The organism is Faecalibacterium sp. BCRC 81149 (genome assembly GCF_022750605.1).
GTDB lineage: Bacteria > Bacillota > Clostridia > Oscillospirales > Ruminococcaceae > Faecalibacterium > Faecalibacterium duncaniae.
In genome coordinates this window covers 1-48,925 of sequence record NZ_QXJA01000017.1, presented here as the reverse complement: position 1 = coordinate 48,925, position 48,925 = coordinate 1, and the positions used below count along the sequence as shown (strand labels likewise).

Sequence of the window (48,925 nt, the reverse complement as noted above, 5' to 3'; positions counted from 1 at the left end):
CGAGGTTGATAGGCACGATGTGTAAGTGGAGTGATCCATTCAGCAAGTGTGTACTAATAGATCGAGGGCTTGACCACAATTCGCTTGAATTCTCAAGTCAATGACAAAATGTGAGCAGTAATTATTCAGTTTTGAAGGCACGTCCTTCTAAAAACACTGGACAAAGTAGAACAGAAATGTTATACTGAACCAGTCATATTGGTCGGTGACGATGACGGTGAGGTTCCACCTGTTCCCATTCCGAACACAGAAGTTAAGCTCACTCGTGCCCAAGATAGTTCGCTGGAAACGGCGCGTGAAAATAGGTAGTCGCTGACTTAAGTGAAAGCTCTGAGATGAAAATCTCAGGGCTTTTTTGTTGTGTATTACCGAAATGCGAAGATATAGTTTGTTCAAACCGCGCATAGCGTACTGCTTGACAAACTGACTACTATGTAATACAATATAGATAAGCTACAACGCATTGCATAGTAGATAGAAAGGAGGAAGCGGATTGGAAAATAATGCACAGCTGCTAAAGGGTGTATTGGAATATTGCGTGTTGCGGCTGATTGAAAAAGAACCAACCTATGGCTATGAAATAGTGATGCAGTTAAAACAGGTCGGTTTTGCAGAGATCAGCGAAAGCACGCTGTATCCGCTGCTTTTACGCCTGGAGCAGCAGGAGAAGGTGACAGTGGAGCGGCGACCTTCTCCCAAGGGCCCAAGCCGAAAGTACTATGTGATCACCGAAAAGGGGACGGATTCTCTTTTGGATTTTCAACAGGAATGGAACCGACTGTGCGGTTTGGTAGAAAAGATTTTTCGGGAGGATAGAAGATGAATAACTATTTCACCTTGCGAAGAGCGAACCGTCTGCGCGTAAAACTGCTCAACAGCAAAAGCCAGGAGCAAATCAGAGAGGTTATTCGATATCTGCGGCGTACCAGTTGGGATGAGTGCGGCGTAGAGCTGATATACAGTGACCTGATCGATATGGCGGTGCAGGCCAATGAGAATGGACAGGAACTATTCAACGTGATTGAGGATGCAAAAACCTTTGCTGAGGAGGTTAAGCCAAGCCTTAAAACTTTGAGGACTGGAGATTATTTCTGGTTTGTGGCACCACTGTATTTCTTCTTTGGCTGGGGGATAGAGAGTCTGCTGCTGTATCCGGTGGTTTCGGACTGGGTGTTTGAACTCTCACTTGGGTATTTGATGCAGCTTGTGGTCTGCATAACTGCTTTTTGCTGGCTGTTCCGGAAGATGATGGAGCAGGCGGGGTTTCCGCCAAGCAAGCATCGTCTGAAATACTGCGGCTGGCTGGTGCTTTATATTGCAGTGCTGTATGCAACAGGTGCATTTTTTACACGGATCGCTGGAGCTTTTGTTTTGCTGCGCCTGCCGATTTTGCCCTATGCCCTTTTCAGTCTCCTGCTGGGTGCGGGGTTGTATGGCATAAAATTTTGGAGGTATGGCAAAGATGAACGCTTGAGAGAACGTATCTGAATCCTCTTTATGATGTACGTCTGCCGGGCCGTGGAAAACGAGCTCATCCCTGACCTGAACAAAGAAAAGAAGCGCTTCATCCTTTCCCGGATGAGGCGCTTCTTTTCTCATAAATAATGGGTGCTTACTGCCCTCCGTGGCGGCGGGCTTCGGCGGTGAGCTCCTGCTGAAGCGCGGCCTTGCGATGGTCGAGCAGCAGGTCTTTGTTGTACCGGAAATAGCGGTCGCAGCCATTTTCGGTGATGAAAGCATGGGAAGCAGGGTTCAAGGTCAGCTCCGTGACGAACACCACCATCTCCTGGCTTTCGGCAAAGGCATTCTCCATGAAGTCGAATGCTGCTTCCAGCGCGGCGCTGGCGGCTTCCTGTGCCTGATCCCGGGCCTCGGCAAGGGACTGGAACTGTGTGCGCAGGAGGTCAAAGGCGGGCTGTGTGCTCACCGCATTGGCGCGGCGCAGCTCCGCATCCCAGCTGCGGAGGGCGGCATACACCTGCAGGCGGGTATTCAGCGCGTCATGGCTCAGCAGACCGGCGGCACGCTGGCGCTGGGTCTCGGCATCATAGTCCGTGACCATCTGAGCGAACAGGGTAAGCTCCCCATCCGGGATGTCTGCAGGCAGGGTGGAAAAGCCCTGTTTGGCCTCTCGCAGGAAGGCGTAGCAGGCATCGGCGACGGCATCGGCCTGCCGGGAAGCAGTGAACCGGGTGTTCAGACCGGACAGGATCAGACTGACCAGCGAGAGCCGTTCATCAAACGGTGCATTGAGCAGGCGGGCATAAACGGCAGGCTTGACCTGACCGGCCAGGATCTCCTCTACGCCGTAGTCATCACGGTACTTATAATAGAGATCAAGATAGGCAGAGAAGTCCTCTGCGATCTTCTGGTGCTGGAGATACTGCCGGATGAGTGCTTCATCTGCCTGCAGGCCCAGGGATTCATAGGTGTCCAGCAGGTTGGAAAGATCCTCCCAGCCGCGGGCAGTGACGAACTGTGTGCCGTCCACGTCGGCGTTGATCTGGTAGAAGTTCTGGGGATGCAGATCGAGGTAGCTCAGGATGGCACTGTGGATGTGGGCTGTGCGGGCGTAATCCTTCCATACCTGCAGGTCGGGCTCAATGTCCATCCGACGGACACGGTCCAACGTGACGATATCGAAATCGCGGACGGATTTGTTATACTCCGGTGGGTTGCCTGCCGCTACGATGACCCAGCCGGCAGGCACGGCCTGGTTGCCGAAGGTCTTGCACTGCAGGAATTGCAGCATGGTGGGGGCCAGCGTCTCAGAAACGCAGTTGATCTCGTCGATGAAGAGGATGCCCTCTTTCAGGCCGGTGGCTTCCATCTTGGCGTAGACGCTGGAAATGATCTCGCTCATAGTGTATTCGGTCACAGAGACATCCTTGTCGCCATAATGGCGCTGCCGGATGAAGGGCAGGCCCACGGCGCTCTGGCGGGTGTGGTGGGTGATGGTGTAGGCCACCAGTGCCACACCGCACTCCCGGGCGGCCTGCTCCATGATCTGGGTCTTGCCGATGCCCGGAGGGCCCATCAGCAGGATGGGGCGCTGCCGGATGGAGGGAATGGCATACTCGCCCAATGCGTCCTTGGCCAGGTAGGCTTTGACAGTGTGTTCAATCTCTTCTTTGGCGCGTTTGATATTCATAAGTTCACATCCTCACGAGTTGTTCAATTCACGGTAAGGGTCGTCCTCTTCGGCCAGCGCGTCGGCCAGTGCCGATGCGGCCCGGGCCGTTGGCCCTGAAAATTCATCCTCATCCAGAACCACCTTCATGGCCCAGGGGGGAACGTTGGCATCGTCGAATTTCTCGCCCAGGAACAGGAACGCGGTGTCGTAGGCTGGGCGGCGGGCCGGGTAGGTGCCCATGCCATCGGTAAAATAGAGCAGGCCCCGCAGGTTGGAGAACTTCTTCTCGGCGCAGAGCTGGTTCACATATTCAAAGGCAGGCCGGAAATCGGTGCCGCCGCCGCCCCGCAGCTCAAAGTGGTTCATGGCATGGATGAGCTCGTCTTCGTTACGGATGAGCAGATCCTGCCGGATGGCATTGTCTGCCTGAATGAGATGCAGGTTCATCCGGTGGAAGAAGTTCTCCCGCCCTTTCAGCAGGGTGTAGGTCTCGGCCAGAAAGGCCCGTACCAGCTCGCCGGAGGTGGAGTAGCTGGTGTCAATGACCAGCGCCAGCTCCTCGATCTTCTTGCTTTCCCGGGTCTCCAGTGGCTCGATCAGGGGCATGTTACCGTAGACCGACAGGCCGTAGGTGTAGAAGTTCAGGTCGAACTCATCCGGATCGAGGTGGACCTCCTCCCGGGTCACGCAGAACCGCCGCAGGAAATCCTGATAGCTCCGGCGGCTGCGGTTGGCGGCCTTGACCTGCTGCTTCAGGGCATCGGCACCGTCACCGGCTTCCTTGTCCCGCAGGTCCAGCTCGGTCTGCATCCGCTCACCGATCTTCTGCCACGTCTTCTGGGGCAGGGGCGTGGGCATCTGCTGGGGCTGCTCGGGGGCATCCTTGGGCCACAGGCGGTGGTCATCGGTGTAGAATTCCCGCTCCAGCTGGCGCAGAATGCCGGGGGTCTGGCCAGCCAGCCACCGGTAAGCCGGTGCAGCAGCCACCACCCTGCCCTCCGCAGCAATGGCGGCGTAGGCGTTCTGGCGCACCCAGGTCAGCGGGCGCTTGACACTGGAACGATTCAGGCTGTCCAGCACATTCTCCACGGCGATATCGCAGGCCAGATTCCACAGCCGGGCATCCCGCTTGCCCTTGAGCCAGAGATGGCGGAATACGCAGTGGAATACCGTGTGCAGATACAACCGATTGAGATATTTTGGGTTCTCCTGGTAGAGCCGCAGCAGGGCGCTGGGCTGATAATAGAGGTTCACGCCGTCTGTGGCCAGCACGCCGCACCGCTCGTCCGGTACCGGGGTCAGGGCACTGAGCGCCATATCCAGAAAGCGGAAGTCGAGGTACAGCCCGCTGCGCACCACAGCCAGCACCTCGCCACCCATCCGGGCCTGCCACTCCTCGTGGGTCTCAGGCCGTTTGGATGCAAAGGGCTTGCGGGGGTCGAAGAATTTCTCTTTTTCAGAAATCAAAATCATACCTCCGCTTCTTCGGGGCGGAACCCCTCTTTTTGTGCTCTGCGTCGGCCAGCAATGCCGCGGCAGCTGCGTTGTCTGCCTTGGCGGCAAGTACCGCGCCCTCAGCAAAGGCAGCAGCATCCAGCACATCCAGCGCCAGCAGATCCTTTATGCTGTCGGTATCCTGTGCCTTTAGCAGGCGCTGGAGCACAAGGCCGGTGTGAGCGGCCAGAAATTCACGGTAGGGGGCCTTTGCCTTTTCGGTCAGGTTCCATGGCCAGCGCAGGCGGTCAAAGCAGAGCATGGCCGCCACGCCCTGATCCTCGGCGGCGTGGCCGTCCGGGAAGATGGCATCATATTCTGCAGAAAGGATTTTTCCATCCAGAAAACACTGCCTGTAATGATATCCCTGCCCCGAAAAGGTGTGAAGCAGGATGTGGGCGGGGCTTTCTTCTACGTCCTCCCAGTAGGCGGGGTACCATAGCCCTGCCCGGGGACGTGCCTCACCCGGGAGCCAGAACAGTGCCCGCACGGCCTCGGTGATGTTGTTCACAAGGGCGAACAGGCCGGTCTTTTCCTCGGGAGCGGCCCGGACAAGGAGGTCTGCCAGCGCAAAGCAGTTCAGGAACACGTCGCTGCCCACAGTCAGATCTCCGGCTCCCACACTGAGCCGCCGCAGCCTGCGGCAGTTGTAAAAGGCGCAGTTGCCGATGACCTGCAGGCTGTCCGGCAGGATGATCTCCTCCACGAAATTGCCGCACACCGGGTGCAGCTCCTCCGGGGCGGCAGGCTCTTCCCCGAAGTCGAGGTCGTAGCGGCCATGCCGTCCGGTCAGGTCGCGGCCAAAGGCCTGCACAAGGGTGCAGGTACCGTCCGGGCTGACTTCATAGCGGCAGAGTGCATCGGCCCCGGGCAGGCTTCTGGGCTTCTCGGAGAAGCAGTAGTCCCCCAGCTCGGTGATGGCCAGCACCCCGCCCTCTGGGCCCGGTACGCTTGCGGGAAGGGCCGCACAGGGCGCGTCGCCGTAAACACGGGTCAGGCGGGCGGTGTTCTTCTGTAACGGGATGATATCGATAAACATAGGGTCTCCTAACAAAAAAACTGCTGCACGGGCAGAGCCGTGCAGCAGTTGGGAGGGATGCGGTTACTGTGCGGCCTGTGAAGAAGCGGTAGAGGCGGCCGCATTGTCGGCAGCTGGAACCGTGCCGGTATTGGCAATATACAGGCTGAGGAACACACCCATGATGAGGGTGGCAACAGCCATCAGGATCGCATTCCGGATCAGATGCTTTTTCATCTGTTTGTACTCCTTTGAAAGGATTTACTTTGCAGGCTTGAAGCTGTCGCGCAGGGTGACCACGCGGTTGTATACGCCGGGGTTCTTGCTGTCCGGGGTGAAGAAGCCGGTGCGGACAAACTGGAACTTCTCGCCGGGCTTGGCATCCTTCAGGCTCTCTTCCAGCTTGCAGCCCTTGCGCACCACAACGCTCTCGGGGTTCAGGTAGTCCTTGTAGTCGCTGCCCTCGGGGATGGCGTTCATGTTGGCCTCGGTAAACAGCTTGTCGTACAGGCGGACTTCAGCATCCACAGCGTGGTCAGCGCTGACCCAGTGGATGGTGCCCTTGACCTTGCGGCCATCGGCGGGGTTGCCGTTGCCGGTCTCAAGGTCGGCGGTGCAGTGGATGGCGGCGATGCTGCCGTCGGGGTTCTTCTCCACGCTCTCACACTTGACGATGTAAGCGCCCATCAGACGAACCTCGCCGCCAATGGTCAGACGCTTGAACTTCGGGGGCGGCACCTCGGCAAAGTCCTCGCTCTCGATCCACAGCTCGCGGGTAAAGGCGACCTTGCGGGTGGAGGCATCGTTGGCTTCGCGGTTGGGGTTGTTGGCCACCTCAAAGAATTCAGTCTTGTCGGCGGGGTAGTTGTCCACGACCAGCTTCACGGGGTCCAGCACGGCGATCCGGCGCTGGGCGGTCAGGTCCAGCTCACTGCGGATGCAGGCTTCCAGCTGACGCATGTCGATCAGGTTGTCGGACTTGGAGATGCCGGCCTCCCGGACAAAGGTGAAGATGGAGGTGGGGGTGTAGCCGCGGCGGCGCAGGCCGCACAGGGTCGGCATCCGGGGATCATCCCAGCCGTCCACGATGCCCATTTCCACCAGCTCGCGCAGGTAGCGCTTGCTCATCACGGTGTTGGTCATGTTCAGGCGGGCGAACTCGCGCTGCTTGGGGAACTCGGTGCCAAAGATATTCTCGATGACCCAGTTGTACAGGGGACGATGATTCTCGAACTCCAGGCTGCACATGCTGTGGGTGATACCCTCAATGGCATCCTGGATGGGATGCGCAAAGTCGTACATGGGGTAGATGCACCACTTATTGCCCTGGCGGTGGTGTTCAGCATACTTGATGCGGTAGATGGCCGGGTCACGCATGTTCATGTTGGGGCTGGCCAGGTCGATCTTGGCACGCAGGGTCTTTTCCCCCTCCTGGAACTCACCGGCACGCATCCGACGGAACAGGTCCAGATTCTCCTCCGGGGTGCGGTCACGCCACGGAGAGGGACGGCTGGGCTTGCCGGCATCGGCACCACGGTACTCGCGCATCTCGTCACGGGTCAGGTCGTCCACGTAGGCCTTGCCCTCCAAGATGAGCTTCTCGGCGTACTCGTAGCACTTGTCAAAGTAATCGCTGCCATAGAAGATGCCGCCGTTGGGGTCAGCGCCCAGCCAGTGCAGATCCTCAATGATGCTGTTGACATACTCCTCACCTTCGCGGGCGGGGTTGGTGTCATCCAGGCGCAGGTTGAACTTGCCGCCATACTGGTTTGCGATGGACCAGTTGATGTAGATGGCCTTGGCGCTGCCGATGTGCAGGTAGCCGTTGGGCTCCGGCGGGAAGCGGGTATGGATCTCGCTGATCTTGCCCTCGGCCAGGTCAGCGTCGATGATCTCCGTCAAAAAGTTTTTATCTGCCATAGTGGTTTCCCCCTTGGTTTCAGGGCATCGGAGCCCGGAATTACACTTTCTTTCAATACACTTTATAATACACCATTTTTGGCTCTGCTTCAAGGCAAAAATACAAAGTAAGGGTGGTTTTTGGTGCCCCGGGCAGATTTCCGCATTCTGCGCACTTGACGAATGCACAAAAAAAGGGTATAGTATGGTAGTATTCATTTTTACGGGGTGTTGCGCAGTTGGTAGCGCGCCTGCTTTGGGAGCAGGAGGCCGCGAGTTCGAGTCTCGCCACTCCGACCACAAGAAAAGCCACGATACAACGCTGGAAATGGCGATTGTATCGTGGCTTTATTTGTTGTATAAATGCTCTGAAAATGCTGGTTTGTGCGTTATTGGCTCAAAAAATGCTGACAGAACAGACAGAGTTGAACCATGAACTTTGTACAGCTTTACACTGTTCAACAAGAACGAAATGTGCTATATTGTTTATGGGGCAGAATAGGCATTTTATAACAGCCCCGCCGGAAAAGAGGTTGAATATGCTGTCTGACGCGAAGAAAAAGGCAAATGCCAAGTGGGACAAGGCCCATATGATGATTTTGGGCTGTAAGGTCCGTAAGGATTTTGCGGCCCAGTTCCGGGAGGCCTGTACCGCAGCGGGGACCACCCCCAACGCTGTTCTGAAACAGGCAGCGGAACAGTTTTTAAAAGAACATGCGGTATCAGAGGGGAAAACCGCCGTGGAAGAATGCGCATAATATCCATACGAAAGGACAGGTGCAACATGAGTACAAGAGAATTGGCAAGAACCCTGCTGGACGAGATGCCGGATAATGATTTGATCTATCTGGTGGCGTATATGCAGAGCTTAAAGGCTCTCAAGGGTGCAGAAATTCCCAACGCCAAGACACAAGCGGCGATTGATGAAGTGGACAGCATGATTAGAACCGGCGAGGGAGAACACTTTGAAGGCTCTACCGCTGACTTCTTCGCTCAACTGGCGGCGGAGGGCTAAACCGTGTTAAAACTGAACACTTCCACGCAGTTTAAGAAAGATTATAAAACCTGCATCAAGCGGCATTATAAAATGGATTTGCTGCAAGCAGTTGTTGATGTACTGCGAGTGCCTGACGCATTGCCACAAAAGAACCGAGACCACAGCTTAACAGGCAATTATACCGGCTGCCATGAATGCCATATACAGCCGGATTGGATTCTGATTTATCGGCAGACAGATACGGAACTGTACTTGGTTGCGACTGGTACGCACTCCGATTTGTTCGGTTTGTGAGATGGGCGATTATGATTTGCCCGCTATGCAAGGGCGAAATGAAGCCCAGCACAACAGCCCTGCTGCTCATCATCGAGCGGCAGGGCTGTTGTATTGTTTCTGTCATTTAGATGATATAATCATTCCCCGCCTGATCGGGTGCGGCGAGGTCGGCCAGAGTGATCTTGCCAAAGTAGTCGGCGATCATGTCGTTCAGGCCCTTCCACATCGTATAGGTTCGGCAGTTGGGCAGCCGTTCGCAGGCGGGAGCACCGGGCACAAGGCAGCTCACGGGGGCAAGGCTGCCCTCGGTCAGCAGCAGGATCTCTGCCACGGTGTACTGGTCGGGGGTGCGGGTCAGCCGGTAGCCGCCGCCCTTGCCGCGCAGACCTTCCAGAAAGCCGTTCTGCACCAGCACCTTCAGGATGTTTTCCAGATATTTTTCCGAGATCTCCTGCCGTTCGGCGACCTCCTTCAGCGGCACATACCGCTCCGCCTGGTGTTCGGCCAGGTCGATCATTACGCGCAGTGCGTAACGGCCCTTGGTTGAAACGATCATAGCTTTTCTCCTTATCAACCCCTCAGACGCTTTGCGCCAGCGGCCCGGTCAGGGGCGGCAATGCGCAGGAATGGATGGTGGGGTTGTCCTCTTCTCATTAACAAACCTATTATACAACAGGGTTTGTAACTTTTCAATCGCTTTTTTCGCTTTTTCCATTGACAAAGGGGGAAAAGAGGACTATAATACCATTAAACCTACAAACCATGTTGGTTTACAGGAAATATGGTTTGCGTCAGAATAACATCCCGGGCTCTGCGCCCGCAGAGGGAGGACTTTTACTATGAGCAAGATTTACACTTCCGCAGATCAGCTGATTGGCCACACTCCGCTGCTGGAGCTGACCCATATCGAGAAGGAAGCAGACTTGAAGGCCACCATTCTGGCCAAGCTGGAATACTTCAACCCCGCCGGCTCTGTCAAGGATCGCATTGCCAAGAAGATGATCGACGATGCCGAGGCCACCGGCAAACTGAAGCCCGGTTCCGTGATCATTGAGCCTACCTCCGGCAACACCGGCATTGGTCTGGCCGCTGTGGCCGCTGCCAAGGGCTACCGCATCATCATCGTGATGCCCGAGACCATGAGCGTGGAGCGCCGCCAGCTGATGAAGGCTTACGGCGCAGAGCTGGTCCTGAGCGAGGGCGCAAAGGGCATGAAGGGTGCCATTGCCAAGGCGGATGAGCTGGCAAAGGAGATCCCCAATGCTTTTATCCCCGGCCAGTTCGTGAACCCTGCCAATCCGCAGGCACACATCGAGACCACCGGCCCTGAGATCTGGGAGGACACCGATGGTCAGGTCGATCTCTTTGTGGCTGGCGTTGGCACCGGCGGCACCGTTACCGGCGTGGGCAAGTACCTCAAGAGCAAGAACCCCAATGTCAAGGTCGTGGCTGTGGAGCCTGCTTCCTCTCCTGTGCTGAGCAAGGGCGTTGCAGGTGCGCACAAGATCCAGGGCATCGGCGCGGGCTTTGTGCCGGATGTGCTGGATACCAAGGTCTACGATGAGATCATCACCGTGACCAATGAGGATGCCTTTGCAACCGGCCGCCTCATCGGCCACAAGGAAGGCGTTCTGGTGGGAATCTCTTCCGGCGCTGCTGTCTGGGCTGCGCTGGAGCTGGCAAAGCGCCCCGAGAACGCAGGCAAGAAGATCGTTGCTCTGCTGCCCGATACCGGCGACCGTTACCTGTCCACCCCGCTGTTTGCTGAATAAGCTGTAACCCCACAAGCCGCTGCGCAGAATTTTTTTGCGCGGCGGCTTTTTTTGTGCTACAATAAACCCATCAATTCCAAGGAGAACTGTTATGAACTACTACGCCGCCCCGATGGAGGGGCTGACAGACCGCATCTGGCGGCAGGCCCACCAGCGCTGGTTCGGTGCACCGGAGGCCCCGGTGCGGTACTATGCGCCGTTTCTCTCGCCGCCGGAGAACCGGGTGCTCATCAAAAAGAAGATGGCTGAGCTGGAACCGGCGGCTAACCCGGGGGTGCAGGTCATCCCGCAGCTGCTGGCAAAGGATGGTGAACTTGCGGCCTGGATGATCGGGGAACTGCGCCGGATGGGCTATACCGAGGTCAACCTGAACTTCGGGTGTCCCTCCGGCACCGTGACAGCCAAGGGCAAGGGTTCCGGAATGCTCCGGGACCCGCAGAAGCTGGATGCCTTTCTGGACGCTGTTTTTTCGCAGGCAGGCGGGCCGGTGTCGGTCAAGACCCGGTTGGGCGTGGCCCGGACGGAGGAGTTCGGGGAGATCCTGGACGTTTACAACAAATACCCCCTCTGTGAGCTGACCATCCATCCCCGGGTGATGAAACAGCTCTACCGCGGACAGGCCGACCGGGAAGCCTTTGCTGCTTACCTGCCCGCCTGCACTGCTCCGGTCTGCTACAACGGCGATGTGACTACCGTGGATGACCTGCGGGCACTGGAAGCGGCATTTCCGGGACTGTCGGGCATCATGGTGGGCAGGGGCCTCATTACAGACCCTGCCCTTCTGCGCAAGGCTGTGGGCGGCCCTGCCGCTTCCCGGGAAGAACTGCGCGGCTACCATGATGAGCTTTATCACGGCTACACCGAAGCCTTTGGGATGGCCAGCTGTGCCGTGAGCCGGATGAAGGCCCACTGGTTCTACCTCATCCACCTTTTCAAGGGGGCCGACGCACTGGAAAAGCCCCTGCGCAAGGCCCGGGAAGGCTGGGAGTATGAGACGGTGGTGAACCAGATCTTTGCCTGCTGGCCAAAATAAAAGCCCGCCGCCTCCTGCGAGGCAGCGGACTTGTGTAAGCGCGGCTCAGACGTTCAGGTAGCTGCGGAGCATGGCCTGCAGCAGATCGTCACGGTCAACTTTGCGGATGAGGGAGCGGGCTCCCTTGTATGTGGTGATATAAGTGGGATCTTCGGACAGGATATAGCCCACCAGCTGATTGACCGGATTGTAGCCCTTTTCCTTTAATGCATCGTACACCTGCTGTACGATCTCGTGAATCTCGTAGTCCTTTTTGTCGTGGATCGAAAAAATAGCAGTCGCGTCGCCCACGCAATGCACCCCCTTCGGTATCCCTCTCGCATTCCATTCCGAGAGGTCATTGGAACTTATAGCCCATTGTACACGAAATGAACGCTGACTTCAAGATTCCAAGCCGGAATTTGCACACTTTGAATAAAAAATTTTGAAAATTTGAGTAAAAAGAACGGAGCGGATTTTCCGTTCAGGAGGTTTTTCATGGTCTACGGAATCGGCTGCGATCTGTGCAGCATTGCGCGGATGGAAAAGAGCCTGCTGGGCCCCCATGGCGCGGTCTTTGCACGCCGGGTGTTCGGCCCGGCGGAGCAGGCGGCACTGGGCCTGCCTCTGGCAGAGGAAGAAGGCACGGCCCGCCGCACCGCCCATACCGTGGCCAGCGCGGCGGCGGACTTTGCGGCCAAGGAGGCTTTCCTTAAGGCGGCGGGCACCGGTCTGCGGGAGCCCTTCTCCCTCTGCGAGATCGAAGCCGTCCGCCTGCCCGGCGGGGCACCGGCCTATCGCTTTTCCGGACGGAGTGCAAAGTGGGTGGAGGCACACCGCCTGCGGGCACATCTCTCCCTGAGCCATGAAGACGGCATGGCCATGGCGTACTGCATCCTGGAAACGGAAACCTGAACTTCCCGTCTGCATACAATGGAATAAGCCCGCGCGTGCATAGCGGCCCTGCAGTCGGCTCATACTAAAGGCAGAGCGACTGAGGATGCGCAAAACGCACCACATAGCGGGCGCATCCTCCAAAATCAGGGAGGGAAGATTCCATGGAGGTACACAGAGGAGAAGTTTTTTACGCCGATCTTTCACCGGTGGTGGGCTCGGAACAGGGCGGTATCCGGCCAGTGCTCATCGTCCAGAACGAGATCGGCAACCGGCACAGCCCCACTGTGATCGCAGCGGCCATTACATCCCGGCTGGACAAAGCCCGCCTGCCCACCCATATCAACATCCGGGCGGCAGATACCGGCCTTGCCAAGGACAGTGTGGTGCTGCTGGAACAGATCCGCACGCTGGATAAGCACCGCCTGCGCGAGCGTGCCGGGCAAATCACGCCTGAGGATCAGCGCCGGGTGAATCAGGCACTGGATGTCAGCCTTGGGCTGGACAGCTACTGAAAAAAAAAATGAGACTGCCAGATCCTGGCAGTCTCATTTTTTTGATGATTCCGGTTATTTTACGCTGTCCTGCGCATCGTGGAGCAGGGCATATTCGCGGATCTTTTCCAGCGTCTGCTCACTCAGGATATGCTCTGCCTTGCAGGCATCCTCGGCGGCGACCTCCTCGTCCACGCCCAGCTGCACAAAGAAATGGGTCAGCAGGCGGTGGCGGCTGTAGATGCGCTCTGCGATCTCGCGGCCCGGTTCCAGCAGGGTCAGGTTGCCCTCACCGTCCACCGCGATATAGCCGTTCTCCCGCAGCTTCTTCATGGCAATGCTCACGCTTGCCTTGGTATAGCCCAGCTCATTGACCACGTCGATGGAACGGACACGGCCCATTCTCTGGTTGAGCATCAGGATCGTTTCAAGATAATCTTCTGCGGATTGGTGGATCTGCATGGTATCGGCCTCCTGCCTTCTTGATTCCCGGCCCGGGGCTGAAAACGCACGTCGGTTCGGTTTGTTATAGAATACCACATTCTCCCGGGGGATGCAAGCAATCCCTAAAAGTTTGTTAAAACAAACCGACTTAAACATGAAAAATTGGTGGGTTTGTGCGCAGGAACCACCGGGCAGCAGGCAGGGGGAAAGGAAAGAGGAAGGTAAAAGGAAGGTTTTTTGTGTGAAACTCACAGTCTCCAACGTGTTTTTGAACAACAGCTGTGCAAGCCGCAGAAAATGGCTCCAAGACAGAAATTAGGTGTGTCGAAATCTGTTTTTTGTGATAGAATAAGAACAGATATGCGCTTTCAGCATCTGATTTCATCGTCAAGACAACAGGAACATTGAAGGAGTTGTAAGTATGTCCAACGAGATCAATCCGATGGCATTTTTCCAGGAACCCAGCGTGGCAGACCTGCGTCTGCTGGCCTGCCCCGGTGCAGAGGAGCTGACCAAGCTGATCGACCAGCATCTGGTGGAATGGGCAAAGTCCGCAGGCGTGGAGAAGGATAGCTTTATTATCCCCTGCGAGTGCCCCCGCTTCCAGAGCGGTGACGCAAAGGGCCTGGTCAGGGAGTCTGTGCGCGGCGACGATATCTTTATCGTTATCGATCCGGGCAATTACAGCGTTACCTACAACCTGTTCGGTTACGAGAACCACCTCTCCCCGGATGACCACTTTGCCAACCTCAAGCGCCTGATCCAGGCAGTGGCCGGCAAGGCACACCGTGTGTCCGTTATCATGCCCAGCCTGTACGGCGGCCGTCAGCATCGCCGCGTGGTTCGCGAGAGCCTGGACTGCGCTGTGGCCCTGCAGGAGCTGCAGACCATGGGCGTGCGCAACATCATCACCTTTGATGCCCACGATCCCCGCGTTCAGAACGCTGTGCCGCTGCTCAGCTTCGACAATGCAATGCCCACCTATCAGGTGCTCAAGAGCCTGCTGAAGAAGAACCCCGAGATCAGCTTTGATAAGGAGAAGTTCATCGTGGTCAGCCCCGACGAGGGTGCCATGAACCGCAACATGTACTTCTCCAGCGTGCTGGGCTGCAACCTGGGCATGTTCTACAAGCGCCGCGATTACACCCGCGTGGTGAACGGCCGCAACCCCATTGTGGCACACGAGTATCTGGGCGATTCCGTTGAGGGCAAGACTGTCTTTATCGCTGATGATATCATCGCTTCCGGCGAGAGCATGCTGGAGGTTGCAGGCAACCTGAAGGAGCGCGGCGCTGCCCGCATCATTGCCAACGCGACCTTCCCGCTGTTCACCAGCGGCCTGAAGAAGTTCGATCAGGCAGTTGCCGATGGCAAGCTGGACTACGTTGTGGGCACCAACCTGACCTACCGCCAGCCCGAGCTGCTGACCCGCGACTGGTATGTTGACGTGGATGTCTCCAAGTATGCTGCCTACTTTGTGGTGGCACTGAACCACGATATGTCTGTTTCCAGCATCATCGATCCCATCAAGAAGATCGAGGCTCTGCTGGCAAAGCGCAGCTGATCAGAAAAAATGCAATGCAAAAGGAGCTGTACTCCCGCGGGGGGTACAGCTCCTTTTCGTATGTACAGCATTCGGCAGAAGCCGGGGCTGCTGTTCCTCAGCGGTTCCGGTAGGCCTCCGGGCCTTCCAGATACAGATCCCCGCCGTGGGCATCCAGGATGACAGTCAGGGGCATGTCCTGCACGGTCAGGCGGCGGACAGCCTCACAGCCGAGGTCGGGCCAGGCGATGACCTCCAGCGTCTGGACGCTTTTGGCCATCAGGGCACCGGCACCGCCCAGAGCGGCCAGATAGACCGCGCCGTTGCGGACAACGGCTTCCTTGACAGCGGCATCCCGCTTGCCCTTGCCGATCATAATTTTGTTGCCCAGGTCCAGCAGGCGGGGGCTCATGGCATCCATCCGGCCGCTGGTGGTGGGGCCGGCAGAGCCGATGACCTCACCCGGGCGCTCCGGGGTGGGGCCGACATAGTAAATGGCGCTGCCCTCAAGGTCAAAGGGGAGCGGTTCGCCCCGGTCCAGTGCTTCGATCATCCGCTTGTGGGCCTGATCCCGGGCGGTATACACCACGCCGGAGAGCAGCACGGTATCGCCCGCCCTGAGGGGGGCCAGATCCTGGGCGGTGCAGGGGGTGGTTAAGGTATATTGCATAGGTTTCTCCTTTGTACAACCTCTCAGTCGGGCTTGCGCCCGCCAGCTCCCCTGGTAGGGGAGCCTCTGGCGTATCCAGCAAGCTTTACCCGACTGCCAAGGCCTCTCCTACTAGGAGAGGTGGCAATGCGAAGCATTGACGGAGAGGTTTGACCCTTATAAAGTCGCGCTGGCGCGGCGGGTGACATGGCAGGAAACGTTCACGGCCACGGGCAGGCCCGCCACATGGGTGGGCATCTGCTCAATGGCAAGGCCCAGACAGGTGGTCTGGCCGCCAAAGCCCTGCGGGCCGATGCCCAGCGCATTGATGGCGGTCAGCAGCTCCCGCTCCAGACCGGCATAGTAGGAATCGGGGTTGGGAACATCCAGTGGGCGGAGCAGTGCCTTTTTGGCCAGATAGGCCACCTTGTCAAAGCTGCCGCCCACGCCGATGCCCAGCACGATGGGCGGGCAGGGGTTGGAACCGGCCAGCTGGACGGTCTCCAGCACGAACTTCCGGAAGCCCTCCACGCCGTCGGCGGGCTTGAGCATCTGGATGCGGCTCATGTTCTCACTGCCAAAGCCCTTGGGGGTCACGGTGATGGTGCAGCCGTCGCCGTCCACCAGGTGAACGGTGATGGCTGCGGGGGTGTTGTCGCCGGTGTTGCCCCGGCGCAGCGGGTCGGCCACGATGCTCTTGCGCAGGTAGCCGTCGGTGTAGCCGCGGCGCACGCCCTCGTGGATGGCGGCCTCAAAGCTGCCGTCGATGTGGACATCGGTGCCCAGCTCCACAAACACGCAGGCCATGCCGGTGTCCTGGCAGATGGGCAGGTCTTTTTCTCTGGCGGCGCTCAGGTTGGACCACAGCAGGTCCAGGGTATTCTTTGCCAGCGGCCAGGGCTCTTCCTGCCGGGCCTTGTCCAGCGCCGCCTGCACATCCTGCGGCAGGCGGGTGTTGGCCTCGATGCAGAGCCGGGCTACGGTATCGGTGATGGCTTGTGCGGAGATGTTCCTCATCTCGTGTTCCTCCCTTTACAGGCGGGCAACGCCGGTCTCGCGGGCAGCCTTTGCCACGGCAGCAGCCACGGCCTCGGCCACACGGGGGTCGAACGCGCCGGGGATGATGTTCTCCTCGCTGCGGTCGGCATCGGTAATCAGGTCAGCGATGGCATAGGCTGCGGCCAGCTTCATCTGGTCGTTGATATCGCGGGCGCGGACGCTCAAAGCTCCCTTGAACAGGCCGGGGAAGCAGAGCACATTGTTGACCTGGTTGGGGAAGTCGCTGCGGCCGGTGGCCATCACGCGCACGCCGCCTGCCTTGGCATCGTCCGGCATGATCTCCGGGGTGGGGTTGGCCATGGCAAAGACGATGGCGTCCTTGTTCATGGTCTTGCACAGCTCGGTGGTCAGGATGCCGGGGCGGGACACGCCGATGAATACGTCGGCTCCCTCGATGGCTTCCTTCAGGCCGCCCTTGATCTGGCGGGGGTTGGTCACCTCGCCCAGCCAGTTCTTGTGGGCCTCGGCGCTGTTGCAGCCCTTGTACAGGGTGCCGAACTGGTCCACGGCCACGATATCCTTTGCGCCAGCGGTCATGAGCATCTTGATGATGGCAGTACCGGCAGCGCCAGGGCCGTTCAGGACGATGTGCACGTCCTCCATCTTTTTGCCCACCACGCGCAGGGCATTGATGAGGGCAGCGGTCACCACGATGGCGGTGCCGTGCTGGTCATCGTGGAACACGGGGATATCCAGCTCCCGCTCCAGCGTCTCTTCGATCTCAAAGCACTCGGGGCTCTTGATATCCTCCAGATTGATGCCGCCAAAGGTGGGGGCAATGGCCTTGCAGGCCGCGATCACGCTGGCGGCATCGTGGGCATCGATGCAGATGGGGAAGGCATCCACGCCGCCGAACTCCTTGAACAGCACGGCTTTGCCCTCCATCACAGGCAGACCGGCCTCGGGGCCGATGTCACCCAGGCCCAGCACGGCGGTGCCGTTGGAGACAACGGCCACCATGTTGCCCTTGAAGGTGTACTTATAAACATCGTCGGGTTTTTCCTTGATCTTGCGGCAGGGCTCGGCAACGCCGGGGGTGTAGGCGGTAGACAGGTCATCACGGGTCCTGACCTCCACCTTGCTGGTAATGCCCACCTTGCCGTGGTGGGTCTCGTGCATTTCAAGGGCGGCTTTGTTGTAATCCATGGGGTGTTCCTCCGTTTGTATCGGGCGCTTCTCGCTGAAGAGAGCGGCCGGGGTTTCTCATATCTCTTTTATTTTAACAGAACCGGGCGGGCATTTCCACCGGAAAAGCCGCTTTTTCGGCCGGTGCCCCGCAAAAGTCGGACAAACCCGGCGCTCTATTTGTGGAATTTCTGCAAAATTCTTTTCTTTTTCACTTTTGCCCTTTATAATAAGGTCTGTACTATGAAACCCGAATCTGAACCCGGCGGGATGCCGGTGTTCCAACAGGAGGAACTTTATTTTGAAAAAGATCATCACAAAAGCGGTCTGCCTGCTCTGCGCCGGTGCGCTGGTGCTGGGCGCAGCAGGCTGCTCCAAGTCCGCTGATTCTTCTTCTGCTGCTTCCAGCACAGCCGCCGCTGTTTACGGCAGCGCGGAAGATTACGATTACGAGAACTTCTCCTACAGCAGCGGTCTGGACGAGAACGGCTACTGGGAGGGCGTGAAGGCGCTTGACTATGTCACCCTGCCCGAGAACTTTGCAAGCCTTACCTTCAAGCGTTCTGAGATCGAGCCCACCGAGGAGGAGGTCCAGAGCGAGATCGACAGCCTGCTCAGCGACCACTCCACCGAGAAGCAGGTGACGGACCGTGCCGCAGCGGACGGTGATACCGTCAACATCGACTATGCCGGTTCCGTGGATGGCGTTGCGTTCAGCGGCGGCACTTACAGCGGCTACAGCCTGACCCTGGGCAGCGGTACTTTCGTCGATAGCTTTGAGGATCAGATCGTGGGCCACACCCCCGGCGAGACCTTTGATGTCACCGTGACCTTCCCGGAGGGATACAGCGATTCTACCGATTCCGAGGGCAACACCGTTGTCCTGAGCGGCAAAAAGGCTGTGTTCTCCGTTACCCTGAACTACATCAGCGAGAAGGTCCTGCCCGAGCTGACCGACGCGTGGGTGGCCGAGAACTACGGCGAGAGCGATGATGTTCACACCGTGGAGGAGCTGAAGGCACTCTACCAGAAGATGCTTTACAACACCAACCTGCAGAACGCCATCATGGACGACCTGCTGGCAAACTCCACCTTCAAGGAGCTGCCCAAGGAGGTCACCGATTATCAGGTGAACCAGTGCCTGAACTACTACTACACCATGGCCAACTACTACGGCTACGATCTGGACAGCTTTGTACAGACCGCCGCAGGCTATGAAAACGCCGATGCCCTGCTGGAGGGGATGAGCGACAGCATCACCACCTACTCCAAGGAGGCTCTGCTCTATCAGGCAGTGGCCGAGACACTGGACATCGTGCCCACCCAGGAGCAGATCGATACCTATTCCTCCTACACTGGCACCTACGGTGAGAATTACTGCACCATGGTCGCCCTGATGGATGCCGTCACCGATGCGCTGACGGAAAGCGCAGTGGTGAGCTGAGTGTCCTGCCCCCATATCAAGAGAACTTGTGCCGCTTCGGGTCTGCCGGGGCGGCATTTTTGTCTTGTTTGCAAACAATTTGTGAATTGTTGCCGTACCATCGAAAACCCTATTGACAAAGTGGGGTGTTTGGAGTATAGTTTTAGCAGTCGAACAGATAGAGTGCTAAAAATGAAATGGCAATCAATCTGAAAGACTGCTGAAATAACACTTCCGGTACGAATGGAGGTCGATTCTATGAATACCAATCAATATACGCAGAAAACACTGGAAGCTCTGCAGGCTGCCCAGCAGCTGGCTGTGGAGTACCAGCACAACGCTTTGGAGCCGGAACATCTGCTGCACGCCCTGGCTTCGCAGGAGCAGGGCCTGATCCCGCAGCTTCTGCAGAAGCTGAATGTGGACCCGGGCAGCTTTGCCGCTGCTGTGGCCGAAAAGCTGTCGGCCCTGCCCCGGGTGTCCGGCTCCGGCCGTGACCCGGACAAGGTCTATATCTCGCAGGCAACGGATAAAGTCCTGAGTGCCGCCGCCCGGGAAGCCAAGGCCATGAAGGATGAATACGTCAGTGTTGAGCATGTGTTCCTGGGCCTGCTGGATGAGCCGACCCAGAACACCACGGAGCTGTTCCGCGCCTTCAACATCAAGAAGGATGCGTTCCTGCAGCAGCTGACTGCCGTGCGCGGCAACCAGCGCGTGACCAACGACAACCCCGAGGATACCTACAACGCCCTGCAGAAATATGGCCAGGATCTGGTCGATCTGGCCCGGAAGCAGAAGCTGGACCCCGTGATCGGCCGTGATCAGGAGATCCGCAACGTGATCCGTATCCTGTCCCGTAAGACCAAGAACAACCCCTGCCTGATCGGTGAGCCCGGCGTTGGCAAGACCGCCATCGCCGAGGGCCTGGCCCAGCGGATCGTGCGTGGCGATGTGCCCGAGAACCTGAAGGACCGCATCGTGTTCAGCCTGGACATGGGTGCGCTGGTGGCCGGTGCAAAGTACCGCGGCGAGTTTGAGGAGCGCCTGAAGAGCGTCCTGAATGAGGTCAAGAAGAGCGAGGGCAAGATCATCCTCTTCATTGATGAGCTGCACACCATCGTGGGTGCGGGCAAGACCGACGGTGCCATGGACGCGGGCAACCTGCTCAAGCCCATGCTGGCCCGGGGCGAGCTGCACTGCATCGGCGCAACCACGCTGGACGAATACCGCCAGTATATCGAAAAAGACCCCGCTCTGGAGCGCCGGTTCCAGCCGGTGCAGGTGGATGAGCCCACAGTGGAGGACACCATTTCCATCCTGCGTGGCCTGAAGGAGCGCTATGAGGTGTTCCACGGCGTGAAGATCAGCGATAATGCGCTGATCGCCGCCGCAACCCTCTCTGACCGCTATATCACCGACCGCTTCCTGCCGGATAAGGCCATCGACCTGGTGGATGAAGCCTGCGCCATGATCAAGACTGAGATGGACAGTATGCCCAGCGAGATGGATGATCTGGCCCACCGCATCACCCAGCTGCAGATCGAGCAGGTCAGCCTGAAAAAGGAGACCGATGCCCTGAGCCAGAGCCGCCTGCATGAGCTGGAAAAGGAACTGGCCGAGCTGCAGGATAAGTTCCGCAGCATGAAGGCAAAGTGGGAAAACGAGAAGAACGCCATTGGCAAGGTACAGACCCTGCGTGAGCAGATCGAGCAGACCAATGCCGCCATTGAGAAAGCCCAGCGTGAGTATGACCTGAACAAGGCCGCTGAGCTGAAATACGGCAAGCTGCCCGAGCTGCAGAAACAGCTGGAAGCAGAGGAAAAGCTGGCCAACGAGAAGAAGGAGGACAGCCTCCTGCGTGACCGTGTGACCGACGAGGAGATCGCCCGCATCGTGGCCCGCTGGACCGGCATCCCGGTGGAGAAGCTGGTGGAGGGCGAGCGCGAGAAGCTGCTGCATCTGGACGATGTGCTCCACAAGAGAGTCATCGGTCAGGACGAGGCCGTGACCAAGGTGAGCGAGGCCATCCTGCGCAGCCGCGCAGGCATCGCCAACCCCAACCGCCCCATCGGCAGCTTCCTCTTCCTCGGCCCCACCGGTGTGGGCAAGACCGAGCTGGCCAAGGCGCTGGCACAGGCTCTGTTTGACGATGAGCGCAACATGGTGCGTATCGATATGACGGAGTATATGGAGAAGTTCAGCGTCAGCCGCCTGATCGGTGCGCCTCCGGGATACGTGGGTTATGAGGAGGGCGGCCAGCTGACCGAGGCTGTCCGCCGCAAACCCTACAGCGTGGTGCTGTTCGATGAGGTGGAAAAGGCCCACCCCGATGTGTTCAACATCCTGCTGCAGGTGTTGGACGATGGCCGCATCACCGACAGCCAGGGCCGTACCGTGGACTTCAAGAACACGGTCATCATCCTGACCTCGAATCTGGGCAGCGACATCATCCTGAACGATCTGGAGCAGCGCCGGGCCAATGGCTCCAACGAGCTGAGCGACGACGCAAAGCATCAGATCGACCTGCTGCTGAGGAGCAAGTTCCGCCCCGAGTTCCTGAACCGTCTGGACGAGATCGTCTACTACAAGAGCCTGACCAAGGACGAGATGCGCAAGATCGTGGATCTGCAGCTGGCAGACCTGCGCAGCCGCATGGACGAGGGCAAGCACCTGAATCTGGACGTGACCACCGCCGCCAAGGACTACATCATCGATTCTGCCTACGACAGCGTCTATGGTGCCCGCCCCATCAAACGGTTCATCCAGAGCCGGGTGGAGACTCTGATCGCCAAGGCGATCATTCAGGGCCGCTATGCCGAGGGCAGCACCCTGACCGTGGATTACGACGGAAATGCCCTTGTGCTGAAATGATTTTCCACAGTTTTGCCAGTTTTTTACCTCTGTGCCGGCTGTAATGCTTGCATGGGGGTGCGGAATATGATATTATAACAAGTAACATTGATGTGCTTTTCATCGCGGAACAGCCACGGTGGAAAGCACATTTTTGTATCCCTAGGAAAGAACTCCTTCCGTCATCGCTGCGCGATGCCACCTCCCTCGGTGAGGGAGGCTGACCGTGCGGCAAGGCTCCCTCTTTGAGGGAGCTGGCTGCGAAGCAGACTGAGGGAGTCCGTTCTTTAATAAAAAACAGAAAGTTGAGTGTGATTTTCCTTTATTATGGACGATGGCAGTATGACGCTCTGGGTGGCGTTGGTGATCCTGGTGGGTTTCTCCGCCTTTTTCTCCGCTTCCGAGACCGCATTTTCCTCCCTGAATCAGATCCGCCTGAAAAGCCGCGCCGAGGACGGCGATTCCTCTGCCGCCCGGGTGCTGAACATGGCGGAGCAGTATGACAAGCTGCTTTCCACCATCCTGATCGGCAACAATATCGTGAACATCGCCGCCGCCTCCATTGGCACCATCCTGTTTACCCGGATGCTGGGTGCCGAGCGGGGCGCAACGGTGTCCACCATTGTGCTGACGATCATCGTGCTGATCTTTGGCGAAGTGACTCCCAAGAGCCTGGCCAAGGAAATGCCGGAAAAGGTGGCCACGGCAGTCTCGCCCTTCCTTGTGCTCCTGATGGCCCTGATGACCCCGCTGACCTGGCTGTTCACCCAGTGGAAGAAGCTGCTGGGCCGCTTTGTCCACAGCGGCGAGGCCGATACCATCACAGAGGGTGAGCTGATGACCATGGTCAGCGAAGCTGAAAACGACGGCGAACTGACCGACCGGGAAAGCGAGCTCATCCGCAGCGCCATCGAGTTCGATGACGTGGAGGTGGAAGAGATCCTGACCCCCCGTGTGGATGTGGTGGCTGTGGAGGATGATATCCCGCTGGAGGAGCTGGCCCAGACCTTTGCGGAGTCCGGTTACTCCCGTCTGCCTGTCTACCACGGCACCATTGATAACATCATTGGTGTGGTACATGAAAAGGATTTCTATATCGCCCGCCTGAAAAAGGCGACCAAGATCGATGATCTGGTGGTGCCCACCCTGTATACCACGGGCTCCACGCAGATCTCCCAGCTGCTGCGCACCCTCCGGGAGCAGCACCACCACCTGGCCGTTGTTGTGGACGAATACGGCGGCACCGAGGGTATCATCACGCTGGAGGATATCCTGGAAGAGCTGGTGGGTGAGATCTGGGATGAGCACGACGAGGTCACTGAGGACTTCCGCAAGCAGTCGGACGGCAGCTGGCTGGTGTCCGGCTCTGCCAGCGTCGATGATCTGTATGAGGAGCTGGACCTGCCGGAGGAAGAGGATATCGATTCCAATACCGTCAACGGTCTGGTGCAGGAAAAGACCTGCCATCTGCCCAAGGTAGGCGACCGCTTTACCCTGGGCGAGTACGATGGTGTTGTTACCCGCACCGCCAAGCGCCGCGTGACGGAGGTGCGCCTGACTCCCGCCGCCCCGGCTGAGGATGCCGAGAAGGACGACGAAAAGGATAAGCGCTTCTCCCGCATTGCGCAGCGCGGGGAGAGCCGCTGACAGGAAGCATAAGATAGAAACAGTGAAACGCCGCCGGGTGGAGCTTTTGGCTCTGCCCGGCGGCGTTTTCTTGATTCAAGTCCTTGCCCGCAGCCCTGCACTGTGCTAAACTGAATAAAATACAGAACGCAGGAGGACAAGGAACTTGAAACGGATGTCGAAGTTTGCGCGCCGGTGTGCGGCGCTGATGCTGGCGGTGGTGCTGCTCTGCATGGCAGTGCCTGCCGCCTTTGCAGCGGAAGGGGACACCCTGCCCGCCGGTGCCACCACCATGGGCGGTGCCAATACTACTCTGATCCCGGACGAGGAGGAAAACTGCCTGAGCTGGCTCTTCGGCTCCGGCGATACCATCACCATGCCCTACCTGAACGTCAAGGGGCAGGGCCTGCGCCGGAACGTGACCCTGGATCTTGAGGACTGTCTGGTGGGCATCACCTACACCGAGCTGGGCTCCATCGGCAGCTATGTCAGTGACGCGGCGGCACAGCAGGCGTGGAAAGCGCAGGCGGTGGCCATCCACTCCTATCTGGAATACCACAAGAAATATGGCTCTTCGGCCAACGCGCTGGTGTACACCCCCGTGGATCAGATCCCTTCCTCTGCCCGCAGCGCCATCCGCAGGGCAGTCTCTGAGGTCAAGGACGAGGTGCTGACCTGCAACGGCAGCGTCATCGATGCAGTGTGGTCGGCCAGCGCGGGGTACAACACCCAGACCGGCGTGTACGGCACCTGCTCCGGTCTGGATGCCTGGGGCACCGATGTGCCCTATCTGCAGAGCGTGGAAAGCCCCTACGAGGAGCAGTATCACAACCTGATGCGCCGGGTCATCGGCAAGGACTACCGCTACACCGAGTACAACGACAGCAGGACCGGCCAGCCCTACGAGAGCGCCGACACCACCCATAAGGATCTGGGCGGCTTTGTCCAGTACAATACCTTTGTCTCGAACGGAAAAAGCTACCGCTACATCGGCCAGTTCGTTTCCTCCCGCTACTGCTTTGATTTCAGCGCGGACGAGAACGGAACCTCCTGCATGAACTACTATGGCTTTGGCCACGGCGTGGGCATGAGTCAGTGCGGCATGGTGGGCTATGCGCAGGAGCAGGGCATGGGCTACCGGGACATCCTGCGCCACTACTATACCGGCGTGTCCTTTGGCACGGTGGGCAGCGGCAGCTCGAACGGCGGCCTGTTCGGCTGGCTGTGGAGCCTGCTGGGACTGTAATAAAATTTGCACCGGAAAGCGCAGGAAATGCGGAAAAGCGCTTCTCAAACGGGACGAAATCTGGTATACTATTATAGTTTGTAAAAATGCGTCTGGGCGGTGGAATGGCCCAGTGAAGTGGAGAAGTCGGAATGCAGTTGGAGAAAGCAAAGGAAACAAAGCAGGACATGGAGCGCTGCCGCCTGTTGGCACAGCGCATTGCGGAGGAGCTGGCCCCGGCAACAGCTGCGGTGCTGAACGCCGAGACCCCGGCACTGGAAAAGGCCCTGCACCGGGCGGGCGTGGATGCCAACCCCTTTACAGTGGCTGCCCGGCAGGCAGACTTGCTGGTGGTGGAGGACCCCGCCTGGGTGGAGATGCCCGCGCAGATGCCCGGGCAGGTGCTGCTGGTGTTTACCGGCAGCAACGTGGCTGAGGGCTGGGCCGAAGAGCTGGCCCGCCGGGGCTACTACCGGGATTTCCGCTGGCGCAGCCGGGGCCGTGCCCAGCAGTCGGCTCTGTACTGCACAGTCCAGCCTGCCACCGCCGAGATGATCGCGGGCTATGAGAAGGAGCTGGACCTCCTGCGGGACCGGATGGTGCGTGCCGAGCGCACCTGCAACGAGGAAGCCGCCCTCATTGAGCGGCTCCGCAGCGATCTTTCCCTGAGCCGCAGCCATGCCAAGAACCTGGAAAAGACCCTGAACGAGGTGACCAGCTCTACCTTCTGGAAGCTGACCTGGCCCATGCGGTATGTTGTCAGCAAGAGCCGCCAGATCTGGCACACCTTTCCGCTTTTCGTCCTGCTGGGTGAGCTGCGCCGGGACGGCATCTCGGGAGTGCGGGAGCACGCCCGCGCCAGGCGGGAGTATGCCGCCCTCTTCCCGGGGAACCTCCTGCGGGCCGACCGCTTTGCCCCGGTGGAGCTGCTGGTCAGGCAGGCGAACGATCAGCCTGCCGGTCCCAAGATCAGCATCGTGGTGCCTCTGTACAACACCCCGCTGGATTTCCTGGACGAGATGCTGGATTCCGTGGTGAACCAGACCTACAAGAACTGGGAGCTCTGCTGCGTGGATGCCGGTAAGGACGAGGCCGTAGGCCAGCATGTGCAGGCCCGTGCGAAGGCCGATGCACGCATCCGGTATCAGAAGCTGGAAAAGAATGAGCTGATCCCCGGCAACACCAACAAGGGCTTTGAGATGGCCACCGGTGAGTATATCGCCCTGCTGGACCACGATGACCTGCTGCATCCCTGCGCCCTGTGGTACGCGGCCAGGGCCATTGCCGAGCAGAAGGCCGACTTTGTCTACACCGACGAGGCGACCTTTGAGGGGAAGCCGGAGCATGTGGTGCTCTACCACTTCAAGCCCGACTTCATGCTGGACAACCTCCGCTCCAATAACTACATCTGCCACCTGACCGTGTTCAGCCGCGCCCTGATGGAACGGGCCGGCGGCGGCGAGCGGATGGAGTACAACGGCAGCCAGGATTACGAGCTGTTCCTCCGCCTGACGGAGCAGGCTGAGAAGATCGTTCACATCCCCCATGCCCTGTATTACTGGCGCTCCAGCCCCGGCAGCACGGCGGCGGATATCTCTGCCAAGACCTACTGCATCGACGCAGGCATTGCGGCCCTCAAGGCCCACTATGCCCGCTGCGGGATCGCTGTGGATGATGTCGCCCTCATCCCCGGCACTCCGGGCTATTACAAGACCGATTACACCATCCAGCACCCGGGCCGGGTGAGCATCCTCATCCCCACCTGCGACCACATCCGGGATCTGGAGCTCTGCGTGGATTCCATCTATGCCCGCACCACCTACCCGGATTTTGAACTCATCCTCATCGAGAACAACAGCAAGCAGCCCGAGACCTTCCGCGCCTACGAGCGGATGCAGAAGGAACACCCGGACAACCTCAAGGTCGTGACCTGGGAGGGCAAGGGCTTCAATTACAGCGCCCTGAACAACTTTGGCGAGCAGTATGCCACCGGCGAATACCTGCTGCTGCTCAACAACGATACCGAGGTCATCACCCCCAACTGGCTGGAGGAGATGGTCATGTACGCCCAGCAGAAGCGGGTGGGCTGTGTGGGTGCAAAGCTGCTCTACCCCGATGACACCATTCAGCACGCCGGTATCGGCTTTGGCATCGGCGGTGTGGCGGGCCACCTGCACAAGTATTTCCCGGCGGCATCCGATGGCTACATGGGGCGGCTGAACTATGTGCAGGATGTTTACGGCGATACCGCCGCCTGTCTGCTCATCCGCAGGGAGATCTATGATGAGATGAACGGCCTGGACGAGAGCTATGCCGTGGCCTTCAACGATGTGGATTTCTGTGTCCGTGTGCGGGAGGCGGGCTACACCAACGTGTTTACCCCCTTTGCCCAGCTCTACCACTACGAGAGCAAGAGCCGCGGCACCGAGGACAACCCCGAAAAGCAGAAGCGCTTCCAGGGCGAGGTGCTCCGCTTCCAGGCCCGCTGGGGAGACCTGCTGGCCGCGGGCGATCCCTGCACCAACCCCAACTTTGATATCCAGCGTGAGGACTTCACGCTGAAGATCCTGCCTTTGGAGTGAATTGATGAAACTCTCTGCTTGTATCGTTGTTTACAACGGCTATGACGAGGCGCTGAAGGCGGCGCAGACGGTGCTGCACTGCACACGCCGCTACCCGGTGACCCTTTATCTGGTGGACAATGCCAGCCCGGACGGCAGCGGCAAAAAGCTGGAGCAGGCCGTGGCGGACGGCCTGCTGGCAGCAGGTCCGGGCCAGCAGGTGGTGGTGCACTGCCGCACCGAGAACGGCGGCTTTGGCACCGGCCACAATATGATCCTGCCCGAGCTGGACAGCGATTTCCACTTTATCCTCAATCCGGATATCCAGCTGACCGCTGATACCCTGAGTGATCTGGCCGACTGGATGGCTGCCCACCCGGATGCCGTGATGGCCCGGCCTTCGCTGGTGTTCCCGGACGGCAAGCCCCAGCGGCTGCCCCTGCGCCGGTGCGCCCTGCGGCCCATGCTCTACCGCCAGCTGCCCCGGCTCAGCTTCTGGAAAGGCCAGAACGACCACTACCTGATGCTGGATGAGGACCTGACCAGGCCCATCGAGATCGAGTTCTGCACCGGCAGCTTTTCCGGTGTGCGCACCAGCACCTTCAAGGCGGTGGGCGGCTTTGACGAGAGCTACTTCATGTATGTGGAGGATGCGGACCTTACCCAGAAGATGCGCACCCGGGGCAAGGTGTATCTGGTGCCCCAGTATACCGCCATCCACGCCTGGCACCGCGCTGCCCACCGGGACCTCAAGCCCGCCCTCTGGCAGACGGGAAACCTGCTGAAGTATTTCCATAAGTGGGGCTTCAAGTGGTAAGAAACGCTCCACCATCGCGATGTGCTGCCGCCGTGGGCGGCTGAACGGTTCTGTTTGACGGCCTGTTCCGGAAAAAATTCTGGAACAGGCCGTTTTTTCTTGCTTTTTTTTCGATTTGAGAGTAGAATAAGGTGTAAAACTATCTGATGCCGCCCCGCGCGGCCAGAACTTTTACCCTGTAACTTTGTTGACAGCGGACGCAGCTCCGCTTTGAATATTACGAGGTGAGCGTTTCATCCCGTATAGCTGCACAACTTTTTCAATACAAATAAAGGAGTGCACAAATTATGAAAGGCATTATTCTGGCCGGCGGTGCCGGCACCCGGCTTTATCCGCTGACGATGGTCACCAGCAAGCAGCTGCTGCCTGTCTACGATAAGCCCATGATCTACTATCCTCTGTCCACCCTCATGCTGGCGGGCATTCAGGATATCCTGATCATCTCAACCCCCACTGATACGCCGCGCTTTGAGGCGCTGCTGGGCGATGGCAGCCAGTACGGCATCCATCTGCAATATAAGGTCCAGCCCTCTCCCGATGGTCTGGCACAGGCCTTTATTCTGGGCGAAGAGTTCATCGGCGACGACTGCTGCGCCATGATCCTGGGCGACAACATCTTCTACGGCAACGGCTTCTCCAAGATCCTCAAGACTGCCGCCGCCAATGCAGAGACCAAAGGCCGCTGCACTGTGTTCGGCTATTATGTGCAGGACCCCGAGCGTTTCGGCATCGTGGAATTTGACCAGAACGGCAAGGTGCTGAGCGTGGAAGAAAAGCCCGAGCACCCGAAGAGCAATTACGCCATCACCGGCCTGTACTTCTACAACAAGGAAGTGGTCCGGATGGCAAAGCAGGTCAAGCCTTCTGCCCGCGGTGAGCTGGAGATCACGACCCTGAACGATATGTACCTGAAGAAGGACGAGCTGGATGTCCAGCTGCTGGGCCGAGGCTTTGCATGGCTGGATACCGGCACGATGGAGAGCCTGGTGGATGCCGCCGACTTTGTCCGCATGGTCGAGAAGCGTCAGGGCATCAAGATCAGCGCCCCCGAAGAGATCGCCTTCAAGTACGGCTGGATCGACCGCGAGACCCTGCTGGAGAGCGCTTCCCGTTATGGTAAGAGCCCCTACGGCCAACACCTCAAGAACGTGGCCGATGGAAAACTGAGATATTGATGCAGGAGGGGAATCACCCATGAAAATCATCGTCACCGGCTGCAAGGGCCAGCTTGGCACCGAGATCATCAAGCAGCTGCGGGAGGGCCGCAGCGAGATCGGCCCCATTCCCGAAAAGCTGATGAATGCCACCGTGATCCCGGTGGACCTGCCGGAGCTGGACATCTCCAACTATAAGATGGTGGATGACTTTATCCGCCGCCAGCGCCCGGATGTCATCATCAACTGCGCCGCCTACACCAACGTGGACGGCTGCGAGGTGAACCACGACGCAGCCTTCAAGGCAAACGCTCTGGGCCCCCGCAATCTGGCACAGGCCGCCGAAAAGACCGGTGCCCGCCTGGTGCATGTCTCCACGGACTATGTGTTCTCCGGCCGTGAGAACGGCGGCATTGCACAGGACGAGGCCACCATTCCCGGCCCCATCAGCGCCTACGGCTCCACCAAGCTCATGGGCGAAAAGTATGTGGAGCAGTTCTGCCACCGCCACTTTATCGTCCGCACGGCATGGCTGTACAGCTACTACGGCAAGAACTTCGTCAAGACCATCGTCAACGCTGGCCGGAAATTCGGCAAGCTGGAGGTGGTCAACGACCAGTGCGGCAACCCCACCAACGCGGTTGACCTGGCCCATGAGCTGCTGCAGCTCTGCGTGACCCATGAGTACGGCCTGTATCACTGCACCGGTGAGGGCATCTGCTCCTGGTACGATTTTGCTTCCGAGATCATCCGCCTGTCTGGTGTGGATGCCTCTGTGGCCCCCTGCACCAGCGAGGAGTACAAGGCCAAGCACCCCGAAAGCGCCGACCGCCCCAAGTGGAGCGCACTGGACAACCGGATGCTCCGCTGCACCGTGGGCAACGATGTGCGGGACTGGAAAGAGGCCCTGGCCTGCTTCTTTGAGCACTGGGACGGCGAGAATGGAATGAAATAAGGGGAAAGCTTCCCCAAGAAGATAAAACCTGAAAATTGAGGTAGAATAAACCTATGAAAAAATATCTGATCACCGGCTGCGCCGGTTTTATCGGCTCCAACTTTGTCCACTATATGCTCAAGAAGTACCCCGAGATCCTGCTGGTCAACCTGGATAAGCTGACCTACGCGGGCAATCTGGAGAACCTGAAGGATGTGGAGGGCGACCCCCGCCATGTGTTCGTGCAGGGCGATATCTGCGACAAGGAGCTGGTGGAGAGCCTGTTCGCAAAGTACGATTTCGATTATGTCATCAACTTTGCCGCTGAGAGCCATGTGGACCGTTCCATCAAGAACCCCGAGATCTTTGTCCAGAGCAACGTCATGGGCACCGTGAACCTGCTGCAGCGTGCAAAGGAAGCCTGGTACGATGCCGATGCCAAGACCTGGAAGGAAGGCAAGAAGTACCTGCAGGTCTCCACCGATGAAGTCTACGGCGCTCTGGGTGCCGAGGGCTTCTTCATGGAGACCACCCCGCTGTGCCCCCACAGCCCCTACTCCTCCTCCAAGGCCAGCGCCGATATGTTTGTTATGGCATTCCACGATACCTACGGTATGCCCATCAACATTACCCGCTGCTCCAACAACTACGGTCCCTATCAGTTCCCTGAGAAGCTGATCCCCCTGATGATCAACAATGTCAAGCACCACAAGCAGCTGCCTGTCTACGGTGACGGTATGCAGATCCGTGACTGGCTGTACGTTGAGGATCACTGCAAGGCCATCGATATGGTCTGCAACGGCGGCAAGATCGGCGAGGTCTACAATGTGGGCGGCCACAACGAGCGCCCCAACATCTTCATCGTCAAGACCATCATTGAGCAACTGCACGACCGCCTGAAGGACGACGGCATCAGCGAGGATCTGATCAAGCACGTTGCTGACCGTCTGGGCCACGACCGCCGCTACGGCATCGACCCCACCAAGATCAAGAACGATCTGGGCTGGTACCCCGAGACCCCGTTCGAGAAGGGCATCGTCCTGACCATCGACTGGTATCTCGAGCACGAGGAGTGGATGGAGCACATCACCAGCGGCAACTACCAGAAATACTACGAGGAAATGTACAAGAATAAGTAAGTTCTTGTTCGGTATATTGAAAAAGAGGGAACGTCCATCCGCAGACTGTTCGTAAAACAGTATTCAACAAATGACACGGCAACTGGATGTCAGGATTGGTTACGGTTCGCTCCGCTAGGTCTAAAAAGCAAAAAGTCCCATGCCCGCACCGCCAAAGTGCTGGGCATGGGACTTTTTGCGTCTGGGAACGTTACACCTTTATCGAGGTGTAACATACTAGACTTTGTACCAAAGTCGTGTGCCAAAGGAGATTGTGCTCCCTTGGAATTTCCGTCATCATAGAGGAAAGAAACAATCTATTAACTTTCCCATGCAGCAACAATGCTTCTTTCTGGGTTTTGAGGATCAATAGTCACCTTTATAGGTGTTCCCTTGCTCACGAGAGGATTGAACCAAAACCAATGGGACTGTCCATAATAAGTGTCTTTTCCAATCTTATATTGGTACCGGATCACCCAAGGATAAATTACATCTTCATCAGCAAGGTGATAGGTACTCATGTGGAATTTTATGTGAACCCTTTTTACTGCAGTAACTTTTCCGGAAACAATCTTTCCGTTTTTCAGCAGGTCTGCTTTGCGGATGTCTGTAATCCATGCTACCCCGATAATTGCGATAGCAATAAGCCACGCAGCTATGAGTGCCCCGATTCCAACTTGCTTATAGGCGATAGAAATCAGAAAAGCAACAAAAATCCCAACAGCACCAAGAATATGGAGCAAATCTTTAGAAAAGAACTTATGGATTTTTTTCATGGAGATACACTTCCTTCCACGAGGTTTTGTTACACTTGGAATACGGATAAACCGGGAAGAAGATTGCGGTCATGCCGGAAAGATTTCTCAGCCCAAGCTGATTCCCATGCGTTTGGCAACGGTGAGGAGCTCGCAGCCCTCAGGGATATTGCGGGTCTTACCGGCGATATCCTCCAGACGGTTGGAGATGACGTGGTTGTTCACGAGAGCCACCGTAACGCCGTACTGCTCGATCTCCACCAGCTTGGCGGCGTAGCTGCCGAACTGGGTGGCCAGCACGCGGTCGTAGGCGCTGGGGCTGCCGCCGCGCTGCATGTGGCCCGGGATGCAGACCCGGGTCTCCATGCCGGTCTTTTTCTGGACGGCAGCGGCAATGCGGTTGGTGGCGGTGGTGTAACCGGCCTCGGCGCGCTTGGCGGTCCACTCCTTGCGCTTCAGCTTGGCCTCGTCCACGTTCATGGCACCCTCGGCCACGGCGATGATGGAGAAGTTGGAGCCGCGCTTTGCCCGGCGCTCCACGGCCTCGCAGACGCGGTCGATGTCGTAGGGCTGCTCGGGCAGCAGGATGATATCCGCGCCGCCTGCAATACCGGAGTAGAGGGTCAGCCAGCCGGCCTTGTTGCCCATGATCTCGATGCACATCACGCGGCTGTGGCTGCCGGCGGTGGTGTGGATGCGGTCGATGACCTCGGTGGCAATGTCCACAGCGGTGTGGAAGCCAAAAGTCACATCGGTGCCGTAGATATCATTGTCGATGGTCTTGGGCAGGCCGATGATGTTCAGGCCCTCCTGCGAGAGCAGGTTGGCGGTTTTATGGGTGCCATTGCCGCCCAGGCAGAGCAGGCAGTCCAGCTTTGCGTCCTTGTAGGTCTTTTTCATGGCCGCGACCTTATCGATCTTGTCGTCCTCGACCACGCGCATCAGTTTGAAGGGGGTGCGCTTGGTACCCAGAATGGTGCCGCCCAGTGTCAGGATGCCGCGGAAGTCGTCCTCGCACATCTCCCTGTACTCGCCATTGATCAGGCCGTGGTAGCCGTTCAGGATGCCCACGATCTCCACATTATCACCCATCCGGGCATACAGTGCCTTTGCCACGCCGCGAATGGTTGCGTTCAGGCCCGGGCAGTCGCCGCCTGAGGTCAGGATGCCAACACGTTTTTTCATCTCACAAATCCCTCGTTTCCTCTTGATCTTTCCCGCCGCAGAGCAGGGGATATCTGGTACTATAAGAGTATTCCCAAAGGGGAAATGTGTCAAGAAAAAATTTTGTAAAAAGAAAAAAGAGACACACCGAAGTATGTCTCTTTTTCGATCGGAGCAGCGGGATTTGAACCCACGGCCTCCTCGTCCCGAACGAGGCGCGCTACCAACTGCGCTATGCCCCGAAAATACCGCAGCCGGAAGGCGACTGCGGTTTTTTGGTTGGGGATGAGAGAATCGAACTCCCACAAGTAGAGTCAGAGTCTACCGCACTACCACTATGCAAATCCCCATCATTCTGTTGTCGTCAGCTTTGAACCTCGCCGCTGACAAGGGATATTATACTATACAGCCCGGGTCTTGTCAACACTTTTTTTGAGTTTTTTCGCCTGAGCAGAAAATGCCAAAAACTTTCTCTTTCCGGCAAAGTATGTTAGAATAGAGCCACTAAGATTCAGGAGGATATTTTTATGCTGAAACGTCTGCGCGCAAAGCATCCCATCGGCTTCTGCGTTTTATCCGAGGTGCTGTTTCTGGGCAGCCTGCTGCTGGCATCCTATCTCATTGTGTTTGCACTGGTGCTCTTTGGAGTGGACCTGGAACGGGTGGACTCCTACTTCCTCAGCGCCGTGCAGGAGGCGGTGGGCATGGTGGTGGCGTTGGTCATTCTGGGCCGCACCGGTAAGATGTACCTGCTCCGCCGCCGGGGCAGCGGCTTTTTCAACGGGTTGCTGGTGGGAATGTATCCGCTGGTGCTCATCGGTTACAGCCTGTATACCAAGCTGATGTTCGGGATGCCCGAGGATGGCCAGCTGCAGCCTGCGTTCAGCATCTTCAGCTTCTTTTTGAGCATGGCACTGGTGGGCGTGGCGGAGGAGTTCATCTTCCGCGGGGTCATTGCCCAGAGCCTGCTGGAGCGCTTTGGCACCGGCAGGGCGGGGGTCTGGAAAGCCTGCCTGCTGTCGGGCCTGCTGTTTGGCGCGGCCCACCTGACCAATCTGCTGTCCAGCGCTCCCTTCGGTGTGCTGATGCAGTGTGTCTTTGCGGCATCGCTGGGCACGCTGTTCGCAGCCATCTATTTCCGCACCGGCAACCTGTGGGTCACGGTGTTCCTGCACGGGGCCATGGACATTGCTTCTATGCTGGTGGGCGGTCTGTACGGCACGGAGGACGTGGCCGAGAGCATTTCGGGCTATGATGCCAGCATGATGCTCTCGATCCTGATCTATCTGATCCCGACTCTCTTCCTGCTGCGCAAAAAGAAGATCGGCGAGGTGGCGCTCTACTTTGGCCGGGACTGCGCCCCGGCAGCTGCTCCGCCCCCGGAGGAAAACGGGGAACGGCTCCGGTAAGCCCTCTTGCCTTTTGAAACAAAAAGGATTACAATCAGTCAAGGCAAACTGAGAGACAAATACTTCGATTCGGAGGAGAAGATATTATGGCATGTACAACGCTTCTGGTTGGTAAAAACGCATCCTATGACGGCTCCACCATGATCGCCCGCAACGACGATTCCGGTTCCGGCCATTTCACGGCAAAGAAATTCGTGGTGGTCCAGCCCGAGGAGCATCCGGCGGTCTACCGTTCGGTGCTGTCTCATGTGGAGATCCCGCTGCCCGGTGACCCCATGCGGATGACCGCCATGCCCAACGCCGTGGAGGGCAAGGGGATCTGGGCCGCAGCCGGTGTCAATGCCGCCAATGTCGGCATGACCGCCACCGAGACCATCACCTCCAACCCCCGCGTGCTGGGCGCTGACCCGCTGGTGGTGTACCAGCCTGCCAGGGGGGAGCAGCCCGAGGTGCCCGGCGGCATCGGCGAGGAGGACATCGTCTATCTGGTGCTGCCCTACATCCACACCGCCCGCGAGGGCGTGGAGCGGCTGGGCAAGCTGCTGGAGACCTACGGTACTTACGAGATGAACGGCATTGCATTCCAGGACGTGAACGAGATCTGGTGGCTGGAGACCATCGGCGGCCATCACTGGATGGCACGCCGCGTGCCCGATGACAGTTATGTGGTGATGCCGAACCAGCTGGGCATCGATGCCTTTGATCTGGACGATGCCTTTGGCGCGCAGGAAAACCATCTCTGCTCGGCTGACCTGAGGGAGTTCATTGCAAAGTATCACCTGGACCTGGCACAGGACGGCGTGTTCGACCCTCGTGCCGCCTTTGGCAGCCACACCGATTCCGACCACGTTTACAACACGCCCCGCGCCTGGTACATGCTGCGCACCCTGAACCCCACCACCTGGGTCTGGGATGGTCCCGATGCCGACTATACCCCGGCTTCCGACGACCTGCCCTGGTGCATGGTGCCTGAGAAGAAGATCACCCCCGAGGACGTGAAGTATGTGCTGTCCAGCCATTATCAGGGCACGCCGTACGATCCGTATGCAAGCTACGGTGCCAGAGAGAACCGGGGCGTTTACCGCTCCATCGGCATCAACCGCAACGACTTTGTGGCGCTGATTCAGCTGCGGCCTGATCTGCCCGCCGACCTGCAGGCAGTGGAATGGGTGGCCTACGCCTCCAATGCCCTGAACGCCATGGTGCCCTTCTATGCCAACGTGGAGATGACCCCGGCCTATCTGGCCGGCACCACCGGTGAGGTGTCCACCGACAGCTTTTACTGGGTCAGCCGGATGATCGCTGCGATGGCGGATGCTTCCTATGGCAAGTCGGTGTTCCATGTCGAGCGCTATGAGCTGGGGGTGCTCTCCGCCTGCCGTGCCCTGCTGAATCAGTATGACGCAAAGCAGCTGGCCGAGACCGACCCCGCCCGCCGCGCCGCCCTGCGCCAGGAGGCCAACGAGGCCCTGGCCGCTGAGGTCAAGGCCCGCGCCGCCGACACGCTGGATAAGGTGCTGTTTGAGCTGAGCAGCAATATGAAGAACGCCTATTCCCGTTCGGATATGTGATATTTGAACGATATAATCCATCTGGTAGAAATAAGAATGCCCTGTACCATGCAAAACGGTACAGGGCATTGTTGTTTTGAAAGATAATTTAAGCGGCCAGAGCGGTCTTGATGGCGTTCATCACGGCATCGCTGTTCTCACAGCACACCATGACCACTTCGCCGGTGGGGACAGTGGCCACCTTGGCGGCGGCGGCGATCTGGTACTGATCCTCGAGGTAGTGCTCCATCGTCTGCTGCTGGTTCTGGATATAGGCATCCATTGCGTCCACGACCTCCTGCGTCTTGCCCTCAGCAGGCTTGATGATGGCAACGCCGTAGCTCTGCACCATCATGGAAGAGAGGGAGGCGGCAAGATCGGTGTAGCTGCCCTCGGGCAGGTCCAACAGGGGGAGCAGCATGTTCTGAATCTCATCGTTCAGGTCATCCGCCGGATAGCTGGCGCTGTAGCCGTACTGGGCGGTGAACTTGCCGTCCTCTGCCGGGGAGAAGATCATATAATAATCATTGTCCTCGGCTTCCCGGGCATCGTGGATGATCTGGGTGTAGTCTTTGGGGGTGGTATCTTTTTTGCTGCCGCAGCCGGTGAACACCAGCAGGGCACAGCCAAGAGCCAGCAGAGCGGCGAGAATGCGTTTTTTCATGGTCGTAGTTCCTTTCGTCTGACAAAGGCAGGGTGATTGTGATCAGTCTGCCCGCCTTTGGGGGCGTTTATGCAGCCGCTGAACGGCGGCCTTGTATCAGGAATACGGCCCGGAAGGCCGGAAGATTGCACGGCAGTTGTAACAGTTCTGTGAACGGCTTACAGCTGCAGTGCCTCCAGATCACCGTGGTTGACCGGAGTAGAAAGGATGATCTGGGTGCTGGTGGTGCCCAGTTTCTGGAACTGCAGGATCAGGTGCTCCAGCTGGGGCATGCTGCCGCAGCTGACTTTGATGAGGAAGGTGTAGGCACCGGTGACATGGTAGCACTGCAGCACCTCCTTGCTGTTCTGCATCAGCTCCACCAGTTCGTCCCGGTGGCTGGGTGTGACGGACAGGCTGATGAGCGCGTCCACATAGACACGGTCTGCCGGGCGGTTCAGCACCACGGTGTAGCCGCTGATGATGCCGTCGGTCTCCAGCTTGTGGATGCGGCTGGAAACAGCCGGGCTGGTCAGTGCCACCTGCTCGGCGATCTCCTTGACGGGCATCCGGGCATTTTTTGCGAGAAGGGAGAGGATCTTGCGGTCTAAATCGTCCATGAGAAAGGTCTCCTTTTATATTTTTGTTGAATTATACAAAAATTTTTGAAAGTAAAGTTTTACTGTTGTCGCAATCGCATAAACTGCGGAAAAACTCGCTTTTGTGTTTTCTGTGTTAATTATATAAAGTTTTGATCGAAATGTAAAGTGCTAAATTAAAGCAAATGTCAAAAATTTTGTTTGACAAGAAAAGAAAAAAGCGTATAATACATATCGCGAGGCACGGTAAGCGCCAAAGACTGCGCAAAACATGTTGTTTCTCAAGTGCCTGCATTTGAATTGCGATTCCCAACTTTATATACTTTCCCACCCCTCTATACACAAAAACCCGCTGCCAGGCGGGTTTTTGTGTTTGTTGGGGATTTTTTTATTTGTTCGAGACGATAGGACGGCGGGGAGTTTCCCAAAGCAAGTGTCCGGAGGGTGGGACCCGACTGCCGTCAGGCAGTTGGGCGGGGGATGGAATGCCCCGTATCACTTGCGTGGGAAAGCTCCCCAACGGCCGATTCCCTTTATTAAACCAAGAATCCCTCAAAACAGTGCAGGTCCTCGGTTTTGACGATGCCTTCCAGATAAAGCCCGTCCTCCCGGTACTCCTCCAACTGCACGCTGCCCCGCTCCCGCATGGGGGCGGCCAGGCCCAGTTTATCATAAGGCAGCAGCACCCGGATGGTGTGCACCCGGTCACTGAGCAGCTCGTCCAGCTTTTTCAGCAGGGCATCCAGACCGTAGCCGGTCTTGGCGCTGGTCAACAGGATGTCCGGGTCAAAGTTCAGGGCATTGGGCTTGTCACATTTGTTGTAAACGGTCAGGCGGGGGATGTCGGCACAGTCCAGCCCGTCCAGGACCTCATCGGTAACGGCCAGCTGTTCTTCCCGCTGGTCGTCGCCCGCGTCCGCCACCCGCACGATGACATCAGACCATGCGGCTTCCTCCAGCGTGGATTTGAAGGCCTCCACCAGATTGTGGGGCAGGCGGGAGACAAAGCCGACCGTGTCCACCAGCAGAACGGCCATGCCGCTGGGCAGAACCAGCTTCCGGCTGGTGGGGTCCAGGGTGGCAAACAGCATGTCGGCCTCGGCCACGCTGGGGCCGCACAGGGCATTCATCAGGCTGGATTTGCCCACGTTGGTGTAACCCACAAGGCTGACCACCGGCATTCCGGTCTTGGCCCGGGCCTTGCGGCTCTCGCCCCGGCGCTTTTCCATCTCGGCCAGCTTTTCGGCCAGTGCGTCGATGCGGGCGTGGACGTGGCGGCGGTCCAGCTCCAGCTTGGTCTCACCGGCACCACGGCGGGCACCACCACCGCCGCCGCCACCGCCGCCCTGGCGGCTCAGGCTTTCGCCCATTCCCTGCAGGCGGGGCAGGCGGTAGCGCAGAAGCGCCAGCTCGGTCTGCAGCTTGCCCTCGTTGGTCACGGCGCGGCTGCGGAAGATCTCCAGAATCAGCATGGTGCGGTCAATGACCTCCATGCCGCCCAGCGCCGTGGAGATGTTGCGGATCTGGCTGCCGGTCAGCTCGCCGTCAAACACGGCACATTCGGCACCCAGCTCCGCGGCGGCAGCGGCGGCCTCCTCCAGCTTGCCGCTGCCCAGCACGATGCCGGTCTCGGGGGTCTGCCGCTTCTGGGTCACAGATGCCACAGCCTCCATGTGGTTGGCCTCGCAGAGTGCAGCCAGCTCGTTCAGGCTGCGCTCACAGTCCCAAAGCCCCTGATCCAGGGCCAGTAAGATAACCTTTGTGGGGGGCGTTTCTACTAAAATGTCATAAAGTTCGCTCAAAATAAACCTCTCAGTTCTTCGTAATGTTCTCTTGTCAATGCGTAGCACCTGCAGGCAACCGGTGTGCCGTCAAATTTGTGGTAGACAGCATCGTGGTCGTAGACAAAGCCGGCTTTCTGCTGGACCCGGCCGCTGGCAGGATTTTCAAACGCATGGCAGCAGGCCAGCCAGCTACTATCTGTATTTTTGAACCAGTATTCTACCACTGCTTTTAGCGCTTCGGTGGTAAAACCTTTGTTCCACCAGGCCTTGCCGATGCAGTAGCCCACTTCCCACACGCCGTTTGTGTGGTCGAAGCCGGGCCAGGGGTCACGCTCCGGCTCGGCGGAACTGGATGTGAACACGCCGATGGTGCCAAACAACTGTCCGGTGGCCTTTTCCACAATGCCCCACTCGTAGTAATCTCCATTGGGGTAGAGAAGCGCCCATGCGGCCAGCAGTTCCCGGGTCTCGTCCACGTTTTTATGGGGCTCCCACCGCAGCCAGCGGGTCACGTCCGGGTCGTTGGCCCAGTTGGCGTACATCATGGGGGCATCCTCCGGGGTCAGCGGGCGGAGAAGCAGCCGCTCCGTTTCAATCGTTTGTGTGCCTGCGTGGCGCATGGTACATCTCTCCTCACATGTAAAAGTTACGCATAGGATAGCACAAAACTGCCCTGCCTGCAAGCGATGCCTCAAAAAAACGCTTGACAAGAGTCGAAACTTCATTAAACTGAAGAATATAGAGCTCATTTGTGAGATGCGAGGAAGTATATATGATGAACATTCGCGAACTGTTGCAGACCCGCCCCCTGCTTTTTGATGGTGCTATGGGTACCTATTATAAGGCGGCTCCCGGGGTGGAGTGCGAGCAGGCCAACCTGACCGACCCGGCGGGGGTGCTGGCTGTCCACCGGGAGTATCTGGCGGCAGGGGCTGATGCCGTCAAGACGAATACCTTCAGCCTGCCCCGGCTGGCGGCGGCACACGCGCCCGGCTGGGAACAGCTGGCGCAGGCAGGCTGGCAGCTGGCTGTGCAGGCCGCAGAGGAGATGGGTGCCGCCGTTTTTGCAGACCTCGGCCCGGCTCCGGATACCGAGGCGGTTCCGGCGGGGCAGGTATATACGGCTGTGGCAAAGCAGTTCGCGGCGCTGGGAGCCAGGAATTTCCTATTCGAGACCCTGAGCTCCGATGCGGGCCTTCTGGATGCCGTGGGGGCCATCAAGGCGGAAGTGCCGGATGCCTTTGTGCTGGTGTCCTTTGCGGTCCTGCCCGACGGCTACACCCGGGAGGGTATGTACTGCAAAGACCTTGCCCGGCGGATGCAGGAAAGCGGCATCGTGGATGCCGTGGGCCTGAACTGCGTGTCGGCACCCGGTGCCATGCGCACACTGGCAAAGCAGCTGGGGGGCACGCTGCCCCTGTCGGTCATGCCCAACGCGGGTTATCCCGTTGTCACCCGGACGCAGGTGAAGTATCAGGGCAGGCCGGAGTACTTTGCAAGGGAGCTGGGCCGTCTGGCCGCCGAGGGCACGGTTCAGATCCTGGGCGGCTGCTGCGGCACTACCCCTGCCCACATTGCCGCCCTGCGGGCGGAGCTGGACCGCCTGCCCGTGGTGGAAAAAACGGCTCCGGCAGAAGAGTTTTCCACCGTGAAGGAACAGACGGTGGAAAATGAGGACGCTTTCCTGCGTAAGCTGAACGCAGGGGAAAAGGTCATTGCCATTGAGCTGGATTCTCCCCGCAATGCGGACCTGACCGGTTATCTGGAAGGGGCAAAAAAGCTGCAGGCGGCGGGCGCTGACCTGCTGACCATTGCCGACTGCCCCATTGCACAGGCCCGGATGGATTCCTCTCTGGTGGCCTGCCGGGTCCACCGGGAGCTGGGGCTGTGCACCCTGCCCCACATGACCTGCCGCGACCGCAACCTGAACGCCACCAAGGCCCTGCTGCTGGGCCTGTATGCCGAGGGCGTGCGGGAGGTGCTGGCCATCACCGGTGATCCCATCCCCACGGCAGAGCGGGACGAGGTGAAGAACGTTTACCAGTTCAACTCCCGCAAGCTGGCCCAGTACATCGTCTCGCTGGCAGGGGAAGGCCGGGAGATGCCCGGCCCCATGACCGTGTTCGGTGCCCTGAATCTGAATGCCCGCAACTTTGATGTGGAGCTGCGCCGGGCAAAGGAGAAGCTGGAAAACGGCATGAGCGGCTTTCTGACCCAGCCGGTGCTCTCGGCACAGGCGGTGGAAAACCTGAAAAAGTCCCGGGAGACGCTGGGGGCCGATGCAAAGATCCTGGCCGGTATCATGCCGGTGGTCAGCCAGCGCAACGCCATCTTCATGGAGAACGAGATCAACGGCATCCATGTGGAGGACTGGATCATTGAAAAGTTTGCCGGGCTCGACCGTGCCCAGGGCGAGGAGCTGGGTCTTGCCATCTCGCTGGAAATGGCAAAGGCCGCCCTGCCGTATGCGGACGGCCTCTACCTGATGACCCCCTTCAACCGGGTGGCCCTGATGGAGCGGCTGATCGGCAGATTGAAGCAGGAAGTTCTCGGAGCATATTGACAAAACGCCAAAAAAACGTTATATTCTTTGTATAAATGCAACGAGAAAGAGTGTGCGCGGCAAACCGCCTTGCAGAGAGCCGGGGTCAGGTGAGAGCCCGGCAGGTAAGCGCTGCGCACTGTCGCTTTTGAGCAGGGGCGGTGAAGCCAGTAGCCGCCCTCGGAGCTGCCCCACGTTACCGGGGCATCAAGGGGCACAGGCTGTGTTTGCAGCCGGTGCAATTTGGGTGGTACCGCGGTATGTAGTTTACAGCCGTCCCATGGAACGTTCCGTGGGGCGGCTTTTTTCGTCCCACTCATCACATTTTTGGGAGGATACAATGAAAGAACTCGCAAAACAGTACGATCCCAGCCAGGTGGAAGACCGCATCTACCAGTTCTGGCAGGACGGCGGCTACTTCCACACGGAAGCGGACCCCGACAAGAAGCCTTACACCATCGTTATGCCCCCTCCGAACGTGACCGGTCAGCTCCACATGGGCCATGCGCTGGATAACACCATGCAGGATGTGCTCATCCGCACCAAGCGGATGCAGGGCTATGCCGCCCTGTGGGTGCCCGGCACCGACCACGCATCCATCGCCACCGAGGCCAAGGTCGTGGAGGCTATGCGTGCCGAGGGCCTGACCAAGGAGATGGTGGGCCGCGACGGTTTCCTGGAGCGCGCCTGGGACTGGAAGACCAAGTACGGCAACCGCATCGTCAGCCAGCTGAAAAAGCTGGGCACCAGCTGTGACTGGCAGCGGGAGCGCTTTACCATGGACGAGGGCTGCTCGGATGCCGTCAAGGAAGTTTTCGTGCGCCTGTATGACAAGGGCCTGATCTACCGCGGCAACCGGATGGTCAACTGGTGCCCCCATTGCAACACCTCCATCTCGGATGCCGAGGTGGAGTACGAGGAAAAGGACGGCAATTTCTGGCACCTGCTCTACCCGGTCAAGGAGACCGGCGAGATGCTGGAGCTGGCAACCACCCGCCCCGAGACCATGCTGGGTGATACCGCTGTTGCCATCAACGGCGAGGACCCCCGCTATGCCCACCTCCACGGCTGCCATGTTGTCCTGCCCCTGCTGAACAAGGAGATCCCCATCGTCTGCGACGAGCACGCTGATATGACCAAGGGCACCGGTGTCGTCAAGATCACCCCCGCCCACGACCCCAACGACTTTGAAGTGGGTCTGCGCCATGATCTGCCCATCGTCCGGGTGTTTACCTACGACGGCCACATGACCGGTGCTGCCGATAAGGCCGCTGCAGATGCACTGTTTGCCGCAGGCAAGAACACCGTGAACGAGCCCGAGGTACTGGACTGCGGCAAGTATGCCGGCATGACCACCCTCGAGGCCCGCAAGGCCATTCTGGCAGACCTGAAGGAGGGCGGCTTCCTGAAGGAGATCGAGCCCCTGAAGCACGAGGTCGGCACCTGCTACCGCTGCCACTCCACCATCGAGCCCATGGTCTCCAAGCAGTGGTTCGTTAAGATGGAGCCGCTGGCAAAGCCCGCCATCGAGAGCGTGGAGAAGGGCGAGATCAAGTTCGTGCCCGAGCGCTTTACCAAGAACTACCTCAACTGGATGAAGGGCACCCGCGACTGGTGCATCAGCCGTCAGCTGTGGTGGGGCCACCAGATCCCGGCCTTCTACTGCGATGACTGCGGCGAGACCGTGGTCGCCAAAGAGATGCCCTGCACCTGCCCCAAGTGCGGCGGCAGCCACTTCACCCAGGACCCCGATACCCTGGATACCTGGTTCTCTTCCGCTCTGTGGCCCTTCAGCACTCTGGGCTGGCCCAATGAGGACAGCGCGGACCTGAAGTATTTCTACCCCACAAACACCTTGGTCACCGGCTATGATATCATCGGTTTCTGGGTCAGCCGCATGATCTTCTCCGGCCTGGCCTACACCGGCAAGGCTCCCTTCGACACTGTCTGCATCCACGGCATCGTCCGCGACAGCCAGGGCCGCAAGATGTCCAAGAGCCTGGGCAACGGCATCGACCCGCTGGAGGTCATTGCCCAGTACGGCGCGGATGCACTGCGCTTCATGCTGCTGGACGGCTCCACCCCTGGCAACGATATGCGTTACAGCGAGAAGAAGGTGGAGGCTGCCCGCAACTTTGCCAATAAGCTGTGGAACGCCACCCGTTTTGTCCTGATGAACCTGCCCGAGGACTTCCAGCCCGGCCTGCCCGAGGAGAGCAAGCTGGACATGAGCGACAAGTGGGTGCTGACCAAGCTGAATCAGGTGGCCGGTGCCATGACCGACAACCTCGACCACTTCGAGATGGGTCTGGCCGCTGCCAAGATCAACAGCTTCATCTGGGATGTCTACTGCGACTGGTTCATCGAGATCGCAAAGCCCCGCCTGAACTCCGGCGATGCAGAGCAGGCAGATACTGCCCGCCGTGTGCTGGTGTATGTGCTGGACAAGGCCCTCAAGCTGCTGCATCCCTTCATGCCCTTCATCACGGAGGAGCTGTATCAGGCCCTGCCCGGCTCCGCCGAGACCATTATGACCCAGAGCTGGCCCACCTTTGACGAGGCACACAACTGGGCCGAGGAAGAGGAAGCCTTTGAAAAGGTCATGGACTACATCAAGGCAGTCCGCACCATGCGCACCGAGATGAATGTCCATCCTGCCAAAAAGACCAGTATGATCATCGAGACGGTTGATCCCGCTCCCTTCCGGAATGCAGAGGTCTATCTGGCAAAGTTTGCCTTTGCCACCGACGTGACCTTTACGGAAAAGTACGAGGGCAGCACCGATGGCATGGTGCAGGTGTCCACCCACACCGCCCGCGGCTTTATCCCCATGATGGAGCTGATCGACCGCGAGAAGGAGCTGGCCCGCCTGAACAAGGAAAAGGCCAAGGCTGAGAAGGAACTGGCCATGTTTGAGAACCAGCTGGCCAACCCCAAGTTCGTGGAGCGTGCCCCCGCCGCTCTGGTGGAAGAGATCCGCGCAAAGCGCACCAACAGCCAGAGCAAGCTGGCCAACATCGAGCAGAGCATCAAGGCTCTGGGCTAAGCGGATGCAGGAACAGAATCAACGCACCTCCCCGTGGCTCATCGCGTGGCGGGTGATCTTTACCTTTGCCCTCATCGGCTGCATCGTGTTCATCTTCTCCAACTCTCTGCAGATCGCGGATGTGTCCGAGGGGGCCAGCGGCCGGGTACTGGGGATACTGCAGGGCATCCTGCGGCATCTGGGGCTTCCCGGTGCCGCTGACCGGCTCACCATGCACATCGTGCGCAAGCTGGCGCATTTCTGCGAGTATCTGCTGGAAGGCTTCCTGCTCATGCTCTGCCTGCGGGTGTACACCCGGCACTTCTTCAAGCATGTGTCCTGGCCCATGCTGGGCGGCCTGCTCACAGCCCTGACCGATGAGACCATCCAGCTCTTTGTGCCGGGCCGCAGCGGCCAGGTCACCGATATCTGGATCGATTTTTCCGGTGTGATGACCGGCCTGCTGGTGGGGCTCATCCTGCTGGGGCTTGTCCGGATGTGCATTATTCTCTATCAACATCGAAACGAGGTTTGACGCAATGACCATTGAACAGGCAAATGCCTATTTTGCATCTCTGCCCGAGGGCTTTGCCCCGGCCCGGCAGCTGCAGGAAGCCCTCTCTGCCAAGGCAGGCCGGGTGGATTATCTGGGCGTAGCCGGTACGGCTGGCAAAACGACCGCCGCCGCCCTCACGGCGGCGGTGCTCAGGGCTGCCGGCCTCGTTACCGGCAGCTACCACGCAGGCTGTGAGCCGCTCTCTGCCCGCATCCGGGTGAATGGGGAGCCTGTGGCACCGGAGCTGCTTGCACAGGCCGCCGAGACCCTGAGCGCCCGGGAGACCCTGCCCCGTGCTGCCGCCGAGCTGGCTGCCGCTGCCCGCTGCTTTGGCGAGGCAGGCTGTGCGCTGGCTGTGGTGGAGCTGCCCGATGCGGGACTTGCCGAGGCCCTGCCCAAGATGCCGGTCTGTGCGGTCACCTCCATCGGCCCGGACGGCATCAGCGCCTCACTGGAGCGCTCCGCCGCGCTGGCGGCCGGTGTCATGCGCAAGGGCAGCATCTGCGTCACCGCGCCTGAGCAGCCCAAGGCTGTGGTCAGTGAGCTCGTCGTGGCCGCCGGTAAGGCAGACTGTGAGCTGGTCGTGCCGGACCCCGATGACATCACCTTCCTCGAAGCCGAAAAGTTCGCCAGCCGTGTGGACTACGGCGGCTATACCGTGCCGCTGGCCTTCCTGGGCCGTCACGCGGCGGGCAGTGCCGCCATTGCGGTGGAGCTGGCCCTGGCCCTCTGCAAAAAGGGCTATGACATCCCCGATGAAGCCATTCTGGAAGGTCTGGCCGCTGTGGGGAACCGCAGCAGCATCCGGGTCCTCTCCCAGCGCCCGCTGGTGGTGCTGGATGCCTGCCGCACCCCGCAGCAGGCCATTGCCCTGCTGCGTGTCCTGAACATGGCCAAGGTGCGCCACCTGAGCGCTGTCATCGGCCTGGCAGAGGAAGAAGGAGCCGAGGCCTTCTTCTCCGCGCTGGAAAGCGGCCTGACGGCTGAGACCCAGAAAAAAGACCGTACCACCATGCCCGGCATGAGCGAGAATCCCTTTGATAAGGTGTTCCTCGTTCCCCCGGCGGGTACGGATGCCGCCATGACCGAGCGCCTGCTGGAAAAGGCACGCTACCACTTTGATGCCGAGCTCTGCGAGAGTCTGGCCGAAGCCGTGGAGCTTGCCCGGGCCAACAGCCGCCGCGGCCTTCTGATCTGCGGCGGCGAAGCCATCGCACTGGAAGCTGCCGATCTGCTGGCTGAAAAGTAAGCGACACCCTTTTCTAAAATATGCCCGAAAGAGCCTGTACACTGATGAAAACGTGTACAGGCTCTTTTATTTTGGTTTAGAGGAAACCGCTCGGGCTGTGTTTCGCACTGCCGCCCTCCCGGAAAGGGGAAGCCTCCGGCAGACCGGACAAGCCTGAGCGATTCACGCAAGGAAAGGACAGAAAATGGCAACAGTTACATTCAGTGCGGCGGACGATCTGCTCTATGCCTATCTGGCAGGTGAGATCGACCACGATGCCGCACAGAACCTGCGCATCCAGCTGGACGATGCCCTTTTGGCCCGCACCCCCAAAACACTGGTGCTCGATCTGGGCGGGGTTGGGTTTATGGATTCGTCCGGGGTGGGGCTGATTCTGGGCCGCCAGCGCTGCGCCCGCAGTCTGGGCGGAACCCTGCGTATCCAGCACGCCCCGGAGCAGCTGCGCCGCGTTCTGCGGCTGGCCAATATCCCCTGCACGGATGCAGGACAGGAGGAATGAAGATGAAAGCGGAAAACACGACCAGGATCCAATTTGATTCCCTCAGCGTCAACGAAGCGTATGCCCGCGGTGCGGCGGCGGCTTTTCTGGCCCGGTATGACCCCACCGTGCCCCAGCTGGCTGACCTGAAAACGGCGGTATCCGAAGCCGTCACCAACTGCATCGTCCACGCCTACCCCGACCGGGTGGGGCCCATCACCATGACAGTCTCCGTTTATCCGGGGCGGGTGGTCAGGATCGTGATCGCAGACAAAGGGGTCGGCATCCCGGATATCCCCAGGGCGATGGAGCCGCTCTTCACCACCGGCAACCCGGAGGAGCGCTCCGGTCTCGGTTTTGCGGTCATGCAGAGCTTTATGGATAAAGTCAGTGTGCGCTCCGCTCCCGGCCGGGGCACCCGGGTCATTCTGACAAAGCATCTGGAGGAAAAGCCCTCTACATAAAAGGAAATGAGGGAATACCATGGTAACGGACAAGACCCGGCGCAGTGCATTCATTGAACAGAACCTCGGGCTGGTACACGCCTGTGCCGGACGCTTCCGGGGCAGGGGCATTGAATACGATGATCTCTACGGTGCTGGCTGCATGGGACTGGTCAAGGCGACCGATGGCTTTGATGAGGGGCGTGGTGTCTGCTTTTCTACCTATGCAGTGCCAGTGATCCTGGGCGAGATCAAAAAGCTCTTCCGGGAGGGCGGCACAGTCAAGGTCAGCCGCTCCTTAAAAGAACTGGGACTGCGGGTCAATGCGGCGCGGGAACATCACAGGAAGCTCTGCGGCACCGAGCCGACCCTTTCTCAACTGGCAGAAGAGCTGGGGGAGAGCGTGGAGAACATCACGCTTGCGATCCAGGCTGCACAGCCCGCCCTGAGCCTGACCCCGGAAGGGGAGAACAATGACCGGCAGATAGATATCCCGGTGGAATCTCCGGAGGAAGAACTTGCGGATAAGATCGGTCTGGCCGAGGTACTGGAAAGTCTACCGGAAGAGGATCGGCTCCTGATCCGCCTGCGGTTCTATGCCAACCGCACCCAGAGTGAGACGGCAAAAGTGCTGCATACCACGCAGGTACAGATCTCCCGGCGGGAGCGCAAGATCCTGCGCAAAATGCGGGAGCGGTTATTGGAATGAGCCGTGCAAAAGAAAATAGGGCTTTTCTTGAAAAATGTGAAAAAAGGGCTTGCTTTTTGTCTGAGTCTGTGCTAGAATACATTACTGTCAGGCGGATGTCTGACACAAACGCTTCAGAAAAAACGGATGAAAAGTGACGAAGGTCGATTGGTTCTTCCAAGAACTTCAAAAAACCTTCAAAAAAGTGCTTGACATTCCAACACAAATGTGCTAGAATGTACAAGCTATCAGCCGCTAAGGCTGAGGCACTACAGGACCTTGAAAATTGAACAATATCGAAAAACTTGTAACGGAACCTATTTTCGTGTTGGAAAAACACGTTAAACAATTCCAAACAAAGTAATTCACACAGGACGCAAGCGATTGCGTGCTGAGCGAAACAAGATTTAACACTTTTTAAGTGATAAATATCATTTATAAAGAGTTTGATCCTGGCTCAGGACGAACGCTGGCGGCGCGCCTAACACATGCAAGTCGAACGAGAGAGAGGAAGCTTGCTTCC

At 58.6% G+C, this 48,925-nt stretch carries 45 protein-coding genes, 3 tRNA genes, 2 rRNA genes and 1 other annotated feature; of the genes, 31 read left to right on the top strand and 19 right to left on the bottom strand.

Annotated elements, in window-relative coordinates; genetic code table 11:
* Positions 1 to 201: 201 nt before the first annotated feature.
* The 3 genes from rrf to D3F01_RS14180 all read left to right on the top strand — a co-directional run bounded on the left by rrf (position 202) and on the right by D3F01_RS14180 (position 1,488).
* Positions 202 to 318 (top strand): 5S ribosomal RNA (rrf, locus tag D3F01_RS14190).
* Positions 319 to 493: 175 nt separating this feature from the next.
* Positions 494 to 823 carry a PadR family transcriptional regulator gene (locus D3F01_RS14185; protein WP_117477412.1) on the top strand — a complete coding sequence of 110 codons (330 nt, stop codon included), beginning with the start codon at positions 494 to 496 and terminating at the stop codon, positions 821 to 823.
* Positions 820 to 1,488, top strand: coding sequence for a hypothetical protein (locus D3F01_RS14180; protein WP_242889348.1), 669 nt, complete (start codon positions 820 to 822; stop codon positions 1,486 to 1,488). Before D3F01_RS14185 ends, D3F01_RS14180 begins: the two co-directional genes overlap by 4 nt.
* Before the next feature lie 124 nt (positions 1,489 to 1,612).
* On the opposite strand, the gene D3F01_RS14175 is transcribed toward D3F01_RS14180, so the two are convergent.
* From D3F01_RS14175 to D3F01_RS14155, 5 genes are all read right to left on the bottom strand, one after another.
* Complete coding sequence (locus D3F01_RS14175) at positions 1,613 to 3,151, bottom strand: AAA family ATPase (RefSeq protein WP_242889347.1); 1,539 nt, start codon at positions 3,149 to 3,151, stop codon at positions 1,613 to 1,615.
* A gap of 12 nt (positions 3,152 to 3,163) precedes the next feature.
* Positions 3,164 to 4,606: a VWA-like domain-containing protein gene (locus tag D3F01_RS14170; protein WP_098923241.1), complete on the bottom strand. Its 1,443-nt coding sequence runs from the start codon at positions 4,604 to 4,606 to the stop codon at positions 3,164 to 3,166.
* Positions 4,590 to 5,666, bottom strand: coding sequence for a leucine-rich repeat protein (locus D3F01_RS14165; protein ID WP_242889346.1), 1,077 nt, complete (start codon positions 5,664 to 5,666; stop codon positions 4,590 to 4,592). Before D3F01_RS14165 ends, D3F01_RS14170 begins: the two co-directional genes overlap by 17 nt.
* 63 nt (positions 5,667 to 5,729) lie before the next feature.
* Positions 5,730 to 5,882, bottom strand: coding sequence for a hypothetical protein (locus D3F01_RS14160; RefSeq protein ID WP_005936439.1), 153 nt, complete (start codon positions 5,880 to 5,882; stop codon positions 5,730 to 5,732).
* Between the two features lie 24 nt (positions 5,883 to 5,906).
* A complete protein-coding gene (locus tag D3F01_RS14155) occupies positions 5,907 to 7,565 on the bottom strand; it encodes a glutamine--tRNA ligase/YqeY domain fusion protein (protein WP_156075173.1) in 1,659 nt (552 codons plus the stop codon).
* Positions 7,566 to 7,768: 203 nt separating this feature from the next.
* Here D3F01_RS14155 and D3F01_RS14150 point away from each other — a divergent pair.
* The 4 genes from D3F01_RS14150 to D3F01_RS14135 all read left to right on the top strand — a co-directional run bounded on the left by D3F01_RS14150 (position 7,769) and on the right by D3F01_RS14135 (position 8,835).
* Positions 7,769 to 7,844, top strand: a tRNA-Pro gene (locus tag D3F01_RS14150).
* A gap of 35 nt (positions 7,845 to 7,879) precedes the next feature.
* Positions 7,880 to 8,302, top strand: coding sequence for a hypothetical protein (locus tag D3F01_RS14145; protein WP_242889345.1), 423 nt, complete (start codon positions 7,880 to 7,882; stop codon positions 8,300 to 8,302).
* A gap of 26 nt (positions 8,303 to 8,328) precedes the next feature.
* Positions 8,329 to 8,559 (top strand): hypothetical protein, encoded by a 231-nt coding sequence (locus D3F01_RS14140; RefSeq protein WP_242889343.1) that lies wholly within the window; start codon positions 8,329 to 8,331, stop codon positions 8,557 to 8,559.
* 3 nt (positions 8,560 to 8,562) lie between these two features.
* Positions 8,563 to 8,835 (top strand): type II toxin-antitoxin system YafQ family toxin, encoded by a 273-nt coding sequence (locus tag D3F01_RS14135; protein ID WP_215666467.1) that lies wholly within the window; start codon positions 8,563 to 8,565, stop codon positions 8,833 to 8,835.
* A 106-nt stretch (positions 8,836 to 8,941) separates the two neighbouring features.
* On the opposite strand, the gene D3F01_RS14130 is transcribed toward D3F01_RS14135, so the two are convergent.
* Positions 8,942 to 9,373 carry an RrF2 family transcriptional regulator gene (locus tag D3F01_RS14130; RefSeq protein WP_005936443.1) on the bottom strand — a complete coding sequence of 144 codons (432 nt, stop codon included), beginning with the start codon at positions 9,371 to 9,373 and terminating at the stop codon, positions 8,942 to 8,944.
* A gap of 283 nt (positions 9,374 to 9,656) precedes the next feature.
* On the opposite strand from D3F01_RS14130, the gene cysK reads away from it, so the two are divergent.
* On the top strand, positions 9,657 to 10,589 hold the full coding sequence (cysK, locus tag D3F01_RS14125; protein ID WP_242889341.1) for a cysteine synthase A: 933 nt from the start codon (positions 9,657 to 9,659) through the stop codon (positions 10,587 to 10,589).
* 91 nt (positions 10,590 to 10,680) lie between these two features.
* The gene (locus tag D3F01_RS14120) at positions 10,681 to 11,622 is read left to right on the top strand and encodes a tRNA-dihydrouridine synthase family protein (RefSeq protein WP_242889340.1); all 942 of its coding nucleotides are present in this window, start codon (positions 10,681 to 10,683) and stop codon (positions 11,620 to 11,622) included.
* A gap of 45 nt (positions 11,623 to 11,667) precedes the next feature.
* Here D3F01_RS14120 and D3F01_RS14115 read toward each other — a convergent pair whose 3' ends face one another.
* Complete coding sequence (locus D3F01_RS14115; RefSeq protein ID WP_005936452.1) at positions 11,668 to 11,913, bottom strand: IreB family regulatory phosphoprotein; 246 nt, start codon at positions 11,911 to 11,913, stop codon at positions 11,668 to 11,670.
* 186 nt (positions 11,914 to 12,099) lie between these two features.
* Between D3F01_RS14115 and D3F01_RS14110 the strand changes: the two genes are divergently transcribed.
* Entirely contained in the window at positions 12,100 to 12,516 is a 417-nt protein-coding gene (locus D3F01_RS14110; RefSeq protein WP_242889339.1) for a holo-ACP synthase, read from the top strand.
* Between the two features lie 143 nt (positions 12,517 to 12,659).
* Positions 12,660 to 13,010, top strand: a complete 351-nt coding sequence (locus tag D3F01_RS14105) for a type II toxin-antitoxin system PemK/MazF family toxin (RefSeq protein WP_005936458.1) — start codon at positions 12,660 to 12,662, stop codon at positions 13,008 to 13,010.
* A gap of 54 nt (positions 13,011 to 13,064) precedes the next feature.
* Here the strand turns inward: D3F01_RS14105 and D3F01_RS14100 are convergent, their stop codons facing one another.
* On the bottom strand, positions 13,065 to 13,451 hold the full coding sequence (locus D3F01_RS14100; protein ID WP_035395062.1) for a metal-dependent transcriptional regulator: 387 nt from the start codon (positions 13,449 to 13,451) through the stop codon (positions 13,065 to 13,067).
* A 403-nt stretch (positions 13,452 to 13,854) separates the two neighbouring features.
* Between D3F01_RS14100 and D3F01_RS14095 the strand changes: the two genes are divergently transcribed.
* Positions 13,855 to 14,997, top strand: coding sequence for a ribose-phosphate pyrophosphokinase (locus tag D3F01_RS14095; protein WP_097772746.1), 1,143 nt, complete (start codon positions 13,855 to 13,857; stop codon positions 14,995 to 14,997).
* Positions 14,998 to 15,094: 97 nt separating this feature from the next.
* Here D3F01_RS14095 and D3F01_RS14090 read toward each other — a convergent pair whose 3' ends face one another.
* From D3F01_RS14090 to D3F01_RS14080, 3 genes are all read right to left on the bottom strand, one after another.
* A complete protein-coding gene (locus D3F01_RS14090; protein ID WP_156066764.1) occupies positions 15,095 to 15,646 on the bottom strand; it encodes a Fe-S-containing hydro-lyase in 552 nt (183 codons plus the stop codon).
* Positions 15,647 to 15,802: 156 nt separating this feature from the next.
* Positions 15,803 to 16,642 (bottom strand): fumarate hydratase, encoded by an 840-nt coding sequence (locus D3F01_RS14085; RefSeq protein ID WP_242889338.1) that lies wholly within the window; start codon positions 16,640 to 16,642, stop codon positions 15,803 to 15,805.
* A gap of 15 nt (positions 16,643 to 16,657) precedes the next feature.
* The gene (locus D3F01_RS14080; RefSeq protein ID WP_242889337.1) at positions 16,658 to 17,830 is read right to left on the bottom strand and encodes a malic enzyme-like NAD(P)-binding protein; all 1,173 of its coding nucleotides are present in this window, start codon (positions 17,828 to 17,830) and stop codon (positions 16,658 to 16,660) included.
* A 280-nt stretch (positions 17,831 to 18,110) separates the two neighbouring features.
* Here D3F01_RS14080 and D3F01_RS14075 point away from each other — a divergent pair, with 280 nt between their 5' ends.
* The 9 genes from D3F01_RS14075 (at position 18,111) to rfbB (ending at position 31,538) form a co-directional block, all read left to right on the top strand.
* Positions 18,111 to 19,253 (top strand): FKBP-type peptidyl-prolyl cis-trans isomerase, encoded by a 1,143-nt coding sequence (locus D3F01_RS14075; protein WP_242889336.1) that lies wholly within the window; start codon positions 18,111 to 18,113, stop codon positions 19,251 to 19,253.
* A gap of 237 nt (positions 19,254 to 19,490) precedes the next feature.
* A complete protein-coding gene (clpB, locus tag D3F01_RS14070; protein WP_242889335.1) occupies positions 19,491 to 22,103 on the top strand; it encodes an ATP-dependent chaperone ClpB in 2,613 nt (870 codons plus the stop codon).
* Between the two features lie 306 nt (positions 22,104 to 22,409).
* A complete protein-coding gene (locus tag D3F01_RS14065) occupies positions 22,410 to 23,729 on the top strand; it encodes a hemolysin family protein (protein ID WP_186851728.1) in 1,320 nt (439 codons plus the stop codon).
* A 154-nt stretch (positions 23,730 to 23,883) separates the two neighbouring features.
* Positions 23,884 to 24,954, top strand: coding sequence for a sporulation protein SpoIID (locus tag D3F01_RS14060; protein WP_242889349.1), 1,071 nt, complete (start codon positions 23,884 to 23,886; stop codon positions 24,952 to 24,954).
* Positions 24,955 to 25,085: 131 nt separating this feature from the next.
* Positions 25,086 to 27,515 carry a glycosyltransferase family 2 protein gene (locus D3F01_RS14055; protein ID WP_242889333.1) on the top strand — a complete coding sequence of 810 codons (2,430 nt, stop codon included), beginning with the start codon at positions 25,086 to 25,088 and terminating at the stop codon, positions 27,513 to 27,515.
* Positions 27,516 to 27,519: 4 nt separating this feature from the next.
* Complete coding sequence (locus D3F01_RS14050) at positions 27,520 to 28,311, top strand: glycosyltransferase (RefSeq protein ID WP_117506152.1); 792 nt, start codon at positions 27,520 to 27,522, stop codon at positions 28,309 to 28,311.
* A gap of 287 nt (positions 28,312 to 28,598) precedes the next feature.
* Positions 28,599 to 29,486, top strand: coding sequence for a glucose-1-phosphate thymidylyltransferase RfbA (gene rfbA, locus D3F01_RS14045; RefSeq protein ID WP_156182605.1), 888 nt, complete (start codon positions 28,599 to 28,601; stop codon positions 29,484 to 29,486).
* Positions 29,487 to 29,505: 19 nt separating this feature from the next.
* Positions 29,506 to 30,420, top strand: a complete 915-nt coding sequence (rfbD, locus tag D3F01_RS14040) for a dTDP-4-dehydrorhamnose reductase (RefSeq protein ID WP_117534607.1) — start codon at positions 29,506 to 29,508, stop codon at positions 30,418 to 30,420.
* 53 nt (positions 30,421 to 30,473) lie between these two features.
* Entirely contained in the window at positions 30,474 to 31,538 is a 1,065-nt protein-coding gene (gene rfbB / locus D3F01_RS14035) for a dTDP-glucose 4,6-dehydratase (RefSeq protein ID WP_117506151.1), read from the top strand.
* Between the two features lie 299 nt (positions 31,539 to 31,837).
* On the opposite strand, the gene D3F01_RS14030 is transcribed toward rfbB, so the two are convergent.
* From D3F01_RS14030 to D3F01_RS14015, 4 genes are all read right to left on the bottom strand, one after another.
* The gene (locus tag D3F01_RS14030) at positions 31,838 to 32,293 is read right to left on the bottom strand and encodes a DUF3592 domain-containing protein (protein ID WP_097771809.1); all 456 of its coding nucleotides are present in this window, start codon (positions 32,291 to 32,293) and stop codon (positions 31,838 to 31,840) included.
* An 87-nt stretch (positions 32,294 to 32,380) separates the two neighbouring features.
* A complete protein-coding gene (locus D3F01_RS14025; RefSeq protein ID WP_005936506.1) occupies positions 32,381 to 33,457 on the bottom strand; it encodes an ATP-dependent 6-phosphofructokinase in 1,077 nt (358 codons plus the stop codon).
* A gap of 148 nt (positions 33,458 to 33,605) precedes the next feature.
* Positions 33,606 to 33,678 (bottom strand) — tRNA-Pro (locus tag D3F01_RS14020).
* 34 nt (positions 33,679 to 33,712) lie between these two features.
* Positions 33,713 to 33,786: transfer RNA gene (locus tag D3F01_RS14015), tRNA-Gln, on the bottom strand.
* Between the two features lie 177 nt (positions 33,787 to 33,963).
* Here D3F01_RS14015 and D3F01_RS14010 point away from each other — a divergent pair.
* The gene (locus D3F01_RS14010; RefSeq protein WP_242889332.1) at positions 33,964 to 34,845 is read left to right on the top strand and encodes a type II CAAX endopeptidase family protein; all 882 of its coding nucleotides are present in this window, start codon (positions 33,964 to 33,966) and stop codon (positions 34,843 to 34,845) included.
* A gap of 86 nt (positions 34,846 to 34,931) precedes the next feature.
* Complete coding sequence (locus D3F01_RS14005; RefSeq protein WP_242889331.1) at positions 34,932 to 36,416, top strand: C69 family dipeptidase; 1,485 nt, start codon at positions 34,932 to 34,934, stop codon at positions 36,414 to 36,416.
* An 88-nt stretch (positions 36,417 to 36,504) separates the two neighbouring features.
* Here D3F01_RS14005 and D3F01_RS14000 read toward each other — a convergent pair whose 3' ends face one another.
* The 4 genes from D3F01_RS14000 to D3F01_RS13985 form a co-directional block, all read right to left on the bottom strand.
* Positions 36,505 to 37,059, bottom strand: coding sequence for a DUF4358 domain-containing protein (locus D3F01_RS14000; RefSeq protein WP_242889326.1), 555 nt, complete (start codon positions 37,057 to 37,059; stop codon positions 36,505 to 36,507).
* Between the two features lie 158 nt (positions 37,060 to 37,217).
* Positions 37,218 to 37,658 carry an Lrp/AsnC family transcriptional regulator gene (locus D3F01_RS13995; RefSeq protein ID WP_097771813.1) on the bottom strand — a complete coding sequence of 147 codons (441 nt, stop codon included), beginning with the start codon at positions 37,656 to 37,658 and terminating at the stop codon, positions 37,218 to 37,220.
* Between the two features lie 515 nt (positions 37,659 to 38,173).
* The gene (gene hflX / locus D3F01_RS13990) at positions 38,174 to 39,439 is read right to left on the bottom strand and encodes a GTPase HflX (protein WP_117506146.1); all 1,266 of its coding nucleotides are present in this window, start codon (positions 39,437 to 39,439) and stop codon (positions 38,174 to 38,176) included.
* Entirely contained in the window at positions 39,436 to 40,041 is a 606-nt protein-coding gene (locus D3F01_RS13985; RefSeq protein WP_242889323.1) for a GNAT family N-acetyltransferase, read from the bottom strand. The genes hflX and D3F01_RS13985 overlap by 4 nt, the downstream gene beginning before the upstream one ends.
* Before the next feature lie 152 nt (positions 40,042 to 40,193).
* On the opposite strand from D3F01_RS13985, the gene D3F01_RS13980 reads away from it, so the two are divergent.
* The 8 genes from D3F01_RS13980 to D3F01_RS13945 form a co-directional block, all read left to right on the top strand.
* On the top strand, positions 40,194 to 41,984 hold the full coding sequence (locus D3F01_RS13980; protein WP_242889321.1) for a bifunctional homocysteine S-methyltransferase/methylenetetrahydrofolate reductase: 1,791 nt from the start codon (positions 40,194 to 40,196) through the stop codon (positions 41,982 to 41,984).
* Positions 41,985 to 42,015: 31 nt separating this feature from the next.
* Positions 42,016 to 42,247: a binding site (T-box leader), on the top strand.
* A 56-nt stretch (positions 42,248 to 42,303) separates the two neighbouring features.
* The gene (locus D3F01_RS13975; RefSeq protein ID WP_242889318.1) at positions 42,304 to 45,009 is read left to right on the top strand and encodes a valine--tRNA ligase; all 2,706 of its coding nucleotides are present in this window, start codon (positions 42,304 to 42,306) and stop codon (positions 45,007 to 45,009) included.
* Between the two features lie 4 nt (positions 45,010 to 45,013).
* Positions 45,014 to 45,523: a VanZ family protein gene (locus D3F01_RS13970; protein WP_005936544.1), complete on the top strand. Its 510-nt coding sequence runs from the start codon at positions 45,014 to 45,016 to the stop codon at positions 45,521 to 45,523.
* A gap of 4 nt (positions 45,524 to 45,527) precedes the next feature.
* A complete protein-coding gene (locus D3F01_RS13965) occupies positions 45,528 to 46,793 on the top strand; it encodes a folylpolyglutamate synthase (protein WP_242889317.1) in 1,266 nt (421 codons plus the stop codon).
* A gap of 184 nt (positions 46,794 to 46,977) precedes the next feature.
* Entirely contained in the window at positions 46,978 to 47,292 is a 315-nt protein-coding gene (locus D3F01_RS13960; RefSeq protein ID WP_005936547.1) for an anti-sigma factor antagonist, read from the top strand.
* Positions 47,293 to 47,294: 2 nt separating this feature from the next.
* Positions 47,295 to 47,735: an anti-sigma F factor gene (gene spoIIAB, locus D3F01_RS13955; protein WP_035395071.1), complete on the top strand. Its 441-nt coding sequence runs from the start codon at positions 47,295 to 47,297 to the stop codon at positions 47,733 to 47,735.
* Positions 47,736 to 47,754: 19 nt separating this feature from the next.
* The gene (locus D3F01_RS13950; RefSeq protein WP_098923186.1) at positions 47,755 to 48,423 is read left to right on the top strand and encodes a sigma-70 family RNA polymerase sigma factor; all 669 of its coding nucleotides are present in this window, start codon (positions 47,755 to 47,757) and stop codon (positions 48,421 to 48,423) included.
* 413 nt (positions 48,424 to 48,836) lie between these two features.
* A 16S ribosomal RNA gene (locus tag D3F01_RS13945) occupies positions 48,837 to 48,925 on the top strand; the annotation flags it as partial.

Coding starts and splice junctions, on each gene's coding strand:
- D3F01_RS14180 (WP_242889348.1), top strand. CDS start 820: ATGAATAACTATTTCACCTTGCGAAGAGCGAACCGTCTGCGCGTAAAA.
- D3F01_RS14175 (WP_242889347.1), bottom strand. CDS start 3,151: ATGAATATCAAACGCGCCAAAGAAGAGATTGAACACACTGTCAAAGCC.
- D3F01_RS14170 (WP_098923241.1), bottom strand. CDS start 4,606: ATGATTTTGATTTCTGAAAAAGAGAAATTCTTCGACCCCCGCAAGCCC.
- D3F01_RS14165 (WP_242889346.1), bottom strand. CDS start 5,666: ATGTTTATCGATATCATCCCGTTACAGAAGAACACCGCCCGCCTGACC.
- D3F01_RS14160 (WP_005936439.1), bottom strand. CDS start 5,882: ATGAAAAAGCATCTGATCCGGAATGCGATCCTGATGGCTGTTGCCACC.
- D3F01_RS14155 (WP_156075173.1), bottom strand. CDS start 7,565: ATGGCAGATAAAAACTTTTTGACGGAGATCATCGACGCTGACCTGGCC.
- D3F01_RS14140 (WP_242889343.1), top strand. CDS start 8,329: ATGAGTACAAGAGAATTGGCAAGAACCCTGCTGGACGAGATGCCGGAT.
- D3F01_RS14130 (WP_005936443.1), bottom strand. CDS start 9,373: ATGATCGTTTCAACCAAGGGCCGTTACGCACTGCGCGTAATGATCGAC.
- cysK (WP_242889341.1), top strand. CDS start 9,657: ATGAGCAAGATTTACACTTCCGCAGATCAGCTGATTGGCCACACTCCG.
- D3F01_RS14120 (WP_242889340.1), top strand. CDS start 10,681: ATGAACTACTACGCCGCCCCGATGGAGGGGCTGACAGACCGCATCTGG.
- D3F01_RS14110 (WP_242889339.1), top strand. CDS start 12,100: ATGGTCTACGGAATCGGCTGCGATCTGTGCAGCATTGCGCGGATGGAA.
- D3F01_RS14105 (WP_005936458.1), top strand. CDS start 12,660: ATGGAGGTACACAGAGGAGAAGTTTTTTACGCCGATCTTTCACCGGTG.
- D3F01_RS14100 (WP_035395062.1), bottom strand. CDS start 13,451: ATGCAGATCCACCAATCCGCAGAAGATTATCTTGAAACGATCCTGATG.
- D3F01_RS14095 (WP_097772746.1), top strand. CDS start 13,855: ATGTCCAACGAGATCAATCCGATGGCATTTTTCCAGGAACCCAGCGTG.
- D3F01_RS14090 (WP_156066764.1), bottom strand. CDS start 15,646: ATGCAATATACCTTAACCACCCCCTGCACCGCCCAGGATCTGGCCCCC.
- D3F01_RS14085 (WP_242889338.1), bottom strand. CDS start 16,642: ATGAGGAACATCTCCGCACAAGCCATCACCGATACCGTAGCCCGGCTC.
- D3F01_RS14080 (WP_242889337.1), bottom strand. CDS start 17,830: ATGGATTACAACAAAGCCGCCCTTGAAATGCACGAGACCCACCACGGC.
- clpB (WP_242889335.1), top strand. CDS start 19,491: ATGAATACCAATCAATATACGCAGAAAACACTGGAAGCTCTGCAGGCT.
- D3F01_RS14065 (WP_186851728.1), top strand. CDS start 22,410: ATGGACGATGGCAGTATGACGCTCTGGGTGGCGTTGGTGATCCTGGTG.
- D3F01_RS14060 (WP_242889349.1), top strand. CDS start 23,884: ATGTCGAAGTTTGCGCGCCGGTGTGCGGCGCTGATGCTGGCGGTGGTG.
- D3F01_RS14055 (WP_242889333.1), top strand. CDS start 25,086: ATGCAGTTGGAGAAAGCAAAGGAAACAAAGCAGGACATGGAGCGCTGC.
- D3F01_RS14050 (WP_117506152.1), top strand. CDS start 27,520: ATGAAACTCTCTGCTTGTATCGTTGTTTACAACGGCTATGACGAGGCG.
- rfbA (WP_156182605.1), top strand. CDS start 28,599: ATGAAAGGCATTATTCTGGCCGGCGGTGCCGGCACCCGGCTTTATCCG.
- rfbD (WP_117534607.1), top strand. CDS start 29,506: ATGAAAATCATCGTCACCGGCTGCAAGGGCCAGCTTGGCACCGAGATC.
- rfbB (WP_117506151.1), top strand. CDS start 30,474: ATGAAAAAATATCTGATCACCGGCTGCGCCGGTTTTATCGGCTCCAAC.
- D3F01_RS14030 (WP_097771809.1), bottom strand. CDS start 32,293: ATGAAAAAAATCCATAAGTTCTTTTCTAAAGATTTGCTCCATATTCTT.
- D3F01_RS14025 (WP_005936506.1), bottom strand. CDS start 33,457: ATGAAAAAACGTGTTGGCATCCTGACCTCAGGCGGCGACTGCCCGGGC.
- D3F01_RS14010 (WP_242889332.1), top strand. CDS start 33,964: ATGCTGAAACGTCTGCGCGCAAAGCATCCCATCGGCTTCTGCGTTTTA.
- D3F01_RS14005 (WP_242889331.1), top strand. CDS start 34,932: ATGGCATGTACAACGCTTCTGGTTGGTAAAAACGCATCCTATGACGGC.
- D3F01_RS14000 (WP_242889326.1), bottom strand. CDS start 37,059: ATGAAAAAACGCATTCTCGCCGCTCTGCTGGCTCTTGGCTGTGCCCTG.
- D3F01_RS13995 (WP_097771813.1), bottom strand. CDS start 37,658: ATGGACGATTTAGACCGCAAGATCCTCTCCCTTCTCGCAAAAAATGCC.
- D3F01_RS13985 (WP_242889323.1), bottom strand. CDS start 40,041: ATGCGCCACGCAGGCACACAAACGATTGAAACGGAGCGGCTGCTTCTC.
- D3F01_RS13980 (WP_242889321.1), top strand. CDS start 40,194: ATGATGAACATTCGCGAACTGTTGCAGACCCGCCCCCTGCTTTTTGAT.
- D3F01_RS13975 (WP_242889318.1), top strand. CDS start 42,304: ATGAAAGAACTCGCAAAACAGTACGATCCCAGCCAGGTGGAAGACCGC.
- D3F01_RS13970 (WP_005936544.1), top strand. CDS start 45,014: ATGCAGGAACAGAATCAACGCACCTCCCCGTGGCTCATCGCGTGGCGG.
- D3F01_RS13965 (WP_242889317.1), top strand. CDS start 45,528: ATGACCATTGAACAGGCAAATGCCTATTTTGCATCTCTGCCCGAGGGC.
- D3F01_RS13960 (WP_005936547.1), top strand. CDS start 46,978: ATGGCAACAGTTACATTCAGTGCGGCGGACGATCTGCTCTATGCCTAT.
- spoIIAB (WP_035395071.1), top strand. CDS start 47,295: ATGAAAGCGGAAAACACGACCAGGATCCAATTTGATTCCCTCAGCGTC.
- D3F01_RS13950 (WP_098923186.1), top strand. CDS start 47,755: ATGGTAACGGACAAGACCCGGCGCAGTGCATTCATTGAACAGAACCTC.